41 protein-coding genes and 3 pseudogenes (1 of these 44 running past the window's edge) are annotated in these 57,671 nt (G+C 40.9%); 27 read left to right on the top strand and 17 right to left on the bottom strand.

What is annotated here, in order from left to right:
• The first annotated feature begins 1,318 nt into the window (after positions 1–1,318).
• The 3 genes from G4P69_RS05820 (at position 1,319) to G4P69_RS05830 (ending at position 3,049) form a co-directional block, all read left to right on the top strand.
• Entirely contained in the window at positions 1,319–1,618 is a 300-nt protein-coding gene (locus tag G4P69_RS05820; protein WP_208339644.1) for an RNA recognition motif domain-containing protein, read from the top strand.
• A 165-nt stretch (positions 1,619–1,783) separates the two neighbouring features.
• Positions 1,784–1,981 carry a 30S ribosomal protein S21 gene (rpsU, locus tag G4P69_RS05825; protein WP_208339642.1) on the top strand — a complete coding sequence of 66 codons (198 nt, stop codon included), beginning with the start codon at positions 1,784–1,786 and terminating at the stop codon, positions 1,979–1,981.
• Positions 1,982–2,080: 99 nt separating this feature from the next.
• On the top strand, positions 2,081–3,049 hold the full coding sequence (locus G4P69_RS05830; protein ID WP_208339640.1) for an SAM-dependent methyltransferase: 969 nt from the start codon (positions 2,081–2,083) through the stop codon (positions 3,047–3,049).
• Between the two features lie 29 nt (positions 3,050–3,078).
• Here G4P69_RS05830 and G4P69_RS05835 read toward each other — a convergent pair whose 3' ends face one another.
• From G4P69_RS05835 to G4P69_RS40405, 4 genes are all read right to left on the bottom strand, one after another.
• Entirely contained in the window at positions 3,079–4,914 is a 1,836-nt protein-coding gene (locus G4P69_RS05835; protein WP_208339637.1) for an ArnT family glycosyltransferase, read from the bottom strand.
• A gap of 257 nt (positions 4,915–5,171) precedes the next feature.
• Complete coding sequence (locus G4P69_RS05840; RefSeq protein ID WP_208339636.1) at positions 5,172–8,462, bottom strand: non-ribosomal peptide synthetase; 3,291 nt, start codon at positions 8,460–8,462, stop codon at positions 5,172–5,174.
• A gap of 8 nt (positions 8,463–8,470) precedes the next feature.
• Positions 8,471–12,625, bottom strand: a complete 4,155-nt coding sequence (locus G4P69_RS05845; RefSeq protein WP_208339633.1) for a non-ribosomal peptide synthetase — start codon at positions 12,623–12,625, stop codon at positions 8,471–8,473.
• A gap of 81 nt (positions 12,626–12,706) precedes the next feature.
• Positions 12,707–12,949 carry an AbrB/MazE/SpoVT family DNA-binding domain-containing protein gene (locus G4P69_RS40405; protein ID WP_208339632.1) on the bottom strand — a complete coding sequence of 81 codons (243 nt, stop codon included), beginning with the start codon at positions 12,947–12,949 and terminating at the stop codon, positions 12,707–12,709.
• 482 nt (positions 12,950–13,431) lie between these two features.
• Here G4P69_RS40405 and G4P69_RS05855 point away from each other — a divergent pair, with 482 nt between their 5' ends.
• The 3 genes from G4P69_RS05855 to G4P69_RS05865 all read left to right on the top strand — a co-directional run bounded on the left by G4P69_RS05855 (position 13,432) and on the right by G4P69_RS05865 (position 19,101).
• Positions 13,432–14,289, top strand: coding sequence for a transcription factor RcaD (locus G4P69_RS05855; RefSeq protein WP_208339630.1), 858 nt, complete (start codon positions 13,432–13,434; stop codon positions 14,287–14,289).
• Positions 14,290–14,349: 60 nt separating this feature from the next.
• On the top strand, positions 14,350–16,386 hold the full coding sequence (locus tag G4P69_RS05860) for an AAA family ATPase (protein WP_208339628.1): 2,037 nt from the start codon (positions 14,350–14,352) through the stop codon (positions 16,384–16,386).
• Positions 16,387–16,509: 123 nt separating this feature from the next.
• Positions 16,510–19,101, top strand: a complete 2,592-nt coding sequence (locus G4P69_RS05865) for a DNA translocase FtsK (RefSeq protein WP_208339627.1) — start codon at positions 16,510–16,512, stop codon at positions 19,099–19,101.
• 111 nt (positions 19,102–19,212) lie between these two features.
• On the opposite strand, the gene G4P69_RS05870 is transcribed toward G4P69_RS05865, so the two are convergent.
• On the bottom strand, positions 19,213–19,509 hold the full coding sequence (locus G4P69_RS05870; protein WP_208339625.1) for a hypothetical protein: 297 nt from the start codon (positions 19,507–19,509) through the stop codon (positions 19,213–19,215).
• Positions 19,510–19,668: 159 nt separating this feature from the next.
• Between G4P69_RS05870 and G4P69_RS05875 the strand changes: the two genes are divergently transcribed.
• From G4P69_RS05875 to G4P69_RS05885, 3 genes are all read left to right on the top strand, one after another.
• On the top strand, positions 19,669–20,367 hold the full coding sequence (locus tag G4P69_RS05875; RefSeq protein WP_208339623.1) for a rubrerythrin family protein: 699 nt from the start codon (positions 19,669–19,671) through the stop codon (positions 20,365–20,367).
• Between the two features lie 338 nt (positions 20,368–20,705).
• On the top strand, positions 20,706–21,212 hold the full coding sequence (locus tag G4P69_RS05880) for a DUF1822 family protein (protein WP_208339621.1): 507 nt from the start codon (positions 20,706–20,708) through the stop codon (positions 21,210–21,212).
• Between the two features lie 44 nt (positions 21,213–21,256).
• A complete protein-coding gene (locus G4P69_RS05885; RefSeq protein WP_208339619.1) occupies positions 21,257–21,412 on the top strand; it encodes a hypothetical protein in 156 nt (51 codons plus the stop codon).
• A gap of 441 nt (positions 21,413–21,853) precedes the next feature.
• Here G4P69_RS05885 and G4P69_RS05890 read toward each other — a convergent pair whose 3' ends face one another.
• From G4P69_RS05890 to G4P69_RS05905, 4 genes and pseudogenes are all read right to left on the bottom strand, one after another.
• The gene (locus tag G4P69_RS05890; RefSeq protein ID WP_208339617.1) at positions 21,854–23,689 is read right to left on the bottom strand and encodes an iron uptake porin; all 1,836 of its coding nucleotides are present in this window, start codon (positions 23,687–23,689) and stop codon (positions 21,854–21,856) included.
• A 240-nt stretch (positions 23,690–23,929) separates the two neighbouring features.
• Positions 23,930–24,070, bottom strand: a pseudogene (locus G4P69_RS05895) (cation:dicarboxylate symporter family transporter); the annotation flags it as partial.
• 51 nt (positions 24,071–24,121) lie between these two features.
• Positions 24,122–24,418, bottom strand: coding sequence for a hypothetical protein (locus G4P69_RS05900; protein WP_208339613.1), 297 nt, complete (start codon positions 24,416–24,418; stop codon positions 24,122–24,124).
• 297 nt (positions 24,419–24,715) lie between these two features.
• Positions 24,716–27,892 carry a DEAD/DEAH box helicase gene (locus G4P69_RS05905; RefSeq protein WP_208339684.1) on the bottom strand — a complete coding sequence of 1,059 codons (3,177 nt, stop codon included), beginning with the start codon at positions 27,890–27,892 and terminating at the stop codon, positions 24,716–24,718.
• A gap of 117 nt (positions 27,893–28,009) precedes the next feature.
• Here G4P69_RS05905 and G4P69_RS05910 point away from each other — a divergent pair, with 117 nt between their 5' ends.
• The 3 genes from G4P69_RS05910 (at position 28,010) to G4P69_RS05920 (ending at position 30,468) form a co-directional block, all read left to right on the top strand.
• Positions 28,010–28,258, top strand: coding sequence for a hypothetical protein (locus G4P69_RS05910; RefSeq protein ID WP_208339611.1), 249 nt, complete (start codon positions 28,010–28,012; stop codon positions 28,256–28,258).
• A 145-nt stretch (positions 28,259–28,403) separates the two neighbouring features.
• Positions 28,404–29,351, top strand: coding sequence for a chorismate transformation enzyme, FkbO/Hyg5 family (locus tag G4P69_RS05915; RefSeq protein ID WP_208339609.1), 948 nt, complete (start codon positions 28,404–28,406; stop codon positions 29,349–29,351).
• A gap of 55 nt (positions 29,352–29,406) precedes the next feature.
• Positions 29,407–30,468, top strand: coding sequence for an LLM class flavin-dependent oxidoreductase (locus G4P69_RS05920; protein ID WP_208339607.1), 1,062 nt, complete (start codon positions 29,407–29,409; stop codon positions 30,466–30,468).
• A 39-nt stretch (positions 30,469–30,507) separates the two neighbouring features.
• On the opposite strand, the gene G4P69_RS05925 is transcribed toward G4P69_RS05920, so the two are convergent.
• Positions 30,508–31,818, bottom strand: a complete 1,311-nt coding sequence (locus G4P69_RS05925; RefSeq protein ID WP_208339605.1) for a glycosyltransferase — start codon at positions 31,816–31,818, stop codon at positions 30,508–30,510.
• Between the two features lie 34 nt (positions 31,819–31,852).
• On the bottom strand, positions 31,853–33,220 hold the full coding sequence (gene gntT, locus G4P69_RS05930; protein WP_208339604.1) for a guanitoxin biosynthesis MATE family efflux transporter GntT: 1,368 nt from the start codon (positions 33,218–33,220) through the stop codon (positions 31,853–31,855).
• A 79-nt stretch (positions 33,221–33,299) separates the two neighbouring features.
• On the opposite strand from gntT, the gene G4P69_RS05935 reads away from it, so the two are divergent.
• Positions 33,300–33,515 (top strand): hypothetical protein, encoded by a 216-nt coding sequence (locus G4P69_RS05935; protein ID WP_208339602.1) that lies wholly within the window; start codon positions 33,300–33,302, stop codon positions 33,513–33,515.
• A gap of 90 nt (positions 33,516–33,605) precedes the next feature.
• Here G4P69_RS05935 and G4P69_RS05940 read toward each other — a convergent pair whose 3' ends face one another.
• From G4P69_RS05940 to G4P69_RS05955, 4 genes are all read right to left on the bottom strand, one after another.
• Complete coding sequence (locus G4P69_RS05940; RefSeq protein ID WP_208339600.1) at positions 33,606–34,883, bottom strand: substrate-binding domain-containing protein; 1,278 nt, start codon at positions 34,881–34,883, stop codon at positions 33,606–33,608.
• A 484-nt stretch (positions 34,884–35,367) separates the two neighbouring features.
• Positions 35,368–36,648 carry a dicarboxylate/amino acid:cation symporter gene (locus G4P69_RS05945; protein WP_208339598.1) on the bottom strand — a complete coding sequence of 427 codons (1,281 nt, stop codon included), beginning with the start codon at positions 36,646–36,648 and terminating at the stop codon, positions 35,368–35,370.
• 47 nt (positions 36,649–36,695) lie between these two features.
• Positions 36,696–39,968: a tubulin-like doman-containing protein gene (locus G4P69_RS05950; RefSeq protein WP_208339597.1), complete on the bottom strand. Its 3,273-nt coding sequence runs from the start codon at positions 39,966–39,968 to the stop codon at positions 36,696–36,698.
• Positions 39,969–40,565: 597 nt separating this feature from the next.
• Entirely contained in the window at positions 40,566–41,777 is a 1,212-nt protein-coding gene (locus tag G4P69_RS05955) for a phosphate ABC transporter substrate-binding protein (RefSeq protein ID WP_208339595.1), read from the bottom strand.
• 303 nt (positions 41,778–42,080) lie between these two features.
• Here G4P69_RS05955 and G4P69_RS05960 point away from each other — a divergent pair, with 303 nt between their 5' ends.
• From G4P69_RS05960 to G4P69_RS05985, 6 genes are all read left to right on the top strand, one after another.
• Positions 42,081–43,544 (top strand): sigma-70 family RNA polymerase sigma factor, encoded by a 1,464-nt coding sequence (locus G4P69_RS05960; protein ID WP_208339593.1) that lies wholly within the window; start codon positions 42,081–42,083, stop codon positions 43,542–43,544.
• An 18-nt stretch (positions 43,545–43,562) separates the two neighbouring features.
• Positions 43,563–44,990 (top strand): DUF1822 family protein, encoded by a 1,428-nt coding sequence (locus G4P69_RS05965; RefSeq protein WP_208339592.1) that lies wholly within the window; start codon positions 43,563–43,565, stop codon positions 44,988–44,990.
• A gap of 28 nt (positions 44,991–45,018) precedes the next feature.
• The gene (locus tag G4P69_RS05970; protein ID WP_208339591.1) at positions 45,019–45,552 is read left to right on the top strand and encodes a hypothetical protein; all 534 of its coding nucleotides are present in this window, start codon (positions 45,019–45,021) and stop codon (positions 45,550–45,552) included.
• Positions 45,553–45,590: 38 nt separating this feature from the next.
• Entirely contained in the window at positions 45,591–47,819 is a 2,229-nt protein-coding gene (locus G4P69_RS05975; protein ID WP_208339589.1) for an ABC transporter substrate-binding protein, read from the top strand.
• A gap of 383 nt (positions 47,820–48,202) precedes the next feature.
• Complete coding sequence (locus tag G4P69_RS05980) at positions 48,203–49,186, top strand: aldo/keto reductase (protein WP_208339588.1); 984 nt, start codon at positions 48,203–48,205, stop codon at positions 49,184–49,186.
• Between the two features lie 109 nt (positions 49,187–49,295).
• Positions 49,296–49,511 carry a hypothetical protein gene (locus G4P69_RS05985; protein ID WP_208339586.1) on the top strand — a complete coding sequence of 72 codons (216 nt, stop codon included), beginning with the start codon at positions 49,296–49,298 and terminating at the stop codon, positions 49,509–49,511.
• A 147-nt stretch (positions 49,512–49,658) separates the two neighbouring features.
• Here the strand turns inward: G4P69_RS05985 and G4P69_RS40890 are convergent.
• Together G4P69_RS40890 and G4P69_RS05990 are read right to left on the bottom strand one after the other, a co-directional pair.
• Positions 49,659–49,907, bottom strand: a pseudogene (locus G4P69_RS40890) (IS1634 family transposase); the annotation flags it as partial.
• Positions 49,906–50,130 (bottom strand): annotated as a pseudogene (locus G4P69_RS05990) (DUF4277 domain-containing protein); the annotation flags it as partial. The pseudogenes G4P69_RS40890 and G4P69_RS05990, both read right to left, overlap by 2 nt.
• A gap of 363 nt (positions 50,131–50,493) precedes the next feature.
• On the opposite strand from G4P69_RS05990, the gene G4P69_RS05995 reads away from it, so the two are divergent.
• The 8 genes from G4P69_RS05995 to G4P69_RS06030 all read left to right on the top strand — a co-directional run.
• The gene (locus tag G4P69_RS05995) at positions 50,494–50,724 is read left to right on the top strand and encodes a tetratricopeptide repeat protein (RefSeq protein ID WP_208341236.1); all 231 of its coding nucleotides are present in this window, start codon (positions 50,494–50,496) and stop codon (positions 50,722–50,724) included.
• Positions 50,725–51,511: 787 nt separating this feature from the next.
• On the top strand, positions 51,512–52,006 hold the full coding sequence (locus tag G4P69_RS06000; protein WP_208341237.1) for a DUF2231 domain-containing protein: 495 nt from the start codon (positions 51,512–51,514) through the stop codon (positions 52,004–52,006).
• Entirely contained in the window at positions 52,006–52,614 is a 609-nt protein-coding gene (locus tag G4P69_RS06005; RefSeq protein WP_208341238.1) for a DUF2231 domain-containing protein, read from the top strand. Before G4P69_RS06000 ends, G4P69_RS06005 begins: the two co-directional genes overlap by 1 nt.
• A 2-nt stretch (positions 52,615–52,616) precedes the next feature.
• Positions 52,617–53,519, top strand: coding sequence for a cytochrome c oxidase subunit II (locus G4P69_RS06010; protein ID WP_208341239.1), 903 nt, complete (start codon positions 52,617–52,619; stop codon positions 53,517–53,519).
• 14 nt (positions 53,520–53,533) lie between these two features.
• The gene (gene ctaD, locus G4P69_RS06015) at positions 53,534–55,207 is read left to right on the top strand and encodes a cytochrome c oxidase subunit I (RefSeq protein ID WP_208341240.1); all 1,674 of its coding nucleotides are present in this window, start codon (positions 53,534–53,536) and stop codon (positions 55,205–55,207) included.
• 125 nt (positions 55,208–55,332) lie between these two features.
• Positions 55,333–55,995: a cytochrome c oxidase subunit 3 gene (locus tag G4P69_RS06020; protein WP_208341241.1), complete on the top strand. Its 663-nt coding sequence runs from the start codon at positions 55,333–55,335 to the stop codon at positions 55,993–55,995.
• 61 nt (positions 55,996–56,056) lie between these two features.
• Positions 56,057–56,299, top strand: a complete 243-nt coding sequence (locus G4P69_RS06025) for a hypothetical protein (protein ID WP_208341242.1) — start codon at positions 56,057–56,059, stop codon at positions 56,297–56,299.
• Positions 56,300–56,810: 511 nt separating this feature from the next.
• Positions 56,811–57,671, top strand: partial view of an NAD(P)/FAD-dependent oxidoreductase gene (locus tag G4P69_RS06030; RefSeq protein ID WP_208341243.1) — the 5' portion only. It continues 510 nt past the right edge of the window; only the first 861 of its 1,371 coding nucleotides appear in the window; it begins with the start codon at positions 56,811–56,813; the stop codon falls past the right edge of the window.

Genomic DNA, 57,671 nt, shown 5'->3' on the forward strand with positions numbered 1-57,671 from the left:
CAAGCAAACGTAATTGTCCAACTTCTTTAAGTTAATATCCTCACCAAGAAATAGAGCCTGCGCTCTCAATCTATCTCTATCCTTAAAAAGAAGTTTTTCCATTATCACCCGTTTGCTAAATTATACCTGCTGATCTCCGGAGTTAGCGATCGCTTAACATTTAAAATTTTCCCAAGGAACTTCTGTATCGAAGCCATCAATGCGGGTCAGCAAGTTTTGTAGGTTGACTTGTTGCAAAACATCTTTGAATTCTTGAGCGCTCATTGGACGATTTCTATGAGGATATTCTCTCCCTCAAATGGAACTAAACAAGTAAAATTCCTTTCCCTCAGCCCATTTTGATCTGTAACTAATGGGCGGAACGTTCACGGTTATGCGATCGCACATTACCCCCGCTTTCGTTGTCTTGACCGACTAACGAAGGCGATCAGGTGAGTACTGCAAAAGAAAAAATCTAGTCTCGCAACCTAGCAATTGCTGGACAGATTAGTTGTGATCTATATCACAATCAATAGTATCAGATTGGTATTCCTTATCAATTTTATCGATGTAATTAATAAGTCCTGTAACAAGGTAGATACGTCATTCACATTGAAAGGGAATTGTTACAAGTCTTAGCCGTTCACACAACAGGTACCAAATTAACTAAAGCTTGGCGCTGAAATCGGACTGTGTACGAGCGTGAAGTATGATAATGCTTAGGAGTGAATACGAGCAATGTGATGGTATCTTGACTAGATTCAAGAATCTGTTTCACGGTGCAAGTCTGCATTTTATTATTGCAGTAGGCGCGTATTTGATGTCCAATTCGAATCTCCAATGCTTGAACTTTCATGATTAGAACCTCATTAAGGGGAAAAACAGCTAGAGAGACTTCGTGTCAACTTGCTTCTATGTACCAGTAAATGAGTTCCTGTTTTTTCTTGAGTTTCGTGCCGAACTGCATCTTTTACTGCTTGAATAGGTCAGGCAACGAAAGTATACTAGTACATTTCACTTACTCGATTGTACAGACACCTCATTTCTTTAGTAATGGCGCAGAATCATTTACACACAAGTTTCTAGTCTAGATAAGGGTTTTATCTGTTAATTTTGTGTAGTTAATTCTGTTTAAGTACTTATAGTATAGCAGCATTGCTAAATTATTAGCGAGATTAGAACTAGATGAAGACCGAGATAATTCTCTAGTACAATTTAAACTTTAGATGTTATGATGGTCCATGGGAATTATTTTCGGTTATACAGTTTGTGCTTATTGAATTACAACCGTCTCTCCGAACCTAAAGTTTCTGCATAATTTAGTTCTGGAGATGCTTTTATGTCAGTTTATGTCGGGAATCTCTCCTATGAAGTAAGGGAAGAGGATATAACACAAGTTTTCTCAGAATATGGAACAGTCAAGCGAGTTCAATTACCTACAGACCGAGAAACAGGTAAACTCAGGGGTTTTGCCTTTGTGGAAATGGAAACAGATGCGCAAGAGGCGGCAGCAATTGAAGCCCTCGATACTGCGGAGTGGATGGGTCGTAGTCTCAAGGTGAATAAGGCTAAGCCCAGAGAAGACAGGGATTCTGGAGGTAGACGTGGTGGCGGTAGGGGATACACAAGCCGCTACTAAGCATCTTCAAGGAGTATCCTCAGACGATCTAAATCGTTTCATAAAAAACAAACAATTTAGCTGTTACGTATTTTGGGCAGACTTGTTGTCTGCCCTTTTTTGCCCACATTCAACGGAATTGTTGACCACCAGTGATCAATTTAAGTTAATTAAATAGGAGAGGACATGACCCAGATATCTGTAGGCGAAAACGAAGGAATTGAGTCAGCCCTACGTCGATTTAAGCGAGAGGTCTCCAAAGCCGGGATTTTTTCGGATATAAAGAAACATCGCCATTTTGAAACTCCCTTGCAAAAGGACAAGCGGAAAGCAAAAGAAGTTGCTAGATCTAAACGGTATAGGAAACGTTCCCGTCTTCAGTAGAGAGTGGCTTTGAGGTCATCTATTGACTGCTGAGTGTTGACTGTTAACAGTTAACTGTCAACAAAACTGAGGGTAAGAACCCCGTCATGACGGACGGCTTTGTGTGAACCGTCAACCGTCAACCGTCAACAATCATCAGTTCATAGGCAAGTGCTGCACTTGTCATCTCACCAGCAACAACAATCCAGTCGTAATTTTTCAATCAACCAGAGTGCTACTAACTGGTATTATTTGAAAAACTATGCCGTATATCAACCAATGTCTCAAAAAGTTAAAGATCCTATTCTTGACTATTACCGCAAGATTACAAAGTCAGACTACTTGCATTATGGTTATTGGAATGTAGAAGACGAATTAAAAGTAGAAAATTTGCACCGAGCGCAAGAAAGGTACATCAAACACCTAATTTCATTAATTCCACAAGGTGTTGAAACAATTTTAGATGTGGGATGTGGAACTGGTGGAAATGCACTGCTGCTACAAGAAAAGGGGTTTCAAGTTGAAGCGTTGTCTCCAGATATAGCTCAAGAAGAAGCATTTAAAGCTAAAGGAGAAATTCCATTTTATTTAACCAAGTTCGAGGATTTTGAGACAGATAAGAGATACGACCTAATTTTAATGAGTGAGAGTACTCAGTATATTCCGGTTAAATCAGGATTTAAAAAGTGTCGTACTATACTAAATAGTAAAGGAATTTTGCTAGTTTCAGACTATTTTTTGAGAGAGAATTTTGATAAGGATAACGTCCTGGCAATTTGTACTCACGAAAACAGTGAGTATCTAAAAACGGCAGAAGAATTTGGCTTTGAAATCATTAAATCTGAGGATATTACATCAAGGGTAACACCCACTCTAGATCTAGCAAGGTTAAAATATGATGAATACATTCTACCAACTTTAGAACTCTTCAATGACCTTTTACTAGGCTGGGCACCAATTCCATACAAAATTTTAAAATTCCTGGCAAGAAAGCCGTTGAAAAACTTAGAAATGCAACTGCAACTCATAGATAGTCACCAGTTTTTGAAACATAGACAATACATGATTTATTTGTTTGAATTGATCTAAAACCAGATTGTTTATGCCATGAGCGTGGATTATACTTGGAACTGTGATTTAGAGATCCGGATAAGCTGGTAAGTCCCAGATTTGCCTAAGTTCTGGTAATGATTCGGCTGAAGTCCCATAGCTTCTAATTTTTTAGGCTGAGTCAGAATGAGTAGGGTAGGTGGTTGGGGCTGAGTGACGGATATTTTTTTGATCTGTGTCAACGCATCTGTGTATAATAAGACATATTTAACTGGTCTTTGGGTGTAAAATACAACACTAGGCTTTTTGAACCCGATCATAACTAAAGGCTCGCCTGGTTGCTCTACTTTAGTGACGATCTCCGACAAATCTCTCAGGGGTAGCTGACGCGCTTGATCTATCAGTAAACCCGTAGGCATGAACACAAAAATCACAAATGCCAAAAACCCAAGCAAATTCATCATCAGCACTCCACCCCACTGCCTGTACCATACTAAAATCGCAATAGCCACAGCGGTAATTGACCAGATGGCGCATCCCAAAACTGGCAACCCTGAGTCTTCAATGAGCTGGCGCGGATTAACTATGGCTGGGTCGTAGCCTATGAAGTGCGGACTCCAGAAGAATACTCCAGCTAATGCTAATAGAAATACTACATTGACCCAGCCACTGAACACCAGGGATGAGGACGCGCTTGAGGCAGGGGAAGAAGAAATTACTTCCCCAGATCCTCCCGGTTTAATTAGTAGGTTGCTCCACATGAGCGCGACTAAAATAGACGCTGCTGGCATTAAGGGCAATACATAGTGTGGCAGTTTGGTAACAGCAATGGTGAAGAAACTAAAAACACCTATAAACCAAAACCAGGCAAATAGACCAAGCTGCGTGGAACGGTTTGAAGAACGCCAGTGCGATCGCTGCCAAAATTTCAGCCGTGCGATCGCTATTGGCAAATAGATTGACCAAGGTACAAAACCAACTAGTACCACCAGAAAGTAAAAGTACCAAGGTTGTGAGTGGTGATTAACGACACCCGTAAAACGCTCTAGATTATGATATCCAAAAAAAGAGTTAATAAAAGCCCAGCCATTGCGCCAGATCACGAGTACATACCACGGCAGCACAAGTGCAAGAATTAGAAAACTACCCATTACCGGACGCATTTCGTGCCAAACTTCTCGCCAGTTACCTATGTAAAGCACAAATGCGCCAATTATCAGCCCTGGCAAAACAATTCCTACTGGTCCCTTTGTTAAAATTGCCAAGGCAATTAGCACGTAAAAAACAAGATACCAACTAGCTTGTAGCCTAGGTTTGGTCGGTTGACTATAACCTATAAAAAAGCACAACAATGCCCCATCCATACATCCAGTAAGTAATAAATCTGCCGAGCCGATTCTTGCCCAAACAATCGTCACTGCATTTAATGCGCTTAAAGCAGAACCTAACCCAGCACACCACCAATACCGTCGTGTTTGATCTGTTTTGCTACCTTGAGCAGACTCGAATTGGTTCGGATTAACAACGCCAAAAGACCACAGTGTATAAAAAACCAAGCCCATCAGCCCGAAAGCACTCAGTGCTGACGGCAAGCGCACCGCCCACGAATTTACTCCTACAATTTTGTAGGCGATCGCCATCAGCCAGTAAATTAAAATCGGCTTATCAAAACGAGTCTCTCCATTAAAAAAAGGCGTGATCCAATCGCCTGTCACCGTCATTTGCCTAGCTGCTTCAGCAAACAGCGGTTCTGTTTCATCAACCAAGCCTGTACTGCCCAATTTCCACCCAAAAGCTAGCCAACCAATTAAAACCAACCATAGGATCGACGCTGTCCATGCGATCGCTGGAGGTTCACCTTTGTAGTTAAACCAATGAGCAAAAGCGCGATAACTCCTTTTCATTAACCACTCCTTTGAGATAGACCTCCGCAAGGGAGATCCAATAAATAAAATGCGCCAGCTGCTTATGTGCCAAAAGGGCTCTTACACACAGCAAGACTCCTGTTGTGTTAACCCGAAGTTGAGCGGCTCGGCATTTTATTTTCACACAAGAGCCCCAATAGGACAACTAAAGTACTCTCGACCAAATAGTCCACTCCACGCGAGATAGTGACACTTACTTGTTTACCTATTGACTCACATAACCCAGAAGTTATTGATTAAAATTCAACGTCTTCTCGCTGAACTTCCGTAGTTTCAATTCTATTCACATCTTTTGCTACCCAACGTATGGTGTCAATGTACTTAGCGAGTTGTTCGACTGTTGGTGTTTCAAACAAATTGCGTACAGACAAATCTATTTGGAACATCTCCCGTATACGGGAAGTCAAGCGAGTCGCTAGTAGAGAATGACCCCCTAATTCAAAGAAATTGTCGTGAACGCCTACTTGCTCTTTACCCAAGACTTTAGCCCAAATTTCTGCCAGTAACTCTTCGAGGTGCGATCGCGGCGCTACATAATCCTGATTATTGAAACTAATTGTATCAGGCATAGGTAAAGCACGGCGGTCAACTTTACCATTAGGTGTTAGAGGTAAAGATTCCAACACCATATAGGCTCTTGGCAGCATGTATTCTGGTAACTTTTCCTTTAAGAATTCGCGAAGTGAAGGCGCAAAGTTTTGAGCTTCTCTCGTCACGATCTGTTCTTGGTGAGGAACAATATAAGCAACCAAGTACTTATCATCAGGTACATCCTCGCCAGCAGTCACGACTGTTTCTTTCACTGCTGGATGTTGACTCAGCACCGCTTCAATCTCCGATAACTCAATACGGAAACCGCGAATTTTTACTTGATTGTCAACGCGACCTAAAAATTCAATATTACCATCTGGTCGATACCGAGCTAGGTCACCTGTTTTATAAAGACGTGCTTTTGGATTATTACTAAAAGAATTAGGAACAAAGTGTTTAGTAGTTAATTCAGTGCGACGGAGATATTCTCGCGCCAGTCCGTCGCCGCCAAGATATAGTTCACCAGTAACACCAATAGGAACAGGTTGTAAATAAGTATCTAATATATATATCTGCGTGTTTGTAATAGGACGACCAATAGGAAAAGACGTAGCTGATTCTGGTAACTCTTCCACGTAATAATAAGAGGAAAATGTTGTATTCTCTGTAGGGCCATAAACATGAATTAAGTGCTTTGGCGCGCCGTCGTTAAGAATTTTTTTAATCCATCTTGTATCAACAGTCTCGCCACCAAATAGTAAATACTTCAAGCTAGAAAAAGCTTCCGGAATGTCTCTAACGATCAGTTGAAATAAGGCGGTGGTCAAAAACACAACGTTGATATCTTTTTCTCGTAGCTGTGATGCAAACTTCCGAGGCGAGAGCGTTACATCTTTACTAACTCCCACAAGTTGAGCGCCGTTAAGTAGCGCCCCCCAAATCTCGAAGGTTGCTGCATCGAAAGACGTATTAGAAGCTTGGGAAATTTTATCACCAGGGGATAATGTTATATAGTTAGTATTACACACTAGCCGATTTATTGCTTTGTGAGTTACAGCAACTCCTTTGGGTTGTCCTGTAGAACCAGAAGTGTAAATAACGTATGCTAAATTATCACTGCTTAAATTGCTTTTGGTATTATATTCCTTTTCTTGGTTAATCAGTTCCCAATCTTTATCTATACAAATAATTGGACTTGAGAAACCTTCAAAATGCTTGAGAAAACTTTCGTGTGTCAGCAATACTGAAACCTGAGCATCTTCAAGCATAAAATTTAAGCGTTCTTGCGGATAGCTGGGGTCTAATGGAACATACACCCCCCCTGCTTTAAGAATACCCAACAACCCGATTATCATTTCCACAGACTGTGAAATACAGATGCCGACAAAAGCTTCTGAAGATACTCCGATTTTTTGTAAATATTGTGCTAGTTTATTGCTACAAGTATTCAACTCCTGATAAGTAAGTTGTTTATTATCAAATTCTACCGCTACAGAATCAGGATACTGTTTTACTTTTTCTTCAAACAATTGATGGACACACTTATCTTGAGGATAATCTGCTTGGGTGTTATTCCATTCCACCAATACCTGATGTAACTCCTCTTCACTTAATAATGGTAAACTGCCAATTTTTTGAGCGGGATTTTCAACAACTCCTGACAACAGAGTTTTAAAATGTTTTAGCATCCGGTTAATAGTGGCTTTATCAAACAAATCTGTGTTGTAAACCATCAGGCCTCGGAGACCTTCAGAGTACTTCCAGTTTCCGCCCCATAAACTCCTGAAATCCTCAGAACACTTCCACAAATGCATTTCTAAATCAAAGCGCGTTTTTTTAAAGTCAATATTAATAAAACTAGGTAACAATCCAGGTAATTGTAATGCTGACATCGGAGAATTCTGCAAACCAAACACGACTTGAAAGAGCGGATGGTAGCTCAAGTTTCTCTCTGGATGTAGTTCTTCTACTAACTTTTCAAACGGCAAATCTTGGTGGCTGTATGCTCCTAACGTGACTTCCCTTACTCTGGCTAATAGTTCTCGAAAAGTCGGGTTTCCAGATAAGTCGCTGCGTAGTACTAAACTATTGACAAAAAAGCCAATTATTTCCTCTATTTCGCTACGATTACGGTTAGCAATTGGCGAACCCACTGCGATATCTTCTTGGTGTGTGTAGCGGTAAAGTAATGTTTGAAATGCTGCCAGCAGTGTCATAAATAGAGTGACACCTTGTTCCTGCGATAGTTTTTCTAGTGCATCAATTAGCTCTTTCGGTAATTCTAGAAATTGTGTTGCTCCTTGATAGCTTTGTATAGCTGGTCTTGGTTTGTTAGTAGGCAAATGGAGTATCGATATACCGTTTAATTGATCTCGCCAGTAAGCTAACTGCGTTTCGAGTACTTCTCCTTGCAACCACTCGCGTTGCCAGTGAGCAAAATCAGCGTACTGAAGAGGGAGTTCGAGAAGGATTGATGAGGAAGAGGAGTTGCTTTCGGGATTTAGATAAGCTGTGTATAGCGTTCCTATTTCCCGAATCAGCACCCCAATAGACCAATCGTCGCAGATGATATGGTGTATATTCAGTAATAGAATATGTTCTGCCTGGGATAATACCAGTATTATGACTCGCAACAATGGCTCAGACGATAAACTAAAAGGACGTTCTATTTCTGCGGTAATAATGTACTTTGCTTCTATTTCCTGTTGATCGCCTGGTAATTCTTGGAGATCTAGTACAGAAATAGGTATTGTTAAGCTGGGTGCAATAGCCTGTAGGGGTTGTCCATCCAGCGTTATAAATGTGGTTCGTAAGCTTTCGTGGCGACGTACAATTTCGTTAAAAGTTTGCTCTAATGCCGTTAAGTTAAGCGAACCTGTCAAGCGAATCACTGTCGGCACATTGTAAATAGTATTGCCAGGGATCAACTGATCTAGGAACCATAGCCTCTGCTGAGCAAAAGATGTTGGAAATACGAATACTTCTTCAGAAGACATATTGATCCTTATTTTGACTTTTGTGCTTTCTCAATACAGGCTTTTAGCTGTATAGCAAGAACTTGGATGTGGGGTTTTCGCAGCATAGTTAGATGATTGCCAGGAACATTATAAATTTCCGTTCCTTCGAGAGTTAGTTTATCCCAGTCCATACTCGGATCTTCCTTGGCAATACTTGACTGAACCTCTGTTCTGAAAACATTAATTCGTTTAGGGTAGGTTTGAGGAACGTAGTTAAGCACTGCTTGGCTATTAGCATAGAAAACACGAAGCATTGGACGAATTGCTAGCTCGCTTAAAAGTCTTAACTTGGATTCTTCCGGTATAGCGTTAACTGTGGCATCCTCTTTTAGGGGGAAGTGAGAGAGCAAATTTGTTTCGAGCGATCGCTTTTGGCGGCTCCTAAAGGAGCATCGCACAACTTTATTTAAATTAGGAAATCGAGCAATTAAATTGCTAATCCGATCCTTAGCGATAGCAATAATTAGGTAAAAATAATCGAGGAAAAACGGCCATATATATCGCGCCACCGTAGTTAGCATAAACTTCAAACCACTACCCAAAGAAGGTATATTGCCTGGTATTGGTGCTAAAGTGTCAAGCACAGCCAGTAGAGCCACTTCTTCCCCAGATTTTTGAAGTTGTTGAGCCATCTCAAAAGCAACCCAACTTCCAAAAGACCACCCTCCTAAAAAATAAGGGCCTTGTGGTTGCACTTTGCGTAATGCTTCAATATAATGGCTAGCCATATCCTCAATGCGAGTTAGTGGAGGAGTTTTTCCGTCAAGCCCAACGGGTTGTAGCCCATAAAATGGTTGATTTTTTCCCAAATGAGTAGCCAATTCGTAATAAGGAAAGACAACACCAAAAATTGGATGGACGCAGAAGAAAGCTGGATTTGAACCAGCAGGTTGAATTGGAACTAACGGAGACCACGCTAGAGAGTATGTGTCTGATAGAGAAGCTGCTAAACTTTCAATTGTAGGATTTAAAAATAAGGTAGATAGAGGCAATTCCCGCCCCAACTGCTTGCCTATCTCCTTGAGGAGGCGTACAGTTAACAGTGAATCTCCTCCTAAGTCGAAGAAGTTATCGTAAATACCCACACGCTCAACATTCAGGACTTCAGCCCAAATTTTTGCCAAGGTGGACTCGGTTGGAGTACGAGGAGCAATAAATGTTTTATCTATTATACGGTTAGCGGGACTGTTGAGTTCTGTTAGCGCCCGACGGTCCACTTTGCCATTAGCTGTTAACGGCAGAGAATCCAGCACCACAAAAACTTTTGGCACCATGTATTCAGGTAATTTTTCTTTTAAGAAATTACGTAACAAGGACACGAAATTTTGGCTTTCTAAATTGGGAACAATATAAGCCACCAAATACTTATCACCAGATACGTGTTCTTTAGTGATGACTACTGCTTTTTGCACAGTTTTATGCTGACTTAGTGCTGTTTCAATTTCTGACAACTCAATACGGAAACCACGAATTTTTACTTGATTATCAATGCGACCTAAAAATTCTATATTACCATCATTTAAGTAGCGTGCTAAATCACCAGTCTTGTAAAGCCGCGCTTTATTTTTAGGAATAAAAGGATTAGGAATAAATTTTTCATTAGTGAATTCTGGACGGTTAATATATCCCTGTGCCAATCCATCGCTGCCTATGTATAATTCGCCTGGAATTCCAATTGGTAAAGGTTGTAGATGCTTATCTAATATATAAATTTGAGTATTAGCAATAGGGCGACCGATGGGTGGCTTTTCACTTATCGTATCAATCTCTACAACGGTTGACCAAACTGTTGATTCAGTAAGCCCGTAAGCATTAAAAAACCGACGCTGAGGTTTCCACCAACGTTTTACAATATCCTCAGTACAGGATTCCCCTGCACAAATAATAGTTTGCAACGCGGGAAGTGATTCTGAAGGTAGGATTGCTAAGACTGCTGGTGGAAGAGTGACGTGAGTAATAGCTTTTTCTCGCAATAATTGGAGCAAAGGTTGTCCGGGTACAAGGGATTCTTTGTTTGCTAAATAAAGAGTTGCTCCTGTTCGCAGTGCCATAACAATCTCAAAAATTGAAGCATCAAAACTTAATGATGCGAACTGCAAAATGCGGTTACTCGGTTGCAAGTTGAAAACTTCGATCTGAGCTTCTGCTAAGTTTGACAATCCTCGATGCTGGAGCAAAACGCCTTTAGGTTTTCCTGTTGAGCCGGAGGTATAGATCACATAAGCCAGGTTTTCAAGTGTTACACAACTAATTGGATTTTCTTGGCTGTATTGTTTAATAGTTGCCCAATCTTCATCTATGCAAATTACAGATAACAGATCTCTCCAACCTTCATTAAAAACGGGGGCTAAGGATGAATGAGTGAGCAAGACTGATACTTTCGCATCTTCTAGCATAAAGTTAAGACGCTCTTGAGGTAGACTCGGATCTAAAGGCAAATATGCTCCACCCGCTTTGAAGATACCTAATAGTGCAATTATCATTAGTGGCGAACGCTCTACACAAATACCAACTAAAGATTGGGTTTCTACGCCTATTTTTTGCAGATAATGTGCAAGTTGGTTGCTGCGCCTATTTAACTCTCTGTAGCTAAGTTGTTCATCGCCAAATACTAGCGCGATCGCATCAGGAGTTTCCTCTACCTGCGCTTCAAATAACTGATGAAAACACTTGTTGTGTGAGTAATCTCTTTTTGTGTCGTTCCAATCGATTAATAACTCCTGTAGTTCTCGCACAGTAATCAAAGACAAATCTGAAAGACGCTGTTCTGGATTTGCGACAACACTTTCTAGCAGCGTTTGGAAATGTCCCAGCATCCGGGTAATGGTCGCATCGTCAAATAAATCGGTGCTATAGACCATTTCTCCTTTTAAAGTGTCCAAGTCTTGCCACAGATGGAACTCTAAATCTAGTTTTGCTGTTTTGGTGTCAAATTCAAACACTGAAAGCGTTATACCAGGTAACTCTAGCGCTTCAATGGGAGTGTTTTGCAGGCTAAATACAACCTGAAAAAAAGGATGATAGCTTAAATCTCGCTCTGGATGCAGTTCTTCTACCAGCTTTTCAAACGGTAAGTCCTGATGGCTGTATGCTCCTAAAGTTACCTCTCGCACTCGACGCAACAACTCTCGAAACGTCGGGTTACCAGAGAAATCTGTACGTAGCACCAAGCTATTGACAAAACAACCAATTAACCCTTCTAGCTCGCTACGGTTGCGATTAGCAATAGGTGAACCAACTGTAATATCCTCTTGCTGCGTGTAACGATAGAGCAAAGTCTGAAATGCTGCGAGCATTGTCATGAACAAGGTAGCACCTTCACTGTAGCTAAGTACCTCTAGCGCTTGAGTTAAGGAGTTTGGTAGCTCTATGAATTGTTTTGCTCCCCTGTAGGTAGGAACTGCTGATCTTAATCTGTCCGTGGGAAGACTTAGCACAGAAATTCCATCTAATTGCTTTTGCCAATAAGCTAACTGCTTTTGTAGCGGCGAATACCCGTTTGCCCCTACTCCTTGCAGCCATTCCCTTTGCCATTGGGCAAAATCTGCGTATTGAATCGGTAGTTCTGGCAGCAGATTAGACAAGGATTGGTCAGAGGCAAAAGCTTTGTATAATACCCCCAGTTCTCTAACCAACACTCCTATTGACCAGCCATCGGCGACAATGTGATGTAGATTTAGCAGCAGCACATATTCTGCTTCATCTAGTTGTAACAGCTTCACTCGCAGCAATGATCCGGTGGAGAGATTAAAAGGACGTTGAGCTTCTTGGGTTGCAATTTGCCGCGCTTGTGTCTCACGTTCTTGGCTATCGAAGTTGCGTAGATCTATTAGAGGAAGAGGTATGCTTAAGCTGGGCGCAATCGCCTGTACTGGTTGCTGCTCTAGCATAATAAAGGTAGTACGTAAGGTTTCGTGGCGACGTACAATTTCGTTGAATGTCTGTTTTAAGGCTGTGAATTTGAGGGAACCTGTCAAGCGAAGTGCTGCGGAAACGTTGTAAAATGGATTACCTGGTGCTAACTGATCGAGAAACCACAACCGCTGCTGAGCAAAAGAAGTTGGAAAAACGAAAACCTCTGCTTCTTCCGAGAAATTCAGCTCTTCATCATCTGTGAGGTTACCGAGAGTATATTCGTTCATAACCTGCCTGCTCACTACCAGTGCGGGAATTCAGTTCCAATTGGATAATGTCACCACGCTCAGGGACACACCCGTCGATCTTTACCAACTTTCTTCTCGCATAGGTTCTCCCCAATCCACTTCATCATGCTGCCTATCCGGGATGACATCTTTAAGCAGTTCATTCAGGGTATACCTGGGTCTTGCTGGAGATAGAACGATCTTATTGTCCTCAGTTGAAATGGCAACCAAGTCTCCTTGTTTTAATCCCATCTGGTGAATAATAGTTTGCGGGAGCCTGATTCCAAGAGAGTTGCCCCATATGCTGATTTTTTGGGTTACCATCGTTGAGAATTATGATCTGAATCTTTATACATTGAGTATACTGCGGATTGTTGGAGCTTTGGTGCTAACCGTTTGAGACCACCGGAAATAGCACCAGGTTTCTAGGTCGGGCTGTCAATTCTGACAAATTCCTATCTCCGTGTAATCCATATTGAGCGTTTCGCGTTGCTCCTGTTAGAAACCTCTTTGCCAAGGGAATCTTTAAAGATAGGTAGCTTTCACTGAAGTCAGCATGAGATATCTATTCTGACTACTGTTGTTTCTACTGTCCAGTGTTGCTTCCTGTCAATTTGGAAAGAACTCAAGGAATGTGAGGCAAGTTGCTAGATAATGTCTACAAATGGTAGTATAAAGATACAAAAAGCCTATCTTGAAGTATGGTTAAATACTAAAAATTCCAACTCAGTACTTAAATTAAGGTGCTTTTTGATAACTAGCAACTTGGGTAAATATGAGAGAAAAAACTAGGATAAGAGTTTTTTATGGAATCTGATGAATTGAAGTTTATTTTGAGATTATTAGGTTGTACAAACTACCGCTCACCCCTTTCTGCTTCTATCTTTAGCAGCTTCAAGACAAACAAGAACAAAATTTGTCGCAGTTTAGGCGATCGCGGATTGGTAGATTTTTCTCGTGAGATTGCTGGGGTGAAAATAACTCCTGCAGGTAAAACGCTCCTCAAGATGAAGCCAACCGAGTTACCTATACCAGATCAAGAGGTGAAGGTTTTAGAGGCGATCGCCAAAGCTTCTGGAAAAGTTGCGCCCAGTAAAATAACAGTATCGTCCCTGAAGGCAGCAGAGCGAGACATCATTTTGGAGAGTTTAAAAGAACGGGGATTAATAGAAGTCGAAACTGCCATCAAAAAGCAGAAAGCTGAAGTATGGATAACCCAGCAAGGACAAGACTACCTGCGGGATGATTACGTTGGCAAAGGCAATAACCCTGTACTTAGTTTAGATTTACTGACAAACTACCTACGGTTTTTGCGTAAACCCTCACACGTTAAAGCTGATGAAATTTCCGTTCAAGAGCATGTATCTACAACTCCTTTAACTTCATCAGTAAACAAACCAACTGACGACGAAATTTTTCAAATAATCCGTGAGCTAGATCGAGAACTTGCAACAAAAAACTACTTACCGATTTTTCATGTCCGACAGAAATTACAACCTCCACTATTAAGGGATGAATTAGATCAGGCATTTTATAGTCTGCAACGGAGTAAGAAAATTGGGTTGAGTACTTTAGCAGAACCCCGTAACTATACTCCTGAACAGGTTCATGCTGGAATTCCGCAATTAGCTGGTGGCTGTTTGTTCTTTATTACGGTGAAATAGCCGAATTTACCCAAAGCCTCAGTAAACTAACTCACAAAAGAAAAGTTCAAGGAGATTTGTATGGCGACAATCGATGAACTCATTAAACAATCCGTAAACCCATTTGAGTGTTCTATTGCGCGGAATTTTTGGGAGGAATCTGAACCATCTCCTACAGTGAAGTCTATCCATCAAAAGGCATTAACTGACATCACAAGTACTTTATCTCAAATCAGTAAAGATAGTCAAAGTCGTACCATCCTTCTCTATGGAGAAGTTGGATCTGGAAAAACTCACTTCCTTGGACGACTGAAAGAAACGTTAAATGACCAAGCGTTCTTTGTCTACATTGAACCATTCCCTACTAGCGATCATATTTGGAGGCACATCCTCCGCTATACAGTTGATAGCTTAGTTAAGGCTCCAGCAGGACAAAAAGATTCTCAATTAATTCTCTGGTTAAAAAGTTGTTTGTCTACTATTGAGAAGGGATTACAGAGTGAGCATCAAAGTATAATTAGAAAAATCCAAAAACTCTTTGGCAAAATAAAAACAGAAGAAAGTAGGGAACGAAGAGCTTTTATTGATATTTTAAAGCAAAGTATTGGAATCCAAGGCATTTATAATGCTAATGAATTTTTTGGTATCCTTTATGATTTAACTAATCCAAATTTATATTCTTTAGCTTGCGAATGGTTAAGAGGGGATAGTCTCGATGAAGAAAGCCTTAATAAATTACAAGTTAAGCATTTGATCGACAACGAAAATTCGGCTCAAGGGATTTTACGAAACTTTAGTAAAATCTGTGCTAAAACTCAACCAATTGTACTATGTTTTGATAGCTTAGATGCGATTGCTAGATTGCCAGATGGTTCTATAGATATACACGCTTTATTCAGCGTGAATATGGCTATTCATAATGGACAGTGGAAAGGCTTTTTGATTATTATTAGTATCCCCAAAGAGACCTGGAATAAAAACTCCGAAAGACTTCAGGGTGCTGATATCGATAGGATTAGTTTACAAATACCGCTTGAACGCATACGAATAGATCAAGCAGAAGAACTGTGGAGATTTCGCCTTCGTCCGATGTATTGCCAAGCCAGCCCAAAGCCTGACTCCCCTATTTACCCATTAACTCAGCAGATGCTGAAGAAAAGCTTTCCAGGGCATGAAGTGTTACCTCGTGTCGTGTTGAACCTAGGAAAGCAGGAGTTTCAAATATACAAAGATTCTCTAAGTGGAGAAGGTGGAGGAAGTGGAGGAAGTGGAGGAGGTCAAAAAGAAAAAGTATTAGCTGAATTTCAACTACTTTGGATCAAAGAATTTCAAAAGGTTAAGCAAAAAGTTACTCATCTTCGGCATTACTCTTCTCCAGAATTAATCCAAATGTTGCAGGAAGCTCTATCGACTTTAAAAGTGGAGGAAATCAAGCCGAATTTACTTTCTAGTCCAAAATATACTAGTTACTCTCTGAGTTACCAGCAACCTAGTCGGACTGCAAGAGTAGGAGTGGTCTGGGCTGAAGAATCACATATGAATAGCTTCTATAGTGTCATGGAGGCTTGTCAAAAGTCAGTTAGAGAGAATAAGTGCCAAACTTTGTATTTAATTCGGTCAGAAGGGGTAGGGAAACCTAATAATAAAGGTTACAGACTATATACAGAAATTTTTACAGGCTCACCCTATTGTCATATTATACCAGACTTAACCTCAGTCCATTATCTTGCAACTTATCACAAGTTGGTGAATGACGCTCGTGGTGGAGAGCTAGAAATCGGTAGTGAAACTCTAAACCTTAAAGAGTTGGAAGTACTGGTTCGTAAGTCAAATTTCCTAAAAGACTGCTTATTACTACAGGAAATTAAAATTATTGAAGATGGAATAAAAATTATTGGCAAGGACATTTTAAAGCTCGCCGAAGTGGAGAAATTTTTGTTAAATCTAATTCAAACTCAATCTCTTTTAGCGAAGGATATCTTAATTAAGAATGCTACTAATCAATTCCCTGATGTTAATAAACCACAAGTTCAGCAACTCATCCAACAACTTTATCAATCAAAGCGAATAAAAATTGTTGATGAGCAGCTAATTTGTTGGGTACCCAAGACTATTTAAGTAGTGCTAAAAGTGTAATGTATCAACTCATATCAAGTACGATTCAAATACTTTCTTGTCGTACCGTTAATTAGTCAATCATAAAATTAAACTTTTATTCCAAAAAATAGGCTACCTTACCTAATGCTATATCTAACGAAGGACACTGAAATTCGACCAGTTATTACTAAACTTACTTCTTCCAAAATTCTCTGGTTAGATACCGAGGTGGCTGACTATAATACCAGTAATCCCAGGCTATCTCTTATCCAGGTATTAGCAGACGCCAAAGACTTAACTGGCGATAGCGTTTATTTGTTAGATGTGCTGGAAAAACCTGACTTGGTGACATTTTTTGTCAACCAAATCATGAAAAATCCTAAACTTGAGAAAGTGTTTCACAATGCCAGTTTTGATCTTCGATTTCTCGGCAAAGATCTAGCAAAGAATGTTACTTGTACTTGGAAGCTAGCAAAAAAAATCCCTATCGATATTCTAGCAGTACCTGACTTAAAACTCAAGACTCTAGCAGAAAAACTCTGCCAATTTTCTACTGTAGACAAAACCGAACAGGGAAGCGATTGGGGACAGCGACCCTTGAGTGTAAAGCAGTTAGACTATGCCACAATGGATCCAGTTTACCTGGCTCAGGTACATCTCCGTTTGCTAGAATTAGTTAATCAAGGTAAAGAACCTACACCACTGCAACAGCAGCTTCCTTTTAGCGTTACTAATGTTCGAGTTGCCTTTGAGTGTCCCCGCTTATTTTTTTTAGGATACCGTTTTGGAGGAAAGACGATGTTCCTACCCTCAGGGAACTCCTTAGGGATTGGTAAGTCATTTCACCAATTATCAGAGGAGTTTATCAAACTTACTCAACAAGATAGCCACTTTCAGTCTTTGCTAGAGCCAGAACCATCCCAGATTCAAGTAGAAGCGATCGCTGCTCAGATGCAGCAGTTGTTTTATGAGCAAATCTTTTTTCCACATCTTCAGGAAGCTAGCAAAAATGAGCCAGGAAAAGCTCCTGCACTGTTGCAACTTTGGCAAGGACTTACAAGCTTGATCCGGCTATGGGCTGAACTACTGCTCAAGAATCGAAGGTATTGTACTGCTGCTGAAGTTCTCACTAAAACTTTCATAGCTCAGGAATTGAGCGTGAAACATTACTTTAGTTTGGCAAATGGTACTCAGCAATTAGTACAAGGGAGATTCGATAGCCTAGTTTACGACTTTGAAAAACATCGCCTCTGCGTAGTAGAGTACAAAACCTACCAGTCAGTAGATCCGTCAGCACAGCTAGCCCAAGTTGCTCTTTATAGTTATATGCTGCGGGAAAAGGTTGGTTTACCAATTAATTCAGCAGTCTACTGTGTTTTGCCTGATCTCCAAGAATTGACTTTTTCTTGGGAACAACTTGAAAACACTGTACATCAACTAATTCCTCAGAAACTTCAGCAGATGCAACAGTGGTTAAATTGGTCTCAATTCAATCTTGATCCTCCACCTCCTACAGCACAGTCTCACCTTTGCCAAATCTGTCCACAGCAGACAAAGTGCCAGACCTTTTTTACTGCTACTAATAGCCAGCCAACTGATTCTCATCCACCATCCTCTGCTCAAAGTCGGACTGTAATTAAAGCTGATGAACGGACAACAGATGTCACTGTTGGAACCACTACTCATACAGATGCAAATGCTCTAGGCGAAAAGCTAGTAACAGCCCTACGACATTTTGGAATTGGCACTGAGTACCAGGGAGCAGTGAGCGGTCCAGCGTTTATCAGGGTGAAGCTCAAGCCCAATCTTGGTGTTAAGGTTGGATCAATTATAAGGCTATCTGATGACCTGAGAGTGCAGTTGGGACTGGAATTCCGTCCACGTATTGCTCCTCAAGCGGGATACGTCAGCGTGGATCTCCCTCGTCCAGATCGCCAAATAGCCCGGTTTGAGGAGTATGTGCAGCCGGAACTTTCACCTGGGTTAGGTCCAATCAAAATAGCGATAGGTGTTAACATGAATGGAAATTTAGTAGAAGCAGACCTATCCGACTCTAACACTTGCCATTTTCTTGTTGGTGGTACAACAGGTAGTGGTAAAAGTGAGTTTTTACGTTCCTTACTGCTGAGCCTATTGGTGCGTCACTCTGCCAATACTTTACAAATTGTCCTGATCGATCCCAAGCGAGTTACCTTTTCTGACTTTGAACAGCTACCGTGGTTGTACACACCTGTCATCAAACAAGATACGGAAGCGATTGATTTAATGGTGCAGCTAGTTGAGGAAATGCAGCAACGCTACCAGCAATTTGAACAAGCTGGCTGTAACGATATTAATACTTACAATCAAAAAATGAATTCTCAAAATCGTCAGTTACTTCCTCGCATTGTTTGTATCTTCGATGAGTATGCTGATTTTATGGCCGAGAAAGAGAGCCGCAATAATTTAGAACAAAGTATTAAAAGGTTAGGAGCTATGGCGCGAGCGGCTGGGATTCATTTAATTATTGCTACTCAACGTCCAGAAGCAAGAGTAGTAACCCCGCTGATTCGCTCTAACCTTCCGGGTAGAGTCGCTCTACGTACTGCGACTGAGGCAGATTCCAAAATCATTTTGGGCGAAACAGATGCGGCTTATCTGTTAGGTAAGGGAGATTTGCTATATCAGTCAGGAGCAGATTTATTGCGCTTGCAGAGTTTATTGGCGATCGGCATCCAGCTGCCTAAGTACAACTAACTGTATTGTTTGTTTTCCTAGAGTATAAACCCAAGTCCTAGCAATAAAGTTAGGCAGATTAAAGTTTATAAAAATCTACCAGCATAAGACGAATTTATGTCTACTACCAAGCTACAGGAAGCGGTAACGAACACTCAGATTAGTCGCAACGACAAGCATCATCCACGCATCATTCAGGAGAACGCTCGGACTCGTCACATCAGCGGCGATCGCTTGACGCAGCAACTTCAGGACAACAATTCCGCCTCCGTTAGTCATAAAAAGAGTGTTAGTTGGCTGTAGAGAAACGGCATTAATTCCTCTTGCCTTCAAAAATGAGCCAAACGTACAGTTACAAGAAATCTGGGCTAGGATGACCAGTTTCATAAAAACATTATAAACATTTGCCAATTCATCATCGTTATGCATATAATTAAAACGTACTCGTTATGAGTTTGCTTAAGATCTGACATCGTTTAGATGTCTTGATTAGACCTTGCACGTTTATTCAATTAGACTGTTAACAGTCATCTGAAGCGCGCATGAGCTTAGCGGTAGCCTGTTTGTAAATGTATTGAGAAAAAAACTATGGATCTGTCAAACTCAAATACGGCGAAGAATTTAGCCGAAGCCTTTGGTGGAGAATCAATGGCAAATCGCAAGTATCTGTTCTTTGCGGAAGTGACTCGCAAGTTAGGGATGAAGGAACTATCAAAGCTGTTTCACGAAACGGCAAATCAAGAGACAGAACACGCCTTTGCTCATTTCCGATTGATGCATCCAGAGTTGGTGGTTGATGACGTGGCTTCGTTAACTGAAGAGCAAAAGAAAGCGATCGCCGCAAAGTGTCTAGAGTTAGCGATCGAGGGAGAAACATATGAATACACTACTATGTATCCCGGATTTGCAGATGCTGCACGTACAGATCGAGACAACAAAGCTGTTGTAGAATTTGAAGCACAAGAGGCTGAGTCCCGTGAACATGCTCAGATTTTCCGTAAAGCAGCCCATAACTTTGGTTTATTAACGCACATTGAAAATTATCATGCTCTTAGGTATACTGAAGCACTCCACGAACTGGAAGGAGCAGCAGCAGCACCTAAATTAACAACGCAAAAATGGATTTGCCGCCAGTGTTCAATGATTTATGATCCAGTAGAGGGCGATCCTGATTCAGGAATTGCTCCTGGTACGCCATTTGAAGCAATTCCTGATGATTGGCACTGTCCGATTTGTGGTGCGGCTAAAAAAATGTTTATCCCCTATGAGGAACCAGTAGCTGCTTAGGAATTAGTTTTTCCAAGCTGTTGTCATAAGGTGCGTAGCACTAACCTAACGCACCGCCCAACAAAGTTATCAGGTTTACCGAACCAATATTAGCAGGGTTGGAACTTGGATATATACCCAATGATGATATCCAGTTTGTTTAAGTAGCTATGAATGCCGAGAGGTGTTTTTTTACGCTATTAGACATAACAAAACCCCATAACACCTCTCTAATCGCTTCCTGGGGCTGTTCCTGGGGTCTATTGGTGTAGTCGTCGGTGTTGGGAAAGAATTGACTTGTGATCTCAATCTATGTGAATATCTCCTAGGTGATATCCATCTTATATCAAGGAGTCAAGATGAAAAAATTCATCGGGAAGATTGTTGCTGGTTTTGCACTTGTGGCTGTTGTGTTCTTTGGTTTTGCTAATACCGAGGCAATAGCAGCGATCGCGATTTATGATACTAGACCGGATGTGGCTCCTATCACGGAAGATCAGACACTAACAACCCGTACACAAATTTTATTAGCGAATAATGAAGAAGGGACTAAGAGAGCTAAACTCATTGACACAGGAGTACAACTGGGTGATTTAACCGTTGCTCTCCTAGTAAATATCTTAGAGGAGGACGAGGGTAGGTTACATGTTTTGGCACAGTTACATCCAACAGACGGGGAAACATATCTACCACCCAACATCAGAATAACTTTGCTAACTAAAGCTAAAAAAATACTTCAAGAAGTTACTTCCAGAACTCAAGATAATTACATTCAACTCAAACCCTTTAAAGGTGAAGTAGGAAAAGCTTTCTCCATCAAAGTAAGTTTAGGTGATATCGATGTTGTAGAAGAATATGAGCTATAGATAAACTCTTATCCAGCTTGGTTTTGTGATGGGACTTCTGGTGTGTGGCTACAAAGCTGTATATTTATCAACAGCACATCTACCTGATATTTAACATGTCAAATACTAAAGAGAACAACAAACAGAACAAACTGAATATCTTTGATTTGAGTGGTGTTGAGGAACTTGACGATGCGGCTTGTGTTGCTGTGAATGGTTGATTGGGTGGATCAGAAGAAACAACGACACCGTTTTTGCGACAGCATCATATGTATGGTACGGCAAAAGTGATACGGTAAAGTGATATGTATTGAATACTTCAACACTTACGCTCACGCTTGTATAAAAAAGGCGTTATGGTTTCAATGACATATAAGCGTTCAGGCTGCATGTAAAGATTTGTAACAGCACTGTTTTCCACCACGGAATCCGTTAACGCTTTCCGATACCCAGAACTACAACATAGTACAGGGTTCACGTTCAAACTCCTAGTCCTAATCATGACACTACCCTACTAGCTCTTTGTTTCCTAACAGCTTATCGAAGCCAGAGATTAAGGATATTCCAATCGTTTACAAAACTTTATAAGGATATTCAAGCAAAAAGTTTCGACTAAAATTACTCAAACTATAACCACCTAACAAGTTTACTACCGAAAAAAGTTAGAAGGTCAATGTGCTACGGAGCACGCCCACAAAAATATTTTTGTTAGTCGAGTTGTTTTCAGGGTTAATGATGTAGAAAAAACCTGGTGTAATCAGGAGATGTTTGTTGATGTGGATGTTGTAGAAAGATTCGATCTGATAGGTGGTGTCTCGTTCTGCTCTACCCACTCCTGCACCTTGGACACCTGTTAGTTTAGGAGGCTGACCAAAACCAAAGACTAACTCGTTAAAATTGTTAGTTTTTGGATCCCATGCGCCTGATACATCTAATACGTCCTCTGTTTTCAATATCTTTGATGTCTCCAATGGTAGCCGTAAGCCCAAAAAAGCCATATAGTTTAAACTCTCAGCCGCACCTTTTCCAGATGTCTGATTAGCAGCTGTGTAATTAACCCAACCCGTGAATCTAAAACGACGTGACATGCGCCACGTAGCTTCTAACCCGTAAGAATCTGCATTTGTAGGCTGAGAGTTTCCAATGTTCTCTGCTAGGGAACTACCAGTACCTGTGTTGAGATTGCCATCCGGGAGGTAAGCATGAACGTAGGTCAGAGCTACATCTAGATTCTTAGCCGGTTTCACAAAGATCTGGCCAGTAGCAGTAAAAGTGCTGTTAAATAAACCATTCTTAGGACTTGTCTTAGGAATTGTATAAGCTGCTGGTACTGCATATAGACCAGAAATCTGGATCCAAGGTCTGAAATTGTAAGCAAAGCCAACAGAGGTATTTGTACTGCCAATGCGGTAAATCGGGCTGCGTGTACCAAAGCGCGAGATCGCCCCCATACCATTGGGGTCATAGGGGGTGATTGTGTAGAGGAAATCGTCAGGAGTACTCACTGCACCTATAAAGATTCGCCCACCCGATTTCAAATCCTTGGTTGTACACGATGATTGCTTGCTCTCAGATGATTGCTTGCTGAAAACAGGGAAGCAATAGAACAGTTGATTGATTACAGGGGTGTTGCTATTGTCCCCGTCCCAGCCCAGCCGTGCTTGATTCGTACCTGTGAGGGTCTTTCCAGCAAAACTAATAGTGTTATTGGGCTGAAAACGAATCCTCAACAAATCCTCATGTGTGAAGTTGGCGTTAAGGACAATCCGAAGACGATCGCTGAAAACGATGTTCGAGGAAGTTTGTGGGTTGGTGGAGAGCGTGTTGTCACGACCGTCACGCAAAGTTGTTGAGCCGCCAGTGAAACCGGAAAGGCTGAAAATTGCCTCTCCTTTTAGCGTAACAGTGGTAGAGAACTGATGAGCTTCTAGTTTAGCTGTGCGAGCGTCCAACGCATCTACCCGCCCCCGAAGAGTTGCAAGTTCAGGAGCAAATTCTTCTTGCAAATGCTGTAAGGTCATTAAGTCCTCTTTCTTAACCACATCAGATGTTGTTGTGGCAATCAATTCATTAACCCGATCCAAACATGCGTTTAAACCTGCGGCAAATTCATAACGGGTCATTGCATGGTTACCGCGAAAAGTCCTATTTGGATAAGCTGCGATACAACCATAGCGGTCAATTAAGGACTGCAATGCTTGGAACGCCCAGTCAGCTGGCTGCACATCTGACAACTGGGAAACAGATGTTACTTGAGCTATTGGTATAGTGGGCGATAGGCTGTACTGCTCAATTAGTTTAAGATTACTGTCGGTTTGGGTTGAACTGTAAGATTGGCTGTTGGTAGTATTAGAAGGATTTTGCTCTGACTTCTGTACAGGCACGACTGACTCAGCCATGGTACGGTCAGCGATGAACAAAGTAGTACTTAGGAGTACTGTTAGAGGATTACAGAAAAGTTTTAACCCTGTTTTAGCCAGTTTGGTGATGTCGTACATTTGTTGGTTATAGTGTAGTGTTTGAAAACAAAAAATACATGTACTACTTCGCTCTTATTCCAGCTTCGGAATTCCCTATAGATTGTCACCAAGGTCTGTACTACAACAACTCAATACATTTGGTTGTGTAGATTCTATTGTCATTCACCTGTGGAAATTTACTTTACTCCTATCTTGATGAAAAAATCAGCGATCGCAGCTAACCCTGCATTAAAGTCAGGAATCAGCAGGAGAATCATTAAAGCGAAAAGTCAGTACAACAATGAACTGCTGTGGTATGCTTAAATGCCACCCTAGTACTTGAGTCACAAACAAAGCAGACATCGCTTCATAGAGAGCAGTTCCATCGTGGTTGAAGTTACCACCAACTAGCACACCTAAGGGTTAATGATGACATCTTCGATAATTGTAGCTTCGCGCTTGTATTCTGGGCTATCGCTTCCACCAAACTCCTCTAGTTCTACTTCTCGTTGTGCTAGGGCAAGATTGAGATTGCCACATCCCGTAACCGCTAGTAACAGCAGCCAAAGTCAAAATACCAACTATCACTGCGGCGATCGCACCTCGTACACCTTTACTAGTACCGCCAACCAAAGCTTCCTTCGGTAAGCCACAAATGACGCAATCTGATCCAAAATTTTGATAAGGGCTGTGTGTTCCTTTCGGATTTTGGTTACCGTACGACTTCCCATCTTTTGGTACACCATCACGGGAGCAACTTTTTACCATGAGAACCTTTCCTCCTAATCTGTTTCAGACTGAATCATCGGTTGTACCCTCCTATTGCTCAATTCGTAGATTGCTATTTGGTTTTCAATTGCGTTTCGATTAACCGTTGCGCCTTTTTTATGAATCTTTTACAAATCTTTACATAGCTGGTGTGGCTACCCGCACGAATCCCACTCCTTCTAGGAGTGGGTGCGTCAACAAAGAGCAACTGGTAGAAATCCCTTACCATCACCTACAAAGCAACAATTCACAGTAGCATGCCTCAATTCCTCCCTCTATTATGCAACGCCCGTTTTTCTACTCTAGTATTGCACTTTTATTCAAGGCTATGAGTTGCTTAAAGGCTTCGTTATCCAGTTCTGTCAGCCAAGACTCGTCACTGCCTACTATAGCAGAAGAGAGTTTCTTCTTATCTTCGATCATCTGATCGATCCGTTCTTCTAGAGTGCCAATAGCAACAAACTTATGAACAAAGACGTTTTTCTTTTGTCCTATGCGGAAAGCGCGGTCTGTTGCTTGATTTTCAACTGCTGGGTTCCACCATCGGTCAAAATGGAAGACGTGGTTAGCTTTGGTAAGAGTAATACCTACACCACCAGCTTTTAGGGAAAGGATAAAAACGGAGGGTTCTGTATTTGGATCTTGGAATTCTGTAATCATTGTTTCCCTACGTTTCCGGCTGGTTCCTCCATGTAGATAATAAGTGTTAGAATGTAAAGTGTGTTTTATATATTTTTCAATACCTTCGCATATTTCAGTAAACTGGCTGAAAATGAGAAGGCTTTCTTCTTCGGAAATAGCTTCTTCTACCATTTCTGCTAAGCGACCAAGTTTGTGCGATCGCTCAGTAGAAAATTCGCTTCCATCCTGCAAAAATTGTGCTGGATGGTTACAGATCTGCTTCAATTTCATCAGTGTTGACAGAATTAATCCTTTGCGTTCAATCCCCTCAGCTTTTTCTAATTTTTCTTCTACGTCTTTAACGACTACCTCGTAAAGCGATGCCTGTTCCTTTGTAAGATTTGTGTATAATTTCTGCTCTACTTTATCAGGTAAATCGCTGATGATAGATTTGTCTGTCTTGACTCTTCGTAAAATGAAAGGTTCAACTAATTTTTTCAGTGTAGTTGATTTGACTTTATCGTTTTCCTTTTGAATTGGAATCTCGAAGGACTTGCGAAACTGTGCTTCTTTCCCTAAATATCCGGGATTGAGAAAATTAAAAATTGACCAGAGATCTAATAACCGGTTTTCTACAGGAGTTCCGGTTAATGCGAGCCGGTGCTTAGCAGATAATTTTAAAATAGCTCTAGTTTGAGCAGCTTTAGGATTTTTGATGTTTTGTGCTTCATCGAGCACAATTCGTTGCCACTCTACACTGTTGAGCAGTTTATCATCTTTGCGCGCCAGGGTAAAAGAGGTAATCACCACATCATGCTGTAGACTAGCTGCTTTAAAAGCCTGATCTTGGAGGCGATCGCTACCGTGATGCACCATTGTTTTCAACTGCGGTGCAAACTTAGCAATTTCCTTTTGCCAATTCCCCACGACTGAAGTAGGAGCAATTAATAGTGTAGGTAATACCGATACCCCTTCCTGTCGCTCTTGCACGAGTCTAGCAATTACCTGCACCGATTTTCCTAAACCCATATCGTCTGCTAGACACCCATTTAATCCCAATCTTTCTAGGTAATCCAACCAAGACACCCCTCGCTTTTGGTATTCTCGTAGAGTTCCTTGCAGAGGTAAGTCCGAAACGGGCTCCAACTGGCTTTTATCCTGCAGCTTCGCCATCATTTCCGACAAAGTTTGGTCATGTTCAATTTCCCACTCTTCCCCTATTTCCGCACTGCGTTGCAACAACTCCAGTAAACTCATCTGTGGTTGCTCATCGCCGTGGGATTGCCAAAATTCTAACAATTGCTGCATTTTATCTCGGTCTAATTCTATCCACTGACCGCGAAAATGCACTAAAGGTGCTTTGGCGTTAATAAGTTGTTCCCACTCTTGAGGAGTTACCGTTTCATCACCAATCGCCAAATCGTACTGATACTCCACTAGAGAGTCTAAACTAAAATAGCTTTTCGCTTCAGTTTTAGTTGCAGTTTGCTTAGGAGCCGATGCTTTCAAACGAATCTTGGCACGACGACGACCAGTAGGGGTGTACCAAGCAGGTACAATTACTTTAAAACCTGCATCTTCCAACACCCAAGCACTTTCTTTAAGAAAGTCAAATGCTTCTTCTAAAGTCAGTCGCAATCCAGTAGGGCGATCAGTTTCCAATCCCTGCCATAATTTAGGATACATTCGCGCTGCATATCCCAGATTTAATAGCAAATTAGTTTCAAACTCTTTGCCAAACTGTGTGTGTACTCCTGCTTTAGTTTTTTGACTCATCGTCCAGTAGTCAGCCAACGCTACCTTGAGGGAAGGATCTTGCTTACTTGCTACCAGAAACTGCATTTGCCAATTGTCCACATTATCTGGTGTAGCGGAGTGCAACTGCAAGCAAAGATTAAAAGGAGAGTCGCTTTGGGTACGGGTTATTTTAGTTTTCCAAGCAATCCATTGTTTGTATTCTTCTAAAGCAGCTTTCGTCGTGAGTGGATTGTGTCGCTGGGGATATAGACACTGATATATTAAAGAGTCAGCAATCTGCTTGTCAAAAGCAGCCGTTGAGGGTGTGTGAGTCACTAAATTGTAGAGCAAGGACTCAGAGAAGTGACGCAATAGTGTTTCTTTGTCAAAAAACTGAACTTCATCGCTGGGTGATGATGAACCTGATAGACAAATCAGTGGTATATGGTTAATGTATTTTTTTATACTTGATTCGTATGCAGGAGACATAATTTTCCACGTTGCGTAAATTTCAAACGCTTGTGATGTCTGTTGCTTACCTTTTTTCTTGGTTGTAGTCGTTTCTAACTGCCGATATTTTAGTGCTGGAATATACTGGTCTTTAAGAATCACTTGTTTAAAAGCTTGTGTATAGTGATACCAAAACAAGAGATCCGACCCAATTTGAAGTTCGCTAGAGTTATGTAAAGCTAAAAAGTGGATATCGTTGAGGAGTTTGATAACATTAATAGGTTTTGGTGTTTGTGGAGAATTAGCTTTGGGAATCCCTACCACTTCATAGCAGTCGATCTTCCAATATTGAAACCCGTCATAGTCTTCAGGAATTTCAATTTCTAAATACTTGACCAATTCTGGTGAAGGTAGGGGTTTATCATTGGCGGTTGGCAGGGCAAAATATTTAGGAGATATCCGTTCAGTTATTTTAGTTGCTGGTTCTTTGATTCCCAACTCCTGCACAACAAAAGTCGCTAATTCATCGTGTGCTAGATGTCCTGGGTGTTGTTTGTAAGCGCGGATTTTTTTATGGATAGGGGTTTCTACCCATAGGTAAAAAGACCCAGGCTGAACAAAGTCGCTCACTATATTCGGTATCCAGGTACCATGAAGGACTTTCACCACTATACCTTTAATAAATTCTACGCGTATTAAATTAACTCTACCAAAGTAAAAGTGTCCGATATGGCACAAATATAAAAAGATTCTTATGTTTTAGACGCGGCGATGGGGATTATCATGAAGTGCTACGATCAGATGCAAAAGTCAAAGGTCAATAATTTTGTGTCTGTCTCCACCTCCAGGCAAACTCCATCTGTGCCAACGGAAGCAGTTTGGCGCTTTAATGTTGAACAGTACCACCAAATGATTCGTCTAAACATTCTAACTGAGGACGATCCAGTTGAACTGTTAGAGGGGGTGGAAAAATCCTTTCCTGAGGCGCTATTAATTCCTACATCATATCTGATGATTTCTGTCAATGCGTAAGTCCTAAATTATATAATTTACATAGATTGTAAGTATTAATGATATTGGTATTTCATGAGTTGAGGACTTTCCATGAAAAGTAAAAACTTTTGACTTGAGATGTTAGAGTATTCAATAGATTCTGAAACTAATTAAATTCTTGAGTATGTTGAATCCTAGACGCACTTCTAAGGGGAAGTTACGCATTGATTTTGGACATATACGAACCAGTTGCTGTTCTAGATTCAATGAGATTCATTTGAAAGTTAGCATTCCGGTTCTTGACAAGAAATTAACAAGTTTGTACCCGCTCAGCACAGTTAGAAACGTTATAACTTATGAAGATAGAGATTTTCATATATTAGAAACAGACAATCAATTGATCGGTGCATTAGTAAAATCAATCACTTATCCGATGGAAAACACGGTATATGATATCTATCTTGATTTGTTAGCCCTCACCCGAAATTGGAATCTCTGTCGAATCTGGAACTATATCCCCTACATTAATGATGAAAGTAGAGGGTTAGAAAATTACAAGTCATTTTGCAAGGGACGCGCACTAGCATTTGAAAAGTTTTATGGAGAAGATTTTCAGGTTAAATTACCTGCTGCGACAGGTGTGGGTATCACTGAAGATACTTATGTCATTTACTTTATAGCTACTAAAGAAAACATCTTGAATGTTGAGAACCCTGAACAGGTTTCCGCATTTTCCTATCCGCGCCAATATGGACCTCGTTCTCCGAGCTTTGCTAGGGGTACAGTGACCATCGCTCAAGGTAACCGCATAGGTTATTTATCAGGAACGGCAAGTATTAAAGGACATGAATCGCTCGGCAAAGGAGATATTGTCAAACAATTCTACATCACCCTGGATAATATGAGCCTAGTATTGGAACGGATGGGATTTGGTAATAATTTTCCAGATCCTGAACTATATGATCGTCACTTTACAATCTATCTTCGCCATCCGTCGGATCTACTGATTGTCCAAAAAATGGTTGCAGAAAACTTTCTACCAACTGACCATCTCATCTACCTACATTCGGATATCTGTCGAGTAGATTTAGATATTGAGATTGAGACCACCATCACTGAAAAAGAGCGATAGCAGTTCGTTGAGTGTGAAATGGTTTAATTTGTTCCTTAACTAATTTGAAAGCGCTATGGAATTTGGTTTACAATTTTTTCCTAATGTCAGCCCTCAAGAAAAATCTGGTCAGCAATACTTTGATGAAGCCCTGCAGTTAGTAAGTCTTTGTGATGAACTGGGCTACACTCATGTGCGAACTGTTGAGCATTACTTCCATCGATATGGTGGATACAGTCCTAATCCGATCATCTTCCTAAGTGCAGCATCTCAACGCACTCAAAAAGCCCGTCTGATCACAGGGGCTGTACTACCCGTTTTTAACAACCCCTTGAAACTAGCTGGAGAGATTGGGATGTTAGATGCCATCTCTCATGGTCGATTAGAAGTTGGTTTCGCTCGTGCCTTTCTACCCCACGAATTCAACCGATTTGGGATTAGCTTAAACGAGAGCCGTGAGCGATTTGAAGAAGGAATGGCACAGGTGCGTTATCTGCTGGAGGAAGAAAATGTGACGATGAGCGGGCAATTCCATCACTTTGCTAATGTGACTTCTCTGCCTCGTCCTACCCAAACACCTCGTCCTCCTTTTTGGGTAGCTGCTCTAGCCAGTGCAGAATCCTTTGTGGCAGCAGGTCAAAAAGGGTATGGTATTATGGCTATTCCTCTGGCAGGAGGTAAGATGGCCGAGTTGATCAAACTTTATCGAGATGCTTGGAAATCTGCGGGCTATCCTGGTCAAGGAAAGGTTATGTTGGCTTTTCATATGTTTTGTGCGACCAGTATGGAGGAGGCGATCGCTGCTGCCCGTCAACCCCTGATTTATTATTTAGAGTCTTTGGTAGAAGCAGCATCCGAATGGGTAGATGGTGTCAGTTCTTTTGACTATCTTGGTTACGATAAAATCATTGCTGGACTAAAACAGGAAACTTTCGAATCCCAGATAGAGAAAGGATCAGCATGGATCGGCACACCAGCCCAAATACAGGATATGATCAGTCACTATTATGAACAGGTTGGTGGTTTCGAGATTGCCTCTTTGCAGGTCAATTTCAACACCATTGTACTCAAAGATGCGGAAGCTTCTATCAGGCTTTTTGCTCAGGAAGTCATGCCCCATTTTACCCAAGTTCATTAATCCTACCTACCAGTATTTAACCCTACCCGCTTACTGTTTTTACGACAGAACCCTCAAAACGGGCTGTTTTGTGGCTGCTAACTGCTCAAGCAGAATAACAGCTTCTTTTGCTGCGTTATAACGGGCAATCTGAGCTTGAAACAGTTGAACCTTCTTTTGATAGTCGGCTGAGGTGAGAATTTTCCTCACAGCATCTCTGACCTGTATTGGTGTTGGCTTGTTGGTTTTGAGATTAATCCCAACCCCTGCCCACTCTACTCTGGCGCAAACTTCTGGCTTGTCCTCTGTTTGACCAGCAACAACCAGTGGGACACCAAAACTTAGAGCTGCCTGTACACCACCATACCCACCGTTAGTGACCATAACATTGACGTGTGGCAGAAGATGGTAATGCGGAACAAACTGTTCGATCCTGGCATTTGCTGGATAATTGTCAAATTTAATACTTGTAAGAGACTTACCACCTATGGTGGCTACAACAAGAACATCTTCGTTAGCAAGTGCGCGGAGCGTAGGAACTATCAAATTCTCAGGATTAGTAGCCACTGTACCTTGTGTGACGTGGATGACTGGCTTGCCGCTGTTGAGATCATCCCACCAAGCAGGGGGCGTAAAAAAAGTGGATGGTTCTGGCAATAACGAGCCGATAAAGTGTACGCTGGGTGGCAAGTCACTACGGGGATACTCAAACTCTGGAACAGTTGCCTGCAAAAACAGAAAAGGTGATAAGGTGGCATTGAAAAAACCTTGGTGTAATGGTGGCAATCCAACGCTACCTCGAGCTTGGTCTAGATAGGCAGTGACATCGTTAAATAAGACTTCTGGGTACAACCAGTTCAAAAAACAATTACGCCAACGTCCCAAAGTTGAGGCATCTGGTTTTATTGCTGAGCTAAAAGGAGCTGTATCGTCGCTATTTAGGAGGAGTCCAGTCGTATTCAGCGCTGCCCAGGGTGGTCCTCCTATTTCATGAAGCCAAGAGGCTCCCAAAAAATACGAATCAGCTACCAGAATATCCGCTGGAAACTGATGCAGGATATCAGTCAATGCCTTCAACTGCTCCACAGCCGAGTCTATAAAATGATGCTTGAGGGAATACTTAAGCTTATTTAGCCCATTTAAAGAATTCTTTTTTTCTATAAAAGATTGATGTATTGGGTTAGCAGAAGAAAGATCTAATCCCGTCAGTATAGGAATGTGATATGCGCCAGTTGCTTCGACTTTCGATTTGAACCCAATGCCTGTATACCACAAAACTTCATGTCCACGCTCTACAAGAGAGCGAACAATGGGCAAGCATGGATTAACGTGTCCAGTCAAAGATATTGTACCAAAAAGAAAACGACTCATAAATAGCTTGATAGACAAACTCTAGAAAGGCTGATTAGTTGTTATCAACTGTACGATAACTAAGTTTGTAATCATCGATATTATTTGCAAGGGATTTTAACACATATATTGAGAGAAGAAATGTTTTGGTAACTAAAAACAAAGATTTAGATAGCCACAGAATATGGTTGTTGTGAAAATACCAGGTTGCTATAGCTAATGGAGTAAATGCAATGCCCGTCGTGATTAAGCTAATGTTACGAATAACAGATCCGTTGGCTAAACCCAAAAAATATCCTTCCAGCGTTTGGCAAGATGAAGAGAACCCTAGTATAAAGAATAACCACCAAACATAAGTATCAATATCTCCAGTGATTTCAGTATGGTTAGTAAAAATACCAAATACAGTGCGAGGAAAGAGAACACATGTTCCGGCAATGCTAAATGTTAGTAGTAAACCGCTTATCAATGAAACTCTTATTAACGGGAGAAATTTTTCCTTTCTTTCTTGACCTTTAAAATTTCCGATTAACGTTTCAACCGCATAACCGAATCCCTCAGTAGGGTAGAGACTGATAAATACTATCTGGGACAGCAAGGCGTTCTGAGTGAAGAGTATTGTTCCCATCAATCCACCCAGATTATTAGAGAAGCTCACAACGGACACTTCAGTCACAGTTCTCGTAAATATATCTATGTTCAAAGCAAAAGTGGTTTTAAAAACAGATAAATCGCGTAGTTTTGGAATGACCGCTCGAATATCTTTCCATTGAATACCTGAGCTTGCAAAGACTATGCCTATTAACAGCATAATATACTGGCTGGACGCTTGAGCTATTCCAGCACCCGTACTATTTAAGCCCAACTTTGCAATAAGCAGATAGTCCAGGATAATATTCGCAGCATTACCAATAATTGACAACACCAAGACTTTACAATTCTGCTCTTGTCCCATCAGCCAACCGATAAGAACAAAGTTCAGTAATACAGCAGGTGCTGCCCAAATACGAGCGTTGAAATAGGCAATTCCTGAGGCTTTGATGTCGAGGGTACCATTCAACAAAGCAAATCCCACTTCTCGCAAAGGATGTTGCAAGATCACGAGCGCTGTTCCTAATCCCAAAGCGATTAAGGCATTCCGTAAGCCAACCAATAGTACTGCCTGTGGATCATTTTTCCCAATAGCTTGGGCTGTCACCCCGGTAGTTGCCATGCGTAGGAAGGAAAGAGAAAAGTAGATAACGTTAAAGAATATGTTAGCTAGGGCGACCCCTGCTAAGACGTTAATGTCTCCTAGATTACCTAAAAAAGCAACGCTGATTAGTCCTGATAGTGGGACCATGAGATTAGATAGAAAATTAATAGTTGCTAAGCGGTAAAAGCGGTACACAAAATCGTACTCACTTGGAAGAATAAAATTCATTGATATACGAATTAATCGTCTGGACTCGTCAATTTTACATGAAACTATACATTTTTCATAGACTATAAAAATGCCCAATATGAACCTTTGCTTGACTTCAGTTACACCAGACATATTACGCGGGAGAGTTGTAAGCGGTATTACAACCTCCTTTTTCTTGGGTCAGTTTCTATCTCCTTTTGTGAGTCAACCACTCAGTAGAATTGTTGGTCTTGCATCAGCTTACGGCTGGGCAGCAGGATTAATGTTTATCTTATCGTTAATAGCCGGTTTCATGCTGTGCCGATGGCGATAGAAGATTTGTGAACTACTCCAGCATTATCATGTTTGGCTAATCACTTACGATAAAAAATTCTCTGTGTCCCAGCGTCTCGCGCTCACCGCATTATTTAGGTGAACCTGATTTTATTGACCGCAGAGGTACCAAGCCTGCTTGATTTACTATTTGTTGACCATCATCACTCAAAAGCATATTGACATAAGCTACGCCCAAATGTTCGTCTAATTTGCCATCTCGTTTAACCATCACAAACAACCGTCGAGTAATCGGGTAAATGTCTTTAGCAAAATCAGTTTTATTAACTTCCTTTCCGTTACAAGGAGCCACAAAACCCCGATTAGCTGATCTCCCGATTGAGATAGGCTTTACTAAAGATTGGTTGCAGACTTGTGAAGCAGTGGCATAACTTATCCCTCCTAGAGTGTCTGCCACCTTTTTGAGTGCGCTTGTCGTGTCACTCACATAAGGTTGTGCAGAATCAGCAAAGTCACTTTTTTCTAAGACTATTTCTTTAAAATAATCAGGAGTATCTCCATCCTGCGGATCACGACTAATAGGAATGATTGCAAGATCAGGACCACCCAGTTCTTTCCAATTGTTAATTTTGCCAGTAAAGATGTCTTTAAGCTGGGAGAGTGTCAAATTAGGGATAGATATTTTAGGATTGACATAAATAGCAATCCCATCAATGGCAATAGGTATTTGTTCTAATTGAAAATTCCGGTCTTTTGCTTTTTTGTACTCGTCATCTTTTACAGGTTGAGAACATTGGGAAAAACTCAGTTGTCCCTCGATCAGCATTTTGATACCGATTTTACAACTAGGCTTGTTTCCTGGTGGCGGTTCAACATAAACTAACTCATATCCGATGTGGGCTTGACGAATTTTCTCTAGGATCCCCGGAGTCCTGAGTGGTGCAAAGGTTGTTGAGCCTGTATATCTAGCTATTCCCCTGGGAACATTAGCCACTTCAGCCAAGGTGGTGGCATACATGCTCGTCGAAACAGGAGAACTTACGACTTTAGAAGGATTACTAGACGCAGTGGGAGATGGTTTGGTAGTAGGTGTAGAAGCTGAATAATTGGAGGAAGGAACTGCTACACAGGTACCATTAATTTTTTGTTGACCCTTGAGGCAAAATTGAGATTGCCAAATATCGTCACCACGAGTAACAGCCGCTAAAGCCAAAATCGCGATGATTCCGACTGCGATCGCACTTCCTGGGAGTGTACTACTACCGTCAACTATAGCTTCCTTCGGTAACCCGCAAATAACACACTCTTCACCAAAATTTTCATAAGGTTCGTGCTTTTGTTTCGGATTTTGGCTGGCGTATGACTTACCATCCTTCGGCACACCATCGCACTTCCAACTGTTTGCCATGGTAAGCGTTCCTCCTAATATGCTTTTGTGAATATCTTTAGGTAAAGCCAGAATACTCTCTCAAACAGAGAGATTTTGCATCATCCAGAGATTATGCAAAAATCAACGTCTTAAAACATCCAGATCCCTAACTTCAAAGAGAAGTCAGGGATCTTGTTTGTGTTTTTTGGAACTAGCCCGTTACATCTACAGGAGAACTCCTTAAAGTTACTTCTTCCCAACAATTAAGGAATACCTTCGCACCATATTTTCGGAGCTTGCGATAAAAAATTATCCAGGATATAGGTAAGGCGTGAAGTAGCAGTCCCAGCGTAAACTGGATTAGATCGCGATAACAATAAACTCGGAGAAAAAGACTTCAGATCCATTATTCCTAGAGTGCCCCTATGTTACCTAAAATATTATACAATCATTTGTCGACAGTGCAAGCAAGCAAAGCAGAGTTATGGAACAAAAGGACAATTACACCGCGTTAAAACTTTCCTCAAAGAAGCTCTTTAACAGGGTTGTGTTGTTTTTTCCCATCTAGTAAACAACTAATAGTCATATCTCCCATAACATTGATAGTGGTGCGACAGCGATCAAGGAACCAGTCTACAGTGATCAATAAAACAATGTACTGAGTCGGTAAGCCAACAGCAGTAAACACTAACGTCATTGTCACCAAGCCAGCTTCAGGAATACCAGCAGCACCAACTGAGGCAAATATAGAAGTCAGCACAACAATGAACTGCTGTGCTAAGGTTAAATGCAACCCTAGTATTTGAGTAACAAATAAAGCAGACATCGCTTCATAAAGAGCAGTCCCATCGTTGTTGAAGTTTGAACCTACTAGCACACCCAAGGACGCAGAAGATTCTTGCAAACCGACTTTTTCCAAAAGAGCTTTAAAAGTGACTGGGACAGTTGCATTGGAGGAAGCTGTAGAGAACGCTGTAAACAGTGCATCAGAAGCTCCAACAAGGAAGCGTTGCGGACTCACCCATGAGCCTAAATACAATCGCATTAAATAGTAACAGCTTTGCAATAACAAAGCAATTAACACCGCAACAATGAAAGCACCAAGAGATTTAAAGGGCGAAAAGCCATGAAGAGCAATCGTTTTGGCGACAATGCCAAAAACTGCTAGCGGAACCAGGACAATAACCCATTTGAGTATACCCATCACAGCTTCTAACAAAATCGCGATCGCTTGCTCAATTGGCAGGTAGTCTGTTTTGCTTGAAGCTATTTGCTCTGTTTTCAAGGCACGTAGCATCACTCCAAAAGCTAGGGCGACGAAGATGAGTTGGAGGACGTTATTATCAACGAGGGGTTTGATAACTGAATCAGGCACGCTGTCAGTGATTAAGCTCCAAGGGTCAAACGCTTTGCTAATTGCAGCTTTCTCTTGCGGGGCGTGAAAATGACCCCATTTTCCTGGTTGTAGTACGTTGGCAACCAATAAACCGATCAAAATGGCGACAGTAGTATTGGTAAGCAGGAGAAACGCAAGACGGCGACCGGATTTGCCAGGAATTTCGGCGGTTAGAAACGCGTGCAGTATTGCCAGAAAAATCAGTGGTGTGGCGAGGGCGCGTAGAGCTTTTAAAATTAAGTTGCTTGGGATTGCCAGGTTGTTGATTAAGGCAGTATGGATCGGACTGGGTTGACTAGCACTTAGTAATATGCCTAAAGACGCTGCTAGAGTCAGGGCTAATACAATTTGCACGTATAGCGGAATACGTTCCCAGACTGGAAGCGCTTTAGTTTCAAACGGAACCATAATTTTTCTCCAAATCTTTATTAAGCAAGGAAGCGCCAACGCTTGTATCAGTTGTGAGACGACGCTGGATATTTGACCAACTGGGTACCACACTTAAAGCAGAAATTCGACTTTGTTGGGTTGTTCAGACCGCATTGGTTACAGAAAACAGAAGCAGATGAAGTTTCCTCTATTCGGTTAGATGTCATCGAGGGAATTATTGGTGAATCAATAATTTTGTCATCTTTGAGTTTATAAACGGTGATGACATCTTCAATAATTGCAGCTTCGCGCTTGTATTCTGGGCTATCGCTTCCACCAAACTCCTCCAGTTCCGCTTCTCGCTGTATTAGATAAGTGATGAGTTTGTCATACAAGTTGTGCTTATCCTGTGGTTGGTTGGCATTTTGTAGTTTTTCTAGCACCTGACGGCGAATTTCTTCTTTATCAGGGCGACATGCTAACACTTCCAACACTTGTACCACTTCTTCCCAACTAGAAGCGATCTCTATATTTTCTAACCCAATTTTTGTTTTGCGAGTGTAGCGAATTACCTTTTCTTTGGTGTTGCGGTTTGACTCTAGTCTCAATACTTGAAAGGCTCTTGCTTGCACCACTAATGTAAACAGTTCTGGATTTTCAGGAAAGATATCCCAAAAAGGAGGTTCTTTTTGCATGTGCACGGGGATGGGAAGATCTTTGTTTTCACCCTTAAGACGCGCTCTTTTTGCTTCAATCGACTTTCCTTTCCAGTCTTGGTAGGATTGACGCAGTTCCCGCATCCCATCAATACAACGCAAAGAAAAACCGCCTTTTTCTTGGACAAAAACAATCCGATACCGTTCTTGTTGTCCTAGGGGGGTGATAGAGTCAGCATTTCCTACCCGTTCTTGTAAATAGGGTATCAGTTTGATGGCAGCTGGATCGCTGGTGTTCTGACCGCCGACTATGCCAACTTTAGTATTTATGGTAGGGGTAAACCCAGCATCAGCACCACAGAGAACTGCTTGAGAAAGTAGTATCAGGGGTTGGGATTTTTGATGAGCGAGCCGAATGTTGCTGCGAATTGCTTCTGGGTCATTTTGTAAAGTTTTTAAAAGGCGATCGCAGGCTGCTAAATCCTGTTTAAATCGACTTTGTTGGGGAGAATTTTCCATAACTAGCTGGGTCTTTTTGGCAATGATTTCTTTAAAGTCATCATCATGCACGTTATGCAATTGAGTGATGTCGAATAGCTGCATAACTTCACCTGCTGCACGGGTTTGTTTCCACAGTTGGCTGGTATGTTTCAACACATCTTCCGAGATGAGAGAGCAAACTTGATTTAGTCCAATTTCATACCGACTCTGGTTACCTTCAGAAGATCCCGCTAACTGTTCAATCATATCTTGATAAAGCAGATTGAGTTCTTCACGGTTATAAAGCTTAAACCCGTTGATTTTGAGTGCATCAGCACTGTCGGCTTCATAATCAGCTTTTTGTTTATAATCATCACGTAGTTGTTTCAATTTTTGATTAAACCTTGCTAGTCGCTGTTCCATTAAATCTAAATGTTCGTGCATCCGCGCAATAACTTCTAAAGCTAAAGTACGGCTTTTACGTTGAATAAAAGCGATGAAGCTAGCTTCTACACCTGTAAGTGAATCCTCGCAATATTGCTCCATTTGGGCTTGTTTTGTTACACCAAACAAGGTTTTAAATTGAATGATATCTTGCAGTGCTGCTTCATACTGTCGCTGACGATTAATTTCGTTAGCTTGCCAAGTTTTTTCAGATTCTCGGCGAAATTTTTCAGCTTTGCTGGTGAATAGCTGACGCACCGTGGTCAGAAAAGCATCGGCAAATTTTGAACCCCGATTGCGATCGCTAATGATAGTATAAAATTCCAACTCTAATGCTTTTCTACCTTGTTGAATAATGCGATTGCGGTTGTCGTACATTTTTTGGAGAAAATCGCCGTGGGTGCGCTCATCAGTGCTTAAATCCCGCAAGTGATTGACACGATATTCATCAACTTTAGAAGTCAGATATTTGTCAAACTCCAAAATTTTACCACCCTCTGCTCCAATAACATTTATACCCTGATAAGTACATTGCAGTTTATTATCTGTAGCGATTTCACTGCGGATAGTATTTACCCAGGCAGAAATTTCTGATATATAGGATTTATCTTTTGCGGCAGCTATATCTGTCAACAATTCGGCTTCTGTTAACCGCAAGCGTTTGAGAATATCATCTTGTACCAAATCTAAAACATTTGGTGGTAGAGGCACAGTTTCATTTAACCACCAACTTATCAAATCTCTACATAAACGACTAGATAAAGAAGCGCGAATCTGCGCCAAAGGAATTTCAATTGTCGCCAGACCAAAGCTCATGAAGTTTTTAGGATAGCCCCTACCACCTGGATCTGCTTGTGCCCATGAGCTTTTAATATTATCTCGAATTGAGCGTTTATGAGGAGCAAAATCAGATGTTAAGTCTAAGAAAATATTCTGAGATATCATCTCTCGTAATTGCTCAATATTAAACTCACTTTCGCCATTATTAGTACCAACTAAATAAGTGAAGTCGAAAGGTGGAAGTTTGCTGCGAACTTCATCTACCAAACCAGAGCTAAAGTGAGCTACATACTCTGTTCTATGATCAGAAAAATAGCTTAATTCCATCAATGCGGCGTAGCCATTAGCAAGAACACGGTCACCCACGTTAATATTGGCAAAAGCATTTGGCATCGGCGCAATTGCTGTAATTAAAGGACTTCCCTGACCTTTGAGCCATTTACGAATACAGTAACCTAGGTCAATCAGCATACCGCTACCAGTACCACCAGAAATAGAGGCGGCGATAAAAACATTTAGACTGCCACTTTGGACTCTAATACCATGTTTATCTAGCATAAAGTTATCATGACCTTTTACACGGTCACATGCCTCATAAAACCTGGATTTTATCTTCTGGTAATTATAAAAAAAGGCAAAGCGACCGCAGCCACGAATTTGACCTGCACCAGCTTCTAATGCACCAATATTACGCTCTAATTCTCTGGGAAACCAAGATTCAATCCACGGATAATTTTCCATATTAGACATAATGTCTTGTACTTCTCTACCGCTGACACTCGCCCAATGTTTTTCATGGTCTTGTAAAGCGAAACCAGCTGCTTCTGGGTTACTAACTTTGTAATCTTTATCTGTGTCAATACTCAGAAAACTAATTATCGGAAATTTTTTTAAACTACCATAAGTTTCTTCCACTAATCGCCGCACGCGTGATAATACTTCTACTCCTGTTCCACCTACACCAACTAATATAGTGGGAACAATTGTTTTTTCTTGCATAATTATCTCCTTAATGTTCATATTTTTAGAATAAAATGAGTTTTATGAAGAAGAATTCAGGAGTCAGGAGCCAGGAGTCAGCTTGGGAAGTTGTTGGTAAAAACCACGTGCCCTTCTCGTTTCCGTGCGGAGGGGTTGAAATTTTTCCTAACACACTATCCCTTTATGAATGGTGTATTCTGACTCCTGAATTCTGACTCCTGACTCCTTTTTGTTCATCACGGATTTTAGGACGATGATAAAAACGGTAAACCTATTACTTTACACATAATTAAGGATATAAGCACAGTCCAAAATAGACTGTTTGCTATTACTAACTGTCCGCTCAAATTCATTGGTAGCTTAAATAAGCCTTGAAAAATAAGTTTGTCTAGGGGTAGGGCTATCAACCACATAAAAGCAATCAAGGCACAACACTGCCAGAAATTAACCCATCTATGGTTACTGTTAAAACTCCCACATAAAGCCACCGCAACTAGACAAACTGCAAACAATATCAATGGAATTTGAAACAAAGGGTATAACCAAAAACTACGACGAAATCTGGTCATGGATTTGGGGTATTAAATGTAGATTTAGAAGAAACCATTGTCTTATCTAGCGCAGAGGTATCAAGCCAGCTTGATTTACTATTTGTTGACCTTCATCGCTCAAAAGTATGTTGGCATAGGCTACACCTGACTGTTCATCGAATTTCCCATCTCGTTTAATCACCACAAACAGTCGTCTGGTAATCGGGTAAGTGTCTTTGACAAAAACAGTTTTATTGACTTCCTTTCCGTTACAAGGAGCAACAAAACCCCGAGCAACTGATTTCCCAATTGAGAGAGGCTTGATTAAAGTTTGGTTGCAGACTTCTGAAGCAGTGGCGTAACCTATTCCACCAGGAGTTGTAGCGACCTTTCTGATTGCGCCTGTGGTGTCTCTCGCATAAGGTTGTACAGAATTAGCAAAATCAGCTTGTTCTAAGACTGTTTCTTTAAAATATTCAGGAGTACCTCCATCCTCTGGGTCACGACTGATAGGAATAATTGCAAGGTCGGAACCACCCACTTGTTTCCAATTGTTAATTTTGCCAGTAAAGATATCTTTAATCTGGGAAACTGTCAAATTAGTGATAGATATTTGAGGATTGACATAAATAGTAATCCCATCAATGGCAACAGGTATTTGTTCCAACTGAAAATTGCGATCTTTTGCTTTTTTGTACTCGTCATCTTTTAGGGGTCGAGAAGATTGGGAAAAACTCAGTTGACCGTCAATTAACATTTTGATCCCGATGCCAGAACCAGGCTTGTTTCCTGGTGGCGGTTCAGTATAAACTAACTCATATTCCGCATGTGCTTGACGAATTTGCTCTACTATCGCCGGATTCCTCAATGGTGCAAATGTTGTTGAGCCTCCGTATCTAAATATTCCTCTAGGAATATTAGGCACTTTAGCTAGGGTTGCATATGTGTTTGTGGGAGCAGGAGTATTAGGGGCTATAGGAATTTGTTTAGGAGCAGCGGAGGGGCGAACTGTTACACAGGTATCATTAATTTTTTGTTCACCCTTCGGACAAGATTGAGACTGCCAAATCCTGTAACCACCGGTAATACCTGCTAAAGTCAAAAGACTAGCTACTGCTGCTGCGATCGCACTTCCTGAGGGTTTACTACTCCCTCCAACCATAGCCTCCTTCGGTAAACTGCAAATGACACAGTCAGCTCCAAAATTTTCATAAGGTTCGTGCTTTTGTTTCGGATTTTGGTTGGCGTATGATTTACCATCTTTTGGTACACCATCGCACTCCCAAGTTTTTGCCATGGTAATAGTTCCTCCTATTTGTTCCTATCTTTGGGTAAAGTTAAAATCCTTGGTAAGGGCTTATTGCTCAACTTGTAGATTGCTATCTGGGTTTCAATTGGATTTCGATTAACTGTTGCGCCTCTTGAGCAAATCTTTTACAAATCTTTACTTAACAGGTGTCCCTACCGGCGTTTTTTTACTGCAACAAATCTCTTAGTTGAACCAATTAATTTAAAGGAAGAACAACTTAGCAGTTTGCTGCTGAGGTGCGAATTTTAGAGGAGGGGAACACATGGAGGAAATCACATGAGGACTATGGAGATGTTTTCCACACACTTGAGAATTCATGACAGCAACGGGTCTTTGATTCGTTATACTTATGAAATTGACAAGCAATTAGAAAAAAACTTCACGGATCTATTTAATTCAGATCCCAATGACAATGAGGAGTATTGGGCTTGGAAATTTCTCACAATCTGTCACAAAGATTTACCGGATCTCCTTGCGGTCAAGCACATGTCAGCTTACTTGGGAAAATTCATCGTCAATCCAGCCAGACGGATTCATAGAAAGTTGAGCAATTACCAGCAATACACTCAATACCAATACGATATAGGTGATGTCTTACAGATAGGCTTGTTAATTGCTTGTGATTCAACGCAATTTTTCCCAAGGCAATTTTTCCGAAACTTTCATCAAGGGCGTCCACTAAGAAACTATGTCTATAAAACAATGGAGCGCAAAATCGATGAAATGATTCGCCAACAGATGGGGCAAAGTAGACTTTCAAAGTGGGGATTATTGAAGTATAGTTCTCGAACTTATCTACGAAAAGCGCTGGAACAAGAGTATACAGAACAGCAGCTTAACACCTATTTATTAGCCTACGACTGTTTCAAAGAAGTTTATGCTCAGCAAAGACCAACTAGCGAACGTTCTTTGCCATCACCTACAAATCAACAGTTCCAAGAAATAACAAATCTATATAACCAGCAAACTACTTTTGGTATAGCTGATATAGCGCAGATCGAACAATGGTTGTCAATATGCATTCAGGCGTTGAGAAAGTATCAAACAATACCAGTCATTTCTCTAGATGCCCCTAGTGGTGGAAATGAACATTCGTCTCCTTTATCTGAGACGATTATCGATGAAACTTCTAACTCTCAGGAAGAGCGATTAATAATACAGGAACAGACTCCGCAACTAATTGCTATTTTGTCAGAATTCCTAAACCAGATAGACCAAACAATTGATCACTATCTGTTACTAAGGTACGGTCTTGAAGCCAAGTATCGCGCGATCGCCCCCATCTTCGCAGTCCATTATACAAACATTTCTCGCCCTTGCAACCAGGCAAAACAGAAACTACTTAGTCAACTGGCTCAATGGTCTCAAAAAGAACTCAATATTACACCTGATTCCGAAATGCTTGCCCAAATGAATGCTCCACTTGAGGGGTGTCTTATTCACTATTACCAAGATTTAATTTTTCGCTCGGTGTTCCAGCAAGTATGGCAACAGCTTGACTCACAACGCCAATACTTACTGTATCTGCGCTATTGTGAGCTAAAGGATGAAGCGGCGATCGCGCACGAGTTGCAGATGGATCCTTCACAAGTAAGAGAAGGACTACAAACAGGGGATAAACAGTTAGCAGATGCTATTACCAACTGGCTCCAAAAGCGGCTCTCGGTTTCTTCACATTTACTCAATCCCCTTGCTGAGAATATTGCAGACCTTGTGCGGACTCTCGTTAAAAATATTTCTAATTCTGAATTTTAACATCACTAGGTGAAAAAAATGTCAAATATTTTAGAAGCACTTACAACCCTTTACCCAGACCAGATATGCTTAGAACTTTCAACAGAGCAGATGGAACAAACAATTGCTAGTGAGCAAAAATATTCTTATGATGTAGCACGCTCGATTGCTTCCAACAACCGCCTAGCTTTGGATGGCTTTTTAAATTGGTTCAAAACAGAATCGGGTGTAGAAAACGAACAGCCAGAGGTATGGCCCACTCAAGAGGCTTTATCTCCTATCTGGGATGTAGTCAATGGCACAGCAATTCAGTTAGGAAAGACCCGAATTGTACTAATTCCAAGCGACGAAATAGACATCACAGAATTTTCTGTGCCAGCTGAATGGATAGATATTCCTAGTTGGGCTGCCGACTATTACTTAGCAGTACAAGTAAATATTGAAGACTGCTGGATACGCATTTGGGGGTATACTACCCATAAAAAGTTGAAACAGCAGGGGCAATATGATAAAATAAGGCGTATATACTCGCTTAAGCAAGAATCTTTAATTGAAGACTTAAATGTTATGTGGGTGGCACGTTCCCTCGGAGGTGATTGTAAGCTAGCGATTAACCCTCTGCCCAGTTTATCATCAACGCAAGCAGAAGACTTGTTAGCGCAACTAAGTGAAAAGTCTTTGTACTCTCCGCGATTGAAAGTGGATTTTGAACAGTGGGCAGCATTGATAGAAAATGAAAAATGGCGGCAGCAGTTGTACAATCTGCGGACTCAATCTGTATTGGTAAGCTTGAGCCAATGGTTTAAAAACCAGTTTGAGGAAGGTTGGCTGGCTATCGAAAATATCTTAGCTCCAAAAGAAATGATTGCAGTTCGGGGAACGAGAAGCGTAAATCGAGGTCAAGAAAATCCCTCTGGAAGTGAGGATGCGATCGCAACTATCATACCCCTGTTACAACCCGATAAAGATGAGTTGATTCGTAAACAAGCTGCTGGAGTTTTAGGAAGAATTGGTGTTGGTCACCCAAAAGTAAGTAAAGCTTTGACTGAGTTATTACATACGGCGCGAGATACGGACACTCGTTGGCAAGCTGCCATTAGCTTGTCGAAAGTTGACCCAGACAACCCAAAAGCTGGTCGTGAAAGAGGTAAGCTCGTTGACTTAGGGATGCAATTGAAAGGTCATGAAGTTGCATTGATTGTGGCAATTATGCCAAAGAATGATCAGACAACTGGTGTATTTATCAAGGTAAAACCTAGGAATGAGCAAGCACTTCTTCCACCTCATCTTCAACTCACTGTAGTTCCAGAGTTAGGTGAACCAGGAAAAGCCGAAGCAAGAAGCGACCCTCAAGGAAACGCCAAAGATAAGCTCATTCAACTGTGCTTTAGTGGTTTACCGGGAGAACGTTTCCAAGTTACAGTCATATTCAATGATGTTAATTTTACCGAAAATTTCGTTATCTAAATAGATAAACACATCTGGGGGAGCAGTTATGACTAGGGTAGTTTGGTGGATGAAATCTACAGATCCGCAAAATAGTGGGTTTGAAAGTGGGTTTAACAGGGAGCAACAGATCTCTAGGGATAACGAGCACCCCACTAGACTCAGACAAGGCATTTTACCAAGCTGTCAAAAAATCCCCCAATTACATAGCCTTTGGCTCAAGCAATATCAAAGTTTGCTGGATCGAAACCGCCCACACCGCCCACGCGTTGCATGGACAGATCCTATGCCAAGCAATATAGCCGAAAGTGATAATATTGATGATATTATTGAAGCCTGCAGAAACTCAATCAGAGCTTTAGAAGAGGAAATGCAGCAATGGCTTAATGATACAAACATCGAATGGCGGAGAATCAGAGAGGAGTTTCGGGAGGAATTAGGAGATAGATCATCAAATTCTGAAGTTAGGATCTTGATTCGAGCCAACGAAACACTAATTTGGCAATTGCCTTGGCAGTTTTGCGATTTGCTGTCCCAATCCTCAAATTCAAGAACCATCCGAATTACTTTCGGTCACTTATAGTTTGCCGCTCACCGTCTAACCAACTTAAGTTTGAGCATATGAGAATTGTAGCATTGCTAGGCAATACTCCCGACCTTGATCACAACCGAGAGCAGGAGGTGATAAAAAGTCTAAGACCAGTAGTAGAGTCAGTGTTTCCACAAAATCTCAATGATGTCATAAATGAGTTAAATCATGGGTGCGACATACTTTATTTTGGAGGACATGGTGTTACAAGAAATGGAAGAGGCTCTATCCAATTTAACGGTGCTTGGATAGAAAGTAGATTTTTTGCTAGCCATTTGAAAGAAGCAGTTGGAAGAGGTTTAAGGCTAGCAATCTTCCTGAGCTGTGACGGGATAGGATTGCTAGAAGACTTCCACAGATATGGAGTGCGTATTCCCTTTGTTATTGTGATGACCGGACTCATATTAGACGAAGCTGCTGTAAAATTCATTGAGGTTTTTTTTGATAAATATACTAGAGGATTACCATTTGATAATTCATTTGAGGCTGCAAAAAATTCACTATCACAATGGGAGTATATATTACCAGGAATAACTAATTTACCAATTGTTCATCAAGATTTAAACGAACATACTAATTTGTCTGTGCCTTGGTATATACCATTTTATAAATTTTTACAAGATATAATATCAAACAAACAAAATAGAAGGTTTTGGCGTCAGAGAAGATTATCCCTCGCAGCATTAGTATTATTAGCGTTATTGGCTATTTTAGCTAGAGAAATAATATTGCCACCAGGTACAGATATACAAATTTGCCCCTCATTTATTAAAGAAGATTCTACATTAAACCAATATTTATCTGTTGGTAATAACGATTTATTAAAATATCAGCAAATAAATCAAACACAGACGCAAAATGAGAAGAACGAACTCGAACGAGCATTTCAATATTTTCAAAATGGCTGTAAGCAACTAAATAAAAATAGTAAAAACAGACAGAGTATACAGAAAAATTTTGAAGAAGCTTTCAATATTTTTTATAAAAATAGATTAAAAGCACCAGATTATTTTGTATATAGTCAAAATGCAAAAGTATATCAAGAATTAGCAAAGCTATCACCTGAGAACATCAAAAATAATCAGCCATATATAATAGCAGTCGCAGTTCCAAGAAAAGTTCAGAGAAATATACTTAGTCAACGATATACCGGTGGTGAAATTATCAACGGTGTTGCATCTTTCCAATATCAAATAAACAATGACAGAACTGGAAATAATAGAAAAATTGTATTATTGCTTGTTGATGATCAGGGTAATAAAAGTGAGGAAGTTTCTAAACAAATAGGAAGGATGGCAGAGCCGGAAAATTTTCTCTTAGGTGTGATTGGTCATGCTCAAACATTTGAGACTAGAAAGGCAGCTACTAGTTATCAAGATCAGGGAATAATACTTATTTCACCTACTAGTACAGGCAAAATCAGAAATAAGGAACAAAAAGATGACTATGTTTATAAAGTAGTTTTTGATGTTAAACGTCTTGCTAAAGATATAGCTGAAATAGCCAAGAAAAAATCTCCTCACCCAAATGATAAGGTGTTACTTATTTATAGCAATGATTCCTCTGATTCTGATAAAGATTTGCTTATAACATTTAAAAGTCAATTCTTATACGAACCAAACAAATTGATTTCAAAGACTTTAGACGAGGCAACAAAATTGGATCTGCAAGATCTCCAGAAAGAAAATATAAAAGTTATAATTGTAGATTTAAGCGTCCAAGATCGGGATACAACAGAATTTAAAGATAAAGTATTGAATTTAGCAACTCAGTTTGTAAAAACAGCAGAATCTAATAATAGAACAGTCATTCTTTCAGACACTTTTTACAATAATAGAAATTTACAAGATATAAAAAGTAAAGGGCTATGTAATAATCCTAATTGGGAGTTTGTTACTCCGGCGTGGGTAAATGATCAAGCGTCTCAACAATTAAAACAAGGGTTGGGAAACTCTTCATATTCAGATGAATTATATAGCTGGCGGATTCAATTTGCTTACGATGCCGCACTAATTTTAATGAATGCTGCTGAGAAATTAAACAATAATCTCAACTCGGAAAATTTAAAAAACTATATTAAGAATACACCGGTAGACTCTTCACTGTCTAATAAGAGTTCTACAGGTTTAGCTCCTGACTTACCAGCTTTTGATCCGTCTGGTAACCGCAATGTAAATCAACAACAACCGCAACAGACTAGCCAGGTGTGGATTACTTCTCAAAATGGACAACAATGCCTATTTGTGCGTCGTAACAATTAATGATAAAAATCTAAAGATACGTAGCATTGCACCACTCATACTACCCCACCGTATTTGTTGCTCTATTTTAGACAATTGGTATTTCCTACCTTATCCAAGGGAGTCGTTAGTAGAGTTGTGTAGCTTTATTGCCATCTAGTAAACAACTGACATTAATTTTACGCGCCTTGTCGACGAACAGCTGCCCCAATACTGCACGGGTTTTGGAAAATCGTAGGTTGGGTAGAGCGCATAAGCGTTACCCAACAAATCCTTATAAATGTTGGGTTTCGTTCCTCAACCCAACCTACATTAAATTTAAATTTTCGGCTTAACCGAGCACTATTGACAGCTGCCCTTAATCTCTACAATATTTTATAGGAGCGCACCAATCAAAGTAAAATATGTATAGCACTAACCAACAACTATCCCTCTCAACTATGGGTTGCGGAACTTGGGCATGGGGCAACCAATTGCTTTGGGGATATGACGAAAGCATGGATAACCAGCTGCAAGAGATTTTTAACCTTTGTGTCAGAAATGGTGTGACTTTATTTGATACAGGAGATTCTTACGGAACCGGGAGATTGAATGGGCGAAGTGAACTGCTGTTAGGAAAATTTTCCAAAGAATATCTAGGCGTAGGTAAAGACGATATTTGCATTGCAACAAAGCTAGCTGCTTATCCTTGGAGATTAACACGAAAGTCAATGGTGTCGGCTTGCCAGTCCTCCGCCAAACGTTTGGGAAGAAACGTAGATTTAGTACAGATGCATTGGTCTACAGCAAATTATGCTCCTTGGCAAGAGGGAGCGTTGTTAGATGGTCTTGCTGATCTTTATCAGCAAGGACTAGTTAAGGGAATCGGTTTATCTAATTATGGACCATTACGGCTCAAACGTGTGCAACCAAAATTTGCTGCGCGAGGGGTTCCCATTTCTACCTTACAAGTTCAGTACTCACTGTTATCTACTTACCCAGTGACTCAGCTAGGTATTAAAGAAGTTTGTGATGAACTAGGTATAAAATTGATTGCCTATAGCCCTCTTGCTTTGGGTTTGTTGACAGGAAAATATTCTGAGAAAGGTCCCTTTCCAAAGGGTATTAGAGGTTTGCTCTTTAGACAATTATTACCAGGAATTCGCCCACTGTTAACCTCTTTACGAGAGGTGGCACAATCAAGAAACAAAACAATGTCTCAGGTAGCTCTCAATTGGTGCATCTGTAAAGGAAGTATTCCGATTCCTGGAGCAAAAACAGTCGCACAAGCAACCGAGAATATTGGTGCACTTGGTTGGCAATTAAACGCTAGCGAAATTGCAGAGCTTGATTATGCAGCTGCTAATGTAGGTAAAAAAATGGTACAGAATATCTTTCAAACGAAATAAGCTTTTTTATATGGAACGTCGAAAGGATGCTCGCACGCACTACAATAATTTTACGTTACTGACATTGTTTCCCTGATCCCTAACCCTCATCCCCTTTCCTCCGTTCCCTATGAGCGAGCAGCAACAACAAGAAGATCTCTTCAGCGATAATGAGCGTTCCTTGCAGCAACTTGCTTGGGCGATAGAGGCTTCTGTTGGAAAGTTTAAGCTGATTCTGGTACGGTGTAATTATGCTTACTGGCGAAGGCGCTTGATAGAGCGATCGCGAGAAATCATTAAACCCATATTCCGCACTTCAAATAGTAGTATAACAAGATTACATTGAGTAAAAACCAAAAGTTATAAATTTGACGCTGATGTAAAACCCGAAAAAAAGTAATTAAATAGGATAACTTTCCAGCTTTTATCTATTGTTCAAAAAGCTAGTTATATAAGAATATTTAATTTCAATTAACTGCGATGATGATTAGAATTAATATGATGATGACAAGAAATAATATTTTTGACAAGAAATAGGAAAGAATTGTAAAATTCGGCAACGTTCCTCGTTCAAGTTAATAATTCGCTTAACTCCTTGTGTTACCAGAACGTGAATTCCTTGAAAGCACTGGAAAATCCACCGTAAAGTTGGACGCTCAGTTAATTTATTGAGTTGATTTTTAACTGTTGATTTTTCGGTCTTTAAAGTATTTCTCAGTTGTCTTTGTCCTAGATTATAGTTTATCTTCAAAAAACTGTGAAAATAAATATAATGGTTTAGACACAAATCCGAGTCCATTCAGAATTATTGCTTTCACGACTTCTCCTGCATTGACTCGTTCTCTTGAATCAGTTCCTAATAGCTCATTAATTTTCTCTACTATTCCTATCTCATCAACGATGAGAGCAACTATTCCTAAGTGATCCAAATTTTTTACTTCAATCTCTTCAAATTCAAGATTCATTTTTTTACTTTGATTTTTTTCAGCTTTCTGACTAATTTTCTCACCTTTTTCTTCTAATTGGATAAAAACATTACGGTTTTAGAGTATGCTGCGATCGCGCTGTGGCATTGTTTATCAACGTCAACCCACAGATTTTTTATTAAGTATTTATACTTAATACAGACAGCTAATATTAAAAGGGTTTTGTAATACTTTTGTATCACAAAATGAAGTGCGGAATGTGGGGTACAAGAAGGCAAGATCAAGGAAGCAGTTGCAGATTACACCCAAGCCCAAAAACTAGATCCAAAAGTTGAAATTAACGCTGAGTCTTGGGCGCTGCTCTGCTTGTATGGTAGCCTTTATAAACATGCTGCTGATGTAATGTTTGCGTGTGAAAAAGCTGTTGTACTTGATTCTCGAAGTAGGGTTTTGCGTGGTTTAGCTAGGGCTTTAACAGGGAACACTCCAGGAGCAATTGAAGATTTTGAAGCATATATCGCTACAACTGATAGTAAGGAAGGAAAAGCAAAAGTTCAAAGCTGGGTCAATACCTTGCGTGCAGGTAAAAACCCATTTACCGATGCAGAACTGAAGAGTTTATTGAAGCGGTAGAGGTGGAAAATACCATGATTACAACTTGCGCGATCGCGTAATGTAAACTGATAAAGATAGCAGAACATTCTCAAGACAGAGTTTCATGATTAGGACTTGCGCATTGACAAAAATCATCAGATATTATGGTAGGAATTAATAGCGTCCAACGTTTGATTTTTCCACAATTGAGAGTGTTACCGTCAACCTGTAGGGGCGCAAGGCATTGCGCCCCTACAAGTCTGCAACAACCATTATCGGTTAATACACATGATGGTCAATTTGTATAGTGCGTAAGTCGTAAGGTGATTTCCGAGAAAGAAAATATCTGGGGAGTGCGAGTTTCGGCTTCGCTCAACTCACGGTTTCGGCTTCGCTCAACTCACGATCTCTCAGTTGGTTGAGCGAAGTCGAAACCAACGGCGGCGGTATATTTATTTCTGTAAATCACCTAAAATCATCTAAAAATTCTTCAAAGCACCAGAAGCTATACCATTGACCGTTTACTAGTTTAGGCTAGGTTACATTTTTCGAGATCAATCTAGAGATAGATTGGAATTTACCCCTCAACAAGTAGATATTTAATAGAAACACTGCAACTTTTGAAAAACATTTTAGGAAGGGGGAAACTCAAAATTACCAATTTCCATCGATAAATCCGTAGTTTTTAAGCAATGATACCACGCTTTTTTATACCTCCTTTGATCAATCTAAAGAGAGAAACTTTCACAAATCTTTCATAAATATTTGGCAGAATATTCTGCAAGCTAACAGAAGTCATCAAGGTGTTTGGATTTAAGGAGAAAGCATGCCTAGTCTGCCTTTAAATAAAGCAAATCTACCGTACCCGGATCCGATTCATCCTATAGTTGTCCACTTTGTGATTGCGATGGTGGTGTTTGCTTTCTTGTTTGATGTGGTGGGATATTTAACCCGTAATCACCGTTTATTTGAGGTGAGTTTTTGGAACATGTTTGTCGCTTCAGCAGCTATTTTTGTGGCTGTCATCTTTGGTCAGTTTGAAGCAGGCTTAGCACAAGCATACGACGCAGTAAAGCCAGTATTAAGTCAACACACTATTACTGGCTGGTCACTTTCAGCAATCGTAGTTGCTATTACAGCATGGCGTTTTGTAATCCGCAGCCGTGATCCATTGAAGATCCCACCAGCTTACTTGGGTGTAGCGGCGTTTTTAATCTGCGTAGTTGCCTTTCAAGTTTATCTGGGAACCCAACTTGTTTGGGAATATGGGTTACATGTAGAGCCTGTAGAGCAAGCGATCGCAAAGGGAATTTTGAAATAATGAACTCACATCTCATTGCTCAGTGGGGGTTCAAGCTGGGTGCAAACGAATTACCTTATCAGCTCCCAATTCATCCAAATCTCGTACATTTCACCTTAGGTCTTTTCATTATCGCCATTATTTTTGATATAGCAGGAAAACTTTTCCCTATAGAAAAACCTATATTTAGATTTTTATCTCTTACTGCTGTTCGTCAGGGCTTTTTTGATGTCGGCTGGTATAATCTGCTAGCTTCAGCAGCCATCACATTTTTTACTGTAGCAGCAGGCTTTTTCGAGATGATACTAGCAAAGCCACCTGCTAACATCAAAAGTCCTTGGGGATTAGAAGCGGGTCTTACCATGATATTGCATGGTTTGGGTGGCATCTTTTTATTAGGTGCCATTGTTGCCATGACTGTATGGAGAGGGTTCCAGCGTTATCGATTCAGTCACGACATTTCTAGTCACCATGTTACCTGGAATTACTTAGTGGTGGGTATTGTCCTTTTAGGAGTCTTGTATGTCCACGGTACGCTAGGCGGTCATTTGGGAGACACTTTTGGGGTTCACAATACTGCTGCTCATCTACTTTCCCGTGGCGAAAACCCCAATGTGGTACTGAAGTAATTATGAGAAAAATCTTAAACTATTTACTACTAGCTGTTTGTATTGGAGTCAATCTGTTTATCAGTCATTGGGTTGGACAATTGGCATATTCATGGATGCCAGCTCAAGGAACAGCAGAAGCAAAACAGGTCGATGATATATTTAGCTTTCTGACTTCAATTGGAACGTTTATTTTTCTGGGTATCACTGGGGTCATTGTATATTCGATCATCACTTGTCGTGCGCCTAAAGGTGACTGGAGTCATGGTCACCCTGCTAGAGGGAGTACAAGGTTAGAAATCCTCTGGACAGTGATCCCGACTATTATCGTTTTATGGCTCTCAGTTAAAAGCCTCACGATTTATCAGCAACTTAATATTCAAGGTTTGCCACCAGTCGTTATGCATATGCATATGGAGGAACCTGCTGTTGCGGCTGAGGTTAGCAAAGACACCAAAACTGTGGGAGAAGTGATTGATGTTTTTGCTAAGCAGTGGGCTTGGTCTTTCCGCTATCCAAATAATGTTACCAGTAATGAATTACACCTGATTGTGAATCAGCCTGTTAGCCTAGCGTTGCACGCGCAGGACGTTCTCCATGGTTTTTTCGTCCCTGAGTTTCGTTTAAAGCAAGATATGGTTCCTGGGCGTATTATCACTTTAATTTTAACCCCGCAGCGTGTCGGTAAATATCGGTTGCACGATTCTCAATTTAGTGGTACTTACTTCGCTCTCATGGAAGCTGATGTATACGTTGAATCGCGTCAAGCATATGACCAGTGGCTTACTGTGGCTGCTAGTCGTGAACCGACACTTGCATCTAATAAAGCATCAGCTGAGCATAACCAACCATCAAAAAAATTGTTTAATAGCCGATGGGACACCGTTAAGCCTGCCGAGCCTTCTATTGTGAATTATTCGGCTTAAAAGGAAGGAAATCAATGACAAATAACTCCAGAGAAGGCGTTGCTACAACACAGGAGCAGGAAAATTCTCCTAAACAAAACACAAACTGGCGAGAGTACTTTAGTTTCAGCACTGATCATAAAGTCATTGGTATTCAATACATAGTGACGACTTTCATTTTCTTTTTGATTGGTGGGCTGTTAGCTATGATCATCCGTGGGGAGCTGATCACTCCCCAATCTGATGTGGTGGATCGTCCCCTGTACAACGCTTTATTCACTTTGCACGGGACGATCATGATCTTTTTATGGATCATCCCGTTTAATGCTGGTCTTGCCAACTATCTTGTACCTCTGATGATTGGGGCGCGCGATATGGCATTTCCAAAGCTTAACGCGATCGCCTTCTGGATGATTCCGCCTGGGGGTCTTTTGCTACTGTCAAGCTTTTTGCTTAAAGGTGGTGCTGCTCAGGCTGGGTGGTGGTCTTATCCACCAGTTAGTATCCAGAACCCATCTGGTCACTGGCTGAATGGCGAAGTGATTTGGATCGTGAGTTTAGTGATCCTAGGAATCTCTTCAATTATGGGTGGTGTAAACTTCATCACCACTATCTTCTGGATGCGCGCCCCAGGGATGACGTTCTTTAGAATGCCGATCTTCGTTTGGGCGGTGATGAGTTCCCAGTTGCTTCAACTATTTTGCTTACCTGCTCTTACTGGTGGATTAATACTGCTGTTTTTAGACATTGTTGTCGGGACAAACTTCTTCAAACCTTCCGCAGGTGGTAACCCAATCCTTTACGAACACTTATTCTGGTTCTACTCTCACCCAGCAGTTTACGTGATGGTACTGCCTGCTTTTGGTATTTTTTCTGAGATTATCCCCGCGTTTTCCCGTAATCCTTTATTTGGTTATCGGTCAGTCGCGATCGCCACAATCGGATTAGCCGTGATCAGTGCTGTTGTCTGGGTACACCATCTTTTCGCTAGTGCTACACCTAGCTGGATGCGAATATTATTTATGTTCACTTCAATGTTAGCCGCCGTACCCACAGGAATTAAGGAGTTTGCGTGGACTGCTACTGTTTGGCGAGGAAGACTACACCTTTTAACACCAATGCTGTTTGCACTGGGGGGTGTAGTGATGTTTCTTTTTGCCGGAATTACCGGCGTTATGCTTGCCTCAACACCATTTGACCTACATGTTAACAACACTTATTTCGTAGTCGGTCACTTCCATTACGTAGTATATAACGCAATCACAGTGGGAATCTTCGCCGCAATTTACTTTTGGTTCCCTAAAATAACTGGGCGAATGTATTCTGAGGGTTGGGGTAAGATACATTTTTGGCTAACATTTATTGGTGCTAACCTAACATTCTTCCCCATGCATCCGTTAGGGTTACATGGTATGCTACGCCGGGTTTCTTCTTATGACCCAGAATACCAGTTCTGGAACGTTATTGCTAGCCTCGGATCGTTCCTCTTGGGAATGTCAGTTTTACCCTTCATCGCCAATATAGTAGTTTCTGCACTACGAGGAGAAAGAGCAGGCGATAATCCTTGGCACGCTACAGGGTTAGAGTGGAAGACTTCCTCACCACCGCCAAAGGAGAACTTTGACGAAATTCCGGTTGTCAACGAACCACCTTACCACTATGTCGATGATGAGCCAGAACCAAGTCCCGAAGTTGCTACTCAAGAGTAGGGCATAGGGCATGGGGCATGGGGCATAGGGCATTGAGATTTACAAGCATATGTTTTTCTCTTCCCCTGCCTCCCCTGCTCCCTGCTCCCTGCTCCCTGCTCCCTCCTCCTCTTGTTTAACAAATTATGGAAAATTCTAGACATTCAGATGAAAGCCCTATTCCCTTGCATAAGTGGCGGAGTTATCTGCCTGATTGGCTCAAGCATTTCCTCCCAATTGGAGGTGGGCGTGCTCATGATGATCACGGTAAAAGCATGTTTGGCTTTACCGTATTTCTACTATCAGAGAGCATTGTATTTGTTAGTTTTTTCATAACATACATTGCCTTGCGATTAACAACTCCCAACTGGTTACCGCCTGGTGTTAAGGGACCAGAGTTATCTACTGCTGTGATTATCAACTCAGTGGTTCTGATTGCTAGTAGCTTTGTTATTCAGCCAGCAGAAGGTGCTCTCAAACGTCGCAATTTAGGGAGATTTCGTTTATTGTGGCTGATTACCTCGGCGATGGGGATATACTTCCTTGTTGGTGAAGTAAAAGAGTGGCTTGGTCTTGACTTTGGACCTTCTACAGGATTAGTCGGTAGTACATTTTACCTGTTAACCGGCTTTCATGGTCTACATGTTTTTAGTGGTATTGTCTTACAAATAATCATGCTTATCCGCTCTTTTATTCCAGGTAACTACAATAAGGGTGATTTTGGTGTCAGTGCAACGACTTTATTCTGGCACTTTGTTGACGTCATTTGGGTGGTTTTGTTATCCCTTGTCTACCTTTGGCGCGCATAAAAACATCTCTCTAGAGAGAAGGTTCCTTATAGAAGAACAGTTACAAATATTAAAGAAAACTATGGCTTTACCTGATACGGAATTTCCAACAACGCAGCGATCGCAAAATCCAGTTAGAGAAACTCCATCACAGGCTGATCCTCTTATTGCTAGAGGCTTACAAAAGGAACAATACGCTGGCATCTTTACAGTTGCTATTGCATTGATCCTAGTGGTCGGATTTTTTAGCCGCAGAGTCGAATACGCTTTATTATTCGCTACTGCTCTAAGTATTGTCCTCATTGTTTTCTTTTTAACAGTCTAGTGAAAAGGAGTCAGAAGTCAGGAGTCAGAAGTCAGGAGTCAGGAGTCAGAAGTCAGGAGTCAGGAGTCAGGAGTCAGGAGTCAGGAGTCAGGAGTCAGGAGTCAGGAGTCAGAAGTCAGGAGTCAGAATAAGTCAATATCTAAAGTCACAGGTTCTAAGCAAGGAAAAATTTTCTTAATCTCGTGATTAAAAACGTTCTACTTAGGACTTACGCACTATACAAATCGAACATCATGTGTATTAACGGATAATGGTTGTTTCAAACCTGTAGGGGTGAATGGCATTCGCCCTTACAATGGTCGGTAAAACCCTCTTAGGTTGAAAAATCTTTCGTTGAGGCGCTATTAATTCCTACCCCATATATGACGATTTCTGTCAATGCGTAAGTCCTACTACTTTAAACAACAATTCAGAGTGAGACAGAATTAAATACTGACTCCTGACTCCTGACTCCTGAATTCTTCTTCAGCGAACTTTTTGGGAATTAACCAAAGAAGGGAGAAAAAATTTTATGAATAATCCAGTTTATCAAACGGTTATTGTAGGCGGTGGCTTTACTGGTTTATTTACAGCTTTGCACCTTGCACACGAACATTATCCTCGCACGGTTATCTTGATTGATCAGCACGATCGCTTTTGTTTTAAGCCGTTACTCTATGAATATTTCAGCGGGGAGATGGATGCTTTTCAGGTTGTACCGCGCTTTACGGAATTGCTGACAGGTAGCGGTGTGATCTTTGTTCAAGATAAAGTGGAATCAATAGATCTACGCCTACGAGAAGTCAAATTAGCTTCTGGAACTACCTACAACTACAGTAACTTAGTGTTGGGTTTGGGTAACGTTACTAGCTTTTTTCACATTGAAGGTGCAAAAGAGTATGCTTTACCTTTTTGGACGCAAGAAGATGTGATCGCCATCGATCGCCATTTGCACAACTGTTTAAAACAAGCTGCTCAAACCGAAGATCCACAAGAACGCCGTCGATTACTAACAATAGCAGTCATTGGTGCTGGAGCGTCAGGGGTTGAAATGGCAGCTACCTTAGCCGATTTAATACCAAATTGGTATGCTGCATTGAATGGAAACCTTCAAGATGTGCGAATAGTACTGCTCAATCGTGGCTCAGAAATTCTTCACGGTGATGTTAATAGTCATCTGCGAACAATTGCAGAAAGGGAATTACAAAAACGTGCTGTACCAGTAGAAATGTTGATGGGAGCGGAAGTGACTGCGATTCGTCCTAATGCCGTAGAGTATAAGCACAATGGCAAAACTGAGATTTTACCAACAGGCGCTGCAATTTGGACGACTGGTAGTGCGACCAATCCTATTATTAAAAACCTAGCGGTGTCAAATGAACACCGAGATAAG

The sequence above is a fragment of the Aetokthonos hydrillicola CCALA 1050 genome (assembly GCF_017591665.1).
Classification (GTDB): Bacteria; Cyanobacteriota; Cyanobacteriia; order Cyanobacteriales; family Nostocaceae; genus Aetokthonos; species Aetokthonos hydrillicola.

Bases quoted from the DNA above. Each gene is read 5' to 3' on its own strand.
- G4P69_RS05920 (WP_208339607.1), top strand. From the start codon at position 29,407: ATGGAATTTGGTTTACAATTTTTTCCTAATGTCAGCCCTCAAGAAAAA.
- G4P69_RS05965 (WP_208339592.1), top strand. From the start codon at position 43,563: ATGTCAAATATTTTAGAAGCACTTACAACCCTTTACCCAGACCAGATA.
- G4P69_RS05910 (WP_208339611.1), top strand. From the start codon at position 28,010: ATGAAGTGCTACGATCAGATGCAAAAGTCAAAGGTCAATAATTTTGTG.
- ctaD (WP_208341240.1), top strand. From the start codon at position 53,534: ATGACAAATAACTCCAGAGAAGGCGTTGCTACAACACAGGAGCAGGAA.
- G4P69_RS05820 (WP_208339644.1), top strand. From the start codon at position 1,319: ATGTCAGTTTATGTCGGGAATCTCTCCTATGAAGTAAGGGAAGAGGAT.
- G4P69_RS06000 (WP_208341237.1), top strand. From the start codon at position 51,512: ATGCCTAGTCTGCCTTTAAATAAAGCAAATCTACCGTACCCGGATCCG.
- G4P69_RS05900 (WP_208339613.1), bottom strand. From the start codon at position 24,418: ATGGTAAAAAGTTGCTCCCGTGATGGTGTACCAAAAGATGGGAAGTCG.
- G4P69_RS06020 (WP_208341241.1), top strand. From the start codon at position 55,333: ATGGAAAATTCTAGACATTCAGATGAAAGCCCTATTCCCTTGCATAAG.
- G4P69_RS05970 (WP_208339591.1), top strand. From the start codon at position 45,019: ATGACTAGGGTAGTTTGGTGGATGAAATCTACAGATCCGCAAAATAGT.
- gntT (WP_208339604.1), bottom strand. From the start codon at position 33,220: ATGAATTTTATTCTTCCAAGTGAGTACGATTTTGTGTACCGCTTTTAC.
- G4P69_RS05985 (WP_208339586.1), top strand. From the start codon at position 49,296: ATGAGCGAGCAGCAACAACAAGAAGATCTCTTCAGCGATAATGAGCGT.
- G4P69_RS05915 (WP_208339609.1), top strand. From the start codon at position 28,404: ATGTTGAATCCTAGACGCACTTCTAAGGGGAAGTTACGCATTGATTTT.
- G4P69_RS05865 (WP_208339627.1), top strand. From the start codon at position 16,510: ATGCTATATCTAACGAAGGACACTGAAATTCGACCAGTTATTACTAAA.
- G4P69_RS05925 (WP_208339605.1), bottom strand. From the start codon at position 31,818: ATGAGTCGTTTTCTTTTTGGTACAATATCTTTGACTGGACACGTTAAT.
- G4P69_RS05960 (WP_208339593.1), top strand. From the start codon at position 42,081: ATGTTTTCCACACACTTGAGAATTCATGACAGCAACGGGTCTTTGATT.
- G4P69_RS06005 (WP_208341238.1), top strand. From the start codon at position 52,006: ATGAACTCACATCTCATTGCTCAGTGGGGGTTCAAGCTGGGTGCAAAC.
- G4P69_RS05875 (WP_208339623.1), top strand. From the start codon at position 19,669: ATGGATCTGTCAAACTCAAATACGGCGAAGAATTTAGCCGAAGCCTTT.
- G4P69_RS06010 (WP_208341239.1), top strand. From the start codon at position 52,617: ATGAGAAAAATCTTAAACTATTTACTACTAGCTGTTTGTATTGGAGTC.
- G4P69_RS05870 (WP_208339625.1), bottom strand. From the start codon at position 19,509: ATGCATAACGATGATGAATTGGCAAATGTTTATAATGTTTTTATGAAA.
- G4P69_RS05835 (WP_208339637.1), bottom strand. From the start codon at position 4,914: ATGAAAAGGAGTTATCGCGCTTTTGCTCATTGGTTTAACTACAAAGGT.
- G4P69_RS05935 (WP_208339602.1), top strand. From the start codon at position 33,300: ATGAACCTTTGCTTGACTTCAGTTACACCAGACATATTACGCGGGAGA.
- G4P69_RS05955 (WP_208339595.1), bottom strand. From the start codon at position 41,777: ATGGCAAAAACTTGGGAGTGCGATGGTGTACCAAAAGATGGTAAATCA.
- G4P69_RS05975 (WP_208339589.1), top strand. From the start codon at position 45,591: ATGAGAATTGTAGCATTGCTAGGCAATACTCCCGACCTTGATCACAAC.
- G4P69_RS05860 (WP_208339628.1), top strand. From the start codon at position 14,350: ATGGCGACAATCGATGAACTCATTAAACAATCCGTAAACCCATTTGAG.
- G4P69_RS05995 (WP_208341236.1), top strand. From the start codon at position 50,494: ATGTTTGCGTGTGAAAAAGCTGTTGTACTTGATTCTCGAAGTAGGGTT.
- G4P69_RS05855 (WP_208339630.1), top strand. From the start codon at position 13,432: ATGGAATCTGATGAATTGAAGTTTATTTTGAGATTATTAGGTTGTACA.
- G4P69_RS05940 (WP_208339600.1), bottom strand. From the start codon at position 34,883: ATGGCAAACAGTTGGAAGTGCGATGGTGTGCCGAAGGATGGTAAGTCA.
- G4P69_RS05840 (WP_208339636.1), bottom strand. From the start codon at position 8,462: ATGTCTTCTGAAGAAGTATTCGTATTTCCAACATCTTTTGCTCAGCAG.
- G4P69_RS05845 (WP_208339633.1), bottom strand. From the start codon at position 12,625: ATGAACGAATATACTCTCGGTAACCTCACAGATGATGAAGAGCTGAAT.
- G4P69_RS05880 (WP_208339621.1), top strand. From the start codon at position 20,706: ATGAAAAAATTCATCGGGAAGATTGTTGCTGGTTTTGCACTTGTGGCT.
- G4P69_RS05945 (WP_208339598.1), bottom strand. From the start codon at position 36,648: ATGGTTCCGTTTGAAACTAAAGCGCTTCCAGTCTGGGAACGTATTCCG.
- G4P69_RS05890 (WP_208339617.1), bottom strand. From the start codon at position 23,689: ATGTACGACATCACCAAACTGGCTAAAACAGGGTTAAAACTTTTCTGT.
- G4P69_RS05980 (WP_208339588.1), top strand. From the start codon at position 48,203: ATGTATAGCACTAACCAACAACTATCCCTCTCAACTATGGGTTGCGGA.
- G4P69_RS40405 (WP_208339632.1), bottom strand. From the start codon at position 12,949: ATGGTAACCCAAAAAATCAGCATATGGGGCAACTCTCTTGGAATCAGG.
- rpsU (WP_208339642.1), top strand. From the start codon at position 1,784: ATGACCCAGATATCTGTAGGCGAAAACGAAGGAATTGAGTCAGCCCTA.
- G4P69_RS05950 (WP_208339597.1), bottom strand. From the start codon at position 39,968: ATGCAAGAAAAAACAATTGTTCCCACTATATTAGTTGGTGTAGGTGGA.
- G4P69_RS06025 (WP_208341242.1), top strand. From the start codon at position 56,057: ATGGCTTTACCTGATACGGAATTTCCAACAACGCAGCGATCGCAAAAT.